Below are 57,671 nucleotides of genomic sequence, written 5' to 3'. Positions count from 1 at the left end.
TAGGCAGCTCCATTGACGAAGAAACGAATCAAACGGTCATGAATTTAAGCCGCCATTTGGAGTGGAAACCATTTGCTGGATTCATTGAATGCGTCCCATCTTTTGTCTCAGTGGCGATCCACTATGACCCGCTGCTGGTGAAGAGAAGCCGCACTGCAGCCGAGCTTCAGCATGCTACAATCTTTGAAACGGTATGCGCTAGAGTGCAGACGTATCTATCTATAGAGCAGCTGCACTCTTCCGATCAGGCGGATAGAACGATTGAAATTCCGGTTTGCTATGGCGGAGAGTACGGTCCTGACCTTAGCCTAGTTGCTGAGCTTAACGGACTTCCGGAGGAGGAAGTGATCGCTATACATGCTGGTGGCAGCTATTTGGTCCATATGCTCGGCTTTGCGCCAGGTTTTCCTTATTTGGGAGGAATGTCTGAGCGAATTGCCGCGCCAAGGCATCAGACGCCCCGGACGATCATTCCTCAGGGTAGCGTCGGCATAGCTGGCAAGCAGACGGGCATATATTCGGTTGCAACGCCGGGCGGCTGGCAGCTGATCGGCAGAACGCCGCTTGCTCTATTTCGTCCTCAGGACGAAATTCCAAGCTTGCTTAGACCGGGGGACTTGATTAGGTTTAAGCCGATAACGGAGCGGCAGTACAAGCTTTATTTAGAAGGTGAATTATGACTATAAAAGTTGTTCGTCCCGGCTTGCTCGTTACTGTACAAGATCTCGGAAGGCATGGGTATCAAAAATACGGCGTAGTCGCCGGCGGGGCTATGGATACGGGAGCTTCGCGTGCGGCTAATCTGTTAGTTGGCAACGAGGATAGTGAGGCAGTGCTGGAAATTATGCTTACCGGAACGGAGCTCTATATGGAGAAGGATACGCTGCTCGCTATTTGCGGCGCGCGTATGTCTGTTACCGCTGGAGGTGAGACGCTGCCCTTATGGAGACCAGTACTCGTTCGCGCGGGAATGAGCGTGAAATTCGGAGCTTGCCAATCGGGCTGCCGCTCCTATCTCGCAGTTGCGGGCGGATTTGATGTACCGGAGGTCATGGGAAGCAAAAGTACGTATCTGCGCGGCGCAATCGGAGGTTATTTCGGAAGGGCATTAAAGTCAGGAGATGTACTGGCTGCTAAGGCGCCGAGCCTGCTGTCAGAGCGAATGGAGCATGCTTTGCGCCGCGGATGGAATGGCAGCGTTGCGGTGCCGCTCTGGCATGCGAGTCATTTTGCGATAGCGGACAATCTAGCGGACCCGATCATTCGCGCGATGACGGGCACGCATTACGAGCTGTTTACAGAGACAAGCCGGGCGAGCTTTTTTAGCCAGAGCTTCCAGATTTCCGCACAGTCCGATCGAATGGGATACCGGCTCGAAGGAACGGAGAAGCTGACGCTCGCGAAGCCGCTTGAGCTGCTTTCGGAGGCTGTCGCAAACGGAACGGTCCAAGTGCCGGCTGGCGGAGAGCCGATCGTGCTGCTGGCGGACAGACAGACAACGGGCGGTTATCTACGTATTGCGCAAGTCGCAACGGTCGATATTCCTGTTTTTGCACAGCTAAAGCCCGGCGACCGTTTTCGGTTCGAGAGGATCACGCAGCAAGAAGCGGAACAGCTTTATTTGGACAGCGAGCGTGACATGAGAATGCTGAAAGCCGCTATTGCATTAAAATTTAATGCCGCGAATGAAAGGGATACAAGATGAACACTGCTCTTAGCAGCTGAGCCTCTTTCCTTGATTTATGGTAGACTACTAATCAAGAAGCAGGAATTACCGGAAGGCACGGCATAGAGGAGTGATAGCAATTGTTCGCACAGCAGCGGCATCAATTAATTATCCAAAAAATAAATAGCGACAAATCGATTCGAGCGTCGGAGCTTATGGAATCGTTTGGCGTTTCTTTTGAAACGATACGGCGCGATCTAGAGCATTTGGAGAACCTAGGCTTATTGCAGAGGGTTCATGGCGGTGCGATTTTAAAAGAGCCGGATTACAGCCGGGAAATCCCGCTGCCGATTCGTGAGTCGATTTACTTGACGGAGAAGACGGAATTGTCCCAGCTCGCCATTCGATATGTAACGGAAGGAATGTCCATCGCACTTGATGTGAGCACAACCAATACTCAAATTGCGAAGATGCTCAAGACAAAGTTCGAGCGATTGACGATTATTACGAATTCCTTGCCAATCGTAAATGAACTAATCGATGTCCCCGGTTTTACGCTGATCATGATCGGAGGTATTATCCGTCAAGCAGAACAGAGCATTATCGGAGACTTGGCTGAAGAATTCGCTTCCCGCTTTCATGCAGACTTGTTTTTTATGAGCATGAGCGGAGTTACATTGGACGAAGGCATTACTGACAACGCGATTGGTGAAGTACAGGTGAAGAAGATAATGCAAGCAAATGCAAAAAGCACGATCGCGCTTGCCGACAGCAGCAAATTTGATCAAGTCTCCCTGCTCAAGGTGTGCGGTTGCGCGGATGTAGAACGTTTCGTTACAGATTCGAAGATCGGCCTTGATCTAGTTGATAAATATAAACGGAGCGGCATTGAGATTGTTTATGAGTAGAGATGAATAATAAAGTGGACGTTGACTGTCCTAAAGACTCTTGGTTATATACCAAGGGTCTTTTTTGCTTTCTAATGAAAAGTATATATTAAGATATTGTAAATGTGTGTGTTTATGTGATATTGTGTTGGAATATGTGGAACTGATAGTTGAATCTAAATGTGGATCAATGGAGGTGTTTCTTAATTGATTGTTATTTCTCTTATTCTTGTCTTGTGTTCCGGTTTGGCGCATGCGGTATGGAATATGCTAGCTAAGCAAAGTACGGATAAAGCGTTGTTCTTATGGGTGATTTATATGCCTGCGACTATTGTTTTGCTGCCGACACTCATTAATGAACTTTCGAGTGCGTCACTATCGCAGACACAGTGGCTGTTAATCGGGGCATCGTTAATGATGCAAAGCGTTTATTCGCTGCTGCTCGCGTACACCTATAATGCTGGAGATTTATCGCAAGTGTATCCGATCATGCGGGGGACACCAACCTTGCTTATCCCAGCCATCGGCGTATTGCTATTAAAAGAGACATTGCCTTTGTGGGGCTGGATCGGACTCAGCTTTATGCTGATCGGGTTCATCGTCATGCTCGGAAGATCTTCGGGCAAAGGGCATCAGCAGTCTTTCTATAAGCCTGTACTGCTGGCGATGAGCGTTGGGCTATGCATTACCACTTACACGCTTATCGATAAAGTGAATTTACAGCATCTCTCTCCCCTTGCGCTGCTTGAGGTGACGAATATCGGGTTTGTACTCGGACTGACGCCTGCTGTTCTTCGCTCTAAACGGCTTAAGCATGTTATTCGCACTCATATTAATATTATTTGGATTGGCGCTCTCTTGTCTCCGGGCTCGTACTTGTTGTTTTTGTTTGCAGCCAGAAATGCCAATATTTCTACAGTTGCGCCTATGCGCGAGGTGGGAATCGTGTTTGGCACACTCCTTGGTCTATTTGTATTAAAAGAGTCGCAAGGGACTCGCAGAATTACGGCTTCGATCGCTGTAGTTATGGGCATCATTATGATTGCGTCATCAGGGCATTAAACAATAGCACCTGAATACCTAATGGAGAGGGAGTAAGGATGAAGATGGAAAACGCCAAAAAGCTTCGTTTTCGCAAAGACGGCACTTTTACAATTGTCCAGTTCACAGATATTCATTGGCAGGACGGATCGGACTTAGATTTGCGTTCCAAGGCTGCGATGGAGCTTGTACTTGAGGCTGAACAACCGGATTTTGTTATGTTTACAGGAGATGTCATTTACACGGGCAGAGGTTCAGACGGGGCAGTCTTATGCCAAGACCCGCTTCAAGCGTTTCGGGACGCGGTTGCCGCTGCGGAGCAGAGAGGCATTCCATGGGGAATTGTATTTGGCAATCATGACACGGAGAACGATATTACCCGCGATGACCTGATGGGCGAGGTGCTAAAGCACGCTCACACCTTTGCCGAGCCGGGACCGCGGGATATCCATGGCACAGGCAACTACGCGTTACCTGTACTTGGGTCTGACAACGATCAAGAGGCCGCTATGCTCTATTGCCTGGATTCTGGCGATTATTCCAAGCTGCCTGGCGTACCCGGCTACGATTGGATTCAGCATGATCAAGTGCAGTGGTACATGGAGCAATCCAAGGCGTGGAAAGCTCGTCATCAGGGCGCTGTATTGCCGGCACTCGCATTCTTTCACATCCCTCTGCCTGAATACCAAGAAGTGTGGGACCGGGAAATGTGCTATGGCCATAAACATGAGGGGGTATGCGTCGCGCAGACGCAAGCAGGTTTCTTCTCAGCGATGTTGGCACAGGGAGACGTGATTGCAACTTTTTGCGGCCATGACCACACGAACGACTATTGGGGAGAGCTTTACGGGATTCGTCTTTATTACGGACGAGCAACAGGATACAACACTTACGGCAAGGAAGGTTTCCCGCGGGGTGCCCGCGTTATCCGCTTGACCGAAAACGAACGGAAAGTGGAATCATGGCTGCGTCTTGATGACGGCACGGTCGCCCTGCATCAGCCGGAGCATCAGCCGGAAACCGGTTAATACAAGCACTTATAATTAAATAGCCCGAAGAAGCAAAGATGTCCCGAATATTCTTAGGAATCCGTGACATCTTTTTTTTGCGGAAATCATTTCTATTCATGTTCAGGTAGAGGAATTTCCGGGCCTCGGGGCGAACCCGATGAGGTTGAAATAAGGCGTCGCAACAGCATTGTTTAAAGGTTTTCTACAAAAAAGGATATCGTGTAAAGAATCGTAAATCGCTGTTTGTACAAAAATGAATACCGTTATAGCAATTGAAAATGTACGGGGCTGCTATTATCGATTAGATTGGGATTAAGGCGAGCCGGCAACCGGTAGGCGCCTCATAAATAAATTCGTAAAGGGGAGTCACGCATGAAAAAAAGTATATTTACTAGAATTGCTCTGCTGCTTGCCATCGTATTGATGTTCGGAGGAATTGCAACGGCTTGCTCCAGCGGCAAGTCAGAACAACCCGCTAACAACGCGGCAACCGGCAACGGAGCGAAAGAAAATGCGGGGAAAGGCGATAAATCGGCTGAACCTGTAAAGCTAAAGCTTTGGCATCCTTTAAACCCTAATGCGCAAGCCGTCGTTCAAAGCTTAAGCGATGTAGCGATGGTGAAGGAATGGGAGAAAAAGACGAATGTGAAATTCGACTTTGAACATCCGACGGGCACGGGCGCCGATGCTCAGCAGCAATTCGGCGTGATGGTAGCTTCCAATGTGCTTCCGGACTTGATTGTGTGGAACATGTCCAACTTCCAAGGCGGTCCAGCCAAGCTGTTTCAGGATGGAACGATCATTAAATTAAACGATCTTATCGATCAGCACGCACCGAATTTGAAAAAAATTCTCGAAGAATATCCGCTTATCGCCAAGCAAATTAAAGCGGATAACGGGGATATTTACGTATTCCCTAACTTGAAGGTTGGCGATCACGGCAAATACAAAACGTTCTCCGGCCAGATGATACGGAAGGATTGGCTCGATGAGCTGGGCTTGCAGCTGCCCGAAACGATCGACGAATGGGAGATTGTTCTAAAAACGATTAAAGAGAAAAAAGGCGTCATTCCATATACGTCCGAGAAAGACATGCTTCTAGGATCAAAAAGCTCGATGGACTTTATCGGGGCATACGGCATCGGCAAAGATTTTTATCTGAATGGCGACAAAATCCAGTATGGGCCGCTTCAGCCTGCATTTAAGGACTACTTGGCGCGTATGCAAAAATGGTATAAAGAGGGTTTGATTGATCCGGACTATGCTTCTAACGACAACAAAGCGAAGGAAGCGAAGATCACTTCAGGCAAGGCAGCCGCTACCTTCGGTTACATTGGCGGCAGCATGGGCGCATGGCTTCCTTCCTTGCAGCAGGCGGATCCGAAGGCGATGCTTTCCGCCGCTCAATATCCGGTAATGAATAAAGGAGATGAGCCTAAATTTACGGAAACCGGCTGGGATTACAGCAATACGGGAGCTGTCATCACAAGTGCAAACAAAAATCCGGAAGCTACGATTAAGGCGCTTGATTATTTGTTCAGCGAAGAAGGCGCTATGCTGAAAAACTTCGGTATTGACGGCACAACGTATACGCTGGTGGATGGCCAGCCTAAATTTACGGATTTGATCATGAAAAATCCGGACGGACTGCCGATCGGCCAAGCGATGGCGAAGAACTTCATTGCGAACTATCCGTTCCCGGGTCCGGACGATGACCGTTATAATGACCAATACTATTCGCTCGACGCCCAGAAGGAAGCAGTAAAAGCGTATGCCAAATTCGCGAAAAACTCTGCCTCCGTTCTCATTCCTCCCGTTTCTTTAACGCCGGAGGAAGCAAGCGAATTCAGCAAAATTATGACGGATGTGGATACGTATCGTTCAGAGATTGTCACGAAACTGATTATGGGCACCTCTAGTTTGGACAGCTTCGATAAAGCGATCGAGCAGTTTAAGAAAATGGGAATCGAGCGCGCGATAGAAATTCAGCAAGCCGCTTTCGACCGTTTCAACAAACGTTAAACCGATTGAAGGAAGGGGGGAACACACTCCCCTTCCTTTAAAAATCAATTTCGGTGGAAAGAGAGTGCACCTGCGATGATGAGAAAACTAGCTAACGATCTTGTGAGAAATAAAGCCATCTATTTTATGGTGCTGCCAGTTGTTTTATATTATTTTATTTTCAAATATCTTCCGATGTACGGTTCGATTATTGCCTTTAAGGATTTCAGCATTGCCAAGGGTGTATGGGGAAGCCCATGGGTTGGCCTTGACAATTTCAAGGACTTTTTTGACAGCATCTACTTTTGGCGGGTGCTGCGCAATACGCTGCTGCTAAGCTTCTATCAGCTCTTGTTTGGTTTTCCAGCGCCGATTATTCTTGCTATTTTGCTTAATGAAATTCGTTTGAAGCTGTTTAAAAACGTCGTTCAAACAGTCGTCTATTTGCCTCACTTTGTATCACTCATTGTCATTTGCGGACTCATTCTCGATTTTACGAACCGTGATGGGATTATCAGTACGATGATCGAATTTTTCGGGGGCGAACGCACTACTTTGCTTGGCGATGCCGCTAACTTTCGGTTCATTTATGTATTCTCCAGCATATGGCAGGAGCTTGGCTGGTCGTCCATCATCTTCTTAGCGGCGCTCAGCGGCATTAATCCCGAGCTCTACGAAGCGGCCAGAGTCGATGGTGCCGGGAGGTTTAGGCAAATGTGGAGCATTACGCTTCCGGGATTGATTCCAATCATTATGATTTTGCTCATTCTTAGAATCGGAGGACTTATGGATATCGGATTTGAGAAGATTATATTGCTCTACAATCCGAATACCTATGAGACTGCGGATATTATCTCCTCCTTTGTGTACAGGAAAGGGCTTGCGGAAGGTCAGGACTACAGCTTTACTTCTGCTGTCGGCTTGTTTCAAGCGGGCATCAACTTTGTTTTGCTCATTAGCGCCAACTGGTTTTCCCGCCGGGTATCCGGGAACCGATTATGGTAAGGGGGAATGGGAACTTGAAAAATAATACGATGACAGACCGCACATTTGATATATTGAACGCCATTCTCATGCTTTTGCTTATCGTCGTCACCATTTATCCTTTTTATCATGTCGTAATGGCTTCCTTAAGCGACTCTAATCGATTGATTGCACATCAAGGCATGCTCCTAGGTCCGCTTGGATTTAGCTGGGAGGCTTACTCCCGCGTGCTCGACAATCCGAATATATTCAGTGGATACCGGAATACGCTCCTGATCCTCTTCTCTGGAACGCTGTTTAACTTGTTTTTCACGGCGCTTGGCGCCTACGGCCTGTCCCGTAAGTTCATGCTGCGCAAACCGATTATGATCGCTATCATATTTACGATGTATTTTAGCGGCGGACTGATTCCCACTTATTTATTGATCAACAACTGGCTGCATATGGGCAACAGCTTGCTGGCGTTAATCGTGCCGGTTGCAATCAGTACATGGAATCTGATCATCATGCGCACCTCCTTCGAGGCGATTCCCGAGAGCTTGATCGAATCTGCCAAAATAGATGGCTCCGGGGAGTTCGGTATTTTGTTCAAAATCGTCGTCCCGCTTTCCATGCCGATTATCGCGGTTATGATCCTTTACTACGGCGTTGCCCACTGGAATTCTTGGTTCAATGCGATGTTGTTTATCCGTGACCGTGAATTATTTCCGCTGCAGATCATTTTACGAGAAATATTGGTCATTAACGATACGAGCTCCATGCAGCTGGGAGACGCAATGGCGGATCAAGAAGGAATCAGGGAAAGCATCAAATATGCCACGATTATGGTTGCGACGCTTCCGATATTGCTTGTGTATCCGTTTCTGCAAAAGTTTTTCGCGAAGGGCGTTATGATCGGTGCGGTAAAAGAGTAGTTGGTATATACTCGGAGTATAATTCTCTGGCGGTGGATGCTCATATGAAACGCAAGGTTTATAAGTTTTGGCTGTACTCGTATTTATTTGTCTTATTTATTCCAATCCTTATTACCTTGATCGTCCTGCTGCAATCACAAGAAATGCTGGTCAAGGAAGTGCGCAGAGCTAACGACACGCTCCTCGATCAGGTTCGGCAATTAGTGGACAATCAGATCACTGACATTCGCAGGTTAGGCACGCAATTATCGTTTGACCCGAAAGTCATGACGTATTTAAACCGTGAAACGTTGGATACGGCGGAAGCCAGGTTCGGCACGATGGAAATGATCTCGAGCCTTCAGTCTTATACGATTGCCAACGGCAATATAACCGATGCCTATATCTATCTCAAGAACAAAGAATATGGGATAACGACAACGACGTTTATGCCGGCAGACGATTTGTATTCCGTGCTCCATAAGGCATCGGGAAAAAGCTTTGCGGAATGGACAGAGTGGCTCCGGGCGAGCCATGCTGGTCTTTTCGTTACATTAAATGAAGGCGCCAAACAAACGGAAAACTCGCTCGTTTACGTGCAATCCTTGCCTATTCAAGAGATTAAAGCTGCCCCTGCGACTCTTGTTGTGCTGCTCAATCAGGATCGGCTCAAGCAAGCGATTTCGAAAGTTGGTCTAGCAACCGAGGGTTCGGTTTATATCCTCGATCGCGAGGGCCATCCCATCATGATTACTGGCCCTCAGACTGGACTGGCTGAGCTGCCGATACCGAAAATGAGCAATCAACGCGGTTTTCTTACGGAATTAGTGGACGGCAACGATGCGGCCATATCTTATGTGAAGTCGGATACGACGAATTGGACCTATATTTCGGTTTTGCCGGAGCAAGTGTATTCCGCTAAAGTGAAGCTGCTTAAAAATTTAATTTATATTGCGATGCTGCTTTGCATCGGACTGGGCGGACTTAGCGCCTTTTGGCTTACGCGAAGAAATTATGCCCCTATTCAAAATATGATGAATTTTGTTTCAACAAAGGTCAAAACAAACATGATGAATATGCCGAACGAATTTGCGGTTCTGCAATCGTTTATGACCGACAGCGCAGCCATCCAAGATGAAGCAAGTAGAAAGCTGCTCGAGCAGCATCAAGTGCTGCGCAATCAATTTTTGGCCCGTCTGCTGAAAGGCCGGGTGGATATGAGCTCCGCACTGCCGCAAGCCATTGAATCATTTGATTTTCGGTTCGAGACAGACCGGTTTGCCGTCTTGCTGCTGCAGATCGAAGAATATGAACGGCTGTTTCAGGCGAATCAAGAAATGGATGCGGAGAGGAAGCTTCAATTCGTTTACCTGATCGTTACGAACATTTTTGAGGAGCTGTTATCCGCAGGCCATCGCACTTATTTCACGGAAGTTGACGGCATGATTGCTTGCGTTGTAAACGTCCTAGGGAAAGAGAAGGAAGCAAAGAAAGAGCTGCTCAAAGTGGCAAATGACGCTAAACGTTTTATTCAAGATAAATTTTTCGTTCGTTTTTCCGTGGGTGTCAGTGATATCCATACGTTTTGGTCGACGCTCCCAAAATGCTACGAGGAAGCGGTCGAGTCTCTGGAATATAAGCTTGTTCTTGGCTCCAACCAAATCATTTCCTATGAATCGATTAAGCGTCCCAAAAATGATTTGTATTATCCGCTCGATACCGAACGTCAATTAATTAACTTGATGGCGGCAGGCAATTACGATGAGGCGGCAGCTGTCCTGCAGCGTATCCTCATTACGAATTTTTCCGAGGGAACGCTGTCCATTCAAATGGGAAAATTGCTGATGTTCGAACTCGTCGGCACGATGCTGAAAGCGGTAGAGCAGCTTCAACTTAGCACGAAAGAAATTATGGTGGAGAAAACGGATTTAATTAAGCAGATTACAGAGTGCGAAACCTTCGCAGAGATGGAAGAAGAAATTTTGGACTTCCTAAAGAAAGCCTGTGATTATTTGCAGCAAAAGAAGAAAAGCCATAATACCGATTTGAAGAGCCAAGTTGTCGAGCATGTCCTTCATAACTTGAATGATATGAATATTAGCCTGACGAGCATTTCGCTTGCTTTCGATATTAATCCGACTTACTTATCTCGATTTTTCAAAGAGCAAACCGGAGAGAATCTCGTTGATTTTGTTAATAAGCGGCGTGTTGACAAGGTGAAATCGCTGCTTGCTGAGACCAACCACGCCATTCAAGATATTGCCGAGCAATGCGGCTTTGCAAGCAGCCAATCTTTGCTAAGGGTGTTTAAAAAGTACGAAGGCATAACTCCGGGACAGTATAGGCAGAGTAGGGACGGAAGAGAAGCTCTAGAGCGGTGAGGCTGAGAGCCGTCTTTTATTTTTGAATGATGCCGGAATATGGGGAGGATGAATCCGATGAGCGTATGGCAAACAGCTATTGAGGACGCTTTACAGAAGACGAGGCGGAATATCGGCAAATTTGGCGATCAATTTCCACATGTCAGCACGGACGGTGGCCGCTCGTATGAGTTGAACGCCAATGATGATTGGACCGACGGCTTTTGGTCCGGCATGTTATGGCTTTGTTACGAGTACAGCGGCGATGACGCATTTCGGCAAGCGGCAGCCCGAAACGTTGAAAGCTTCCGGGAGCGCTATGAAGCGGACCGGGTGCTGGATCATCATGATATCGGATTTTTGTACTCGTTGTCGGCTAAAGCACAGTGGATGATAGAAAAGGATGAAGCTGCAAGGCAGCTTGCTTTAAGGGCCGCCGACAAACTAATGGCAAGGTGGCGCGAGCCGGGTCAATATTTTCAAGCGTGGGGACCTGCTGGCGACTCTGTAAACGGCGGCCGCATTATTATCGATTGCATGATGAATTTGCCTTTGCTTTACTGGGCATTCGAGCAGACAGGCGATGAACGGTACCGCCAGGCTGCGGTTCTCCATGCTGACAAGAGCCGACGTTATCTGGTCCGCGGGGATGACTCGTCCTATCATACCTTTCATTTTGATCAAAAAAATGGCGAACCGATCGGCGGCGATACAGCTCAAGGCTATACAAACGGGTCGACGTGGACACGGGGACAAGCATGGGGTGTATATGGATTCGCGCTGTCGTACCGGTATACGAAGGATCGGCTTTACCTAGAGACGTCAAAAAGGCTGGCGCGGTTTTTCTTGAGCCATCTGCCAGAGGATGAAGTTGCTTATTGGGACTTTAATGCGCCTATCGAGTCTGGAACGCCTCGTGACAGCTCGGCTTCTGCCATCTTTTGCGCCGGTTTGTTGGAGCTGCTCGATTTGATGGATGAGAGTGACCCGGAGCGCGCGTATTTCGAACGCAGAATACGGCTTGTGATGGAGTCGCTTGTACTCAATTATTCGACCATCAATGAGCCGAATGTGGATGGCCTGATCAAAAGAGGCTCTTACCATGTTCGAGGCGGATCGTCTCCGGACGATTTTATGATTTGGGGCGATTATTATTATTTGGAAGCTTTGCTTCGCCTAGAGAAGGGGATCAAAGGGTATTGGTACGAAGATCGATAGAAAAAAACAGTCGAGCAGGTAAAGCTATCCTGCTCGACTGTTTTTACTTAGGGGATGCCTTCTTTAGACCGGACATGTTTTTAAGAACGAGCATAAGGTTTGCAGGTTTCTCGGCAAGTCGGCGGGTGAAGTAGGGGTACCACATGGCGCCGTAAGGGACGTAACAGCGGATGCGGTAGCCTTCCTTTGCGAGCTTCGCCTGTTCATTCATGCGGAGGCCGTAGAGCATTTGGAACTCGAAGGCGCTTTTGGCAATACGGTTCGTGCGCACATAAGCTTTTACCCAGCTAATGATCGCATCATCATGTGAGGCAATGGCGGTATAGATGCCTTTGTCCAAATGAGCCTTGATCATGCTTTTGAAATTGTCGATGACCTCGTTTTTATCTTGATAGGCGACCTCACTCGATTCTTTGTAGGCGCCTTTAACGAGTCGCAAGCTTATGCGTGCTTGAAGCATATCGTTAACATCCTGCTCCGTTCGGAATAGGTAAGCCTGCAGCACGGTGCCGACATTGGTTAAGCCTTCTTTGTGGAGCCTTTTAACGATATCGATTGTAGCTTGCGTATAAGGCGTATTCTCCATGTCAATTCGAACGAAGTTTCGATGGCGCCTTGCATGCTTGACTACGTCTCGAATGTTTGCGTAACAAGCCGCTTGGTCAAGAGCGAGACCCATTTGAGTAGGCTTCAGCGATACATGAGAATTAGCTTTTCGATCAGCTATGCCTTCGATTAGCTTCAAATATTGATCTCTGTATGCTGATGCCTCGCTTAAGTCCTGTATACCTTCGCCAAGATGGTCAAGCGTTGCCATAATGCCTAGCTTGCCTAGCTTTTCGAGCTCAAGCAAAGCCTCTTCAAGCGTCTCCCCCGCAATAAATCGGCTTGCGAGTTTTTTTCCATACGTAGTTGAAAGCCTCTCTACCAGAGGAATGCCTGTAATCGTCAACAATGATTTGCGGTACCATTTCGATCCAATGCCCATTCGTGCTGCTCCTTTCCGAAGAACAGTAGTAGGGGTCAAAACTTAGGAGTTCGATAATAGTATATTCAGAAATCATCTTCATCGCGCTATGCAGGCCTAATTATTTAAATAACAAAAAGTGCGTCGGCAGCTTGCGAAGCTGTCCGTCGGAAGGCTTATTAATGACTCTTCCGTTAAAAATGAGCGAGGACGAGCCGCCGCCATCCAGGTTGTAGCCGTCAACGGCGCCATAGCGCTGCAGCAATAGCTGCATTTCACCAAGCGTAGCCCCTGAGCTGCCTGATTCGTTGTAGCCGTCAGCTACAAGAAACAGCAGTTGATCATCCTTGAAATTAGCAATGACGGTCCGTGGTGCGCGCTTTGGACTGGTCTGCCATTTGGCTGGGATCGGTTGTGGAGATCCGCCGCGCAGCAGTACAGGAACAAAGGATGCACCGAATTTTGGGTTTTTGGCATCCAGCTGTTGTTTGCTTGCGAATTTTCCTCCGATGAGCTCATTTTGCTCGTTTAAGCCTACAAAAAACAAATCCGCACGCGGCGGCTCGAAGCTTGTCACGTAATCTCCGTCCACAATGGTTGTGCTTAGCGGATATCTTTTGCCTCGTCCATCTGCAAAGCCGCCTGCATTAATGCCGGCAACAGCTCCGTGCCGGGCTACTGCGGCGAGAGTAGTCTCTGCTTGTCCAAGCTCTTCACCGCCGAGCGACATCGTCATCGCATCTTTGCTCTTAAGCTTCACCTTGAGCGCGTACGCCGAGAAGTTTTCTGCTTTTATGTAGAAAAGCTGTGCTCTTAGCTTGTCCGATTCAATCGTACCGGCGACCTTGCCAAGCTTGCTCGTAATATTGCGGTCGTAAATTTGCAAAGGTCTCATTGCCTGCGATGCAGCCATGGAAGATATCTTTGCCATATCGGCATTTGTTTCTTTGTACAGCTTCAGCTGTCTTTGAATGGACTCTCGTGTTTGTGATGCGGTCTCCTGTGCGAGGTCAAGGCCGGCAGCGGCATGCTTAATATCGGATTCGGGAAGCCTTGTTTGCTCGGTAATGGGCTTTGGAAAGGCTTCAGCAGATAATTGAATAACGATATCGGACAATAACAGCCAGATCATAATGCCTAGAAAAGGTGCACAGGCAAGCAGTGCAGTTCGATTTAACGCTTTGACGGTTATATTCATTTGAGCACGTCCAAGCTCTTCTGCAGCTCATTAAGCTGTTTTTTCACTTCATTCAACTGCGTATACAGCTTGTTGCTGTTGTCCGTTTTGGAAGCGGCGTTGTCCTTCGTGAACGTAAGCAGTTCATTTAGCGCATCGACTTTTGCCTTTAGCTCAGCAAGATCTGCGGTGTAGTCGGTTTCGAGCTTCAGCATGCGAGCCTCATAAGCTTGCTGCATAGCCGCAATTTGGCCAGCGGTTTGCTGCTCCAAGTTTGCGGATAACGTCTGCTGAATCCGTTCGGTATACCATTTGGCGCCCAATATGCCGGAGCATATAATAATGACCCATATGCAGACAAAAAGAAGGAAGGTACGGTTTCCTTTCTTTCTGCGTGTTTTCTTATCGAATTGGCTGGCAGTGCGTTGTTCCAAAATCAAATCACTCATTCTATTCATTCACCTCTCTTGATAGTCACTTGCACGAAAGATCGGATGAACGAACTGCTAGCAAGGGTACATAGATTAGACTTCAATTGCTCCTAAATAGTTGCGGATGTCATCTTATTGTAACAAAGACAAACGTAGATGTCCTTTGCGATATATGGGAATTTCCTGTAAATTTCAAATCGGACCGGAACATTCTCCCTCCTTTCGGCGTCTAACCATAAGGGATGCGGCAGCCGATGCCGCAAATTGGAAGGAGAACAAGATGAAAACACAGAATTGGTTTAAGCAAATGACTAAGCGAGTTCTCATAGCAGGCTTACTCGTTTCGCTGGCAGGTACTGGATTTGGAGTGAAGGAGGAAGCTAATGCAGCTGAGCGTCAGCCGATAAAGGTTGTGTTTGTGCATGGTTCGAAAAAAATGACTGTAAACGGCAAGGCGCAGCAAATGACGGCGCCGCTGCCGGTAGTAAAGGGAGTTACGATGATTCCTATTCGGACGATTGCTATTTCCGTTGGAGCAAGCGTTTATGCTGATAGTAAAGGCACTCATATCGATACTTATTTCAACAAAGTTACGCTGAACAATAATATGCGCGGTGCGAATCGCAACGGAAGCTACGTTGTACTGCCTAATGCAGCTACACAAATTAATGGAACGATGCATGTGCCTTTATCAGCAGTCAAGCTGCTGTGGAATGCCACTTATGTGTTTAATGCACAGCTTAAGCAAATTAGCATAACAATTCAGCCGGAGCCAAACGTGCCGCCAGTAGCCCGCTTCGAAGCTCCGTATGAGGTGAAGCTCGGGGAGCCGATCGAATTTAAGGATTTGAGTTACGACCCTGATGGCAAAATCGTGAAGACAGAGTGGACCGGTCGTAAAAGTACATATTTTGAGCCAGGTGTTTATACCGTTACTCAAAGTGTCTACGACAACGATGGCGCACGAAGTGAAGTCGTGTCTCAAGATATTCGTGTAACAGAAGAGGTTATGTATACGCCTTATGAATACTACATGCGTTATGGTAACCCGGGCGATAAATTTGAAGTTGACGGGAAACTAATGAACACCTTCAAAGAGGTGGATACGATTGAATCCAAAGGCGGCCGCACATTGTATATGTCGAATGCGCCGGAGCGTTTCTTTGGAGAAGGTTTGCTGTACGAAGATACGTTGAATGATGCAAGTCGTTTATTCCTTCATCACCGCAACGGCTCTGACGAGCGATTGAAGCTGGCGGTTGTGGTTACGAATAACGAAAGCGAAAGCGTAAAGCTGACGATTGGCAACCGCGGCCTTGCTGGACCAAGCGTCAGTGCTATGCAATTTGGATCGGCTGCAGTAGCTAGATATTTTGCAAGCTCACAGCCGCGCGAAATGATTATTGAGCCTGGTACTTCCGCTGTGCTGCTGCCGGAGCTTGAGAAAATTATTATGAATCCAGACGAAGGTTTCTCGGGCTTGCTTGATGTCGACATGGACGGTAAGCTGACATTTTCCACGATGGCGCTTAAAGTAGACACCGACCCGATTAGTGCAGTGTCTATGGTTACTGAGCTGGAGAAGGTCGGAAATCGCGGCAAGTTCTTCGATACCGATCAATATATTGAAGTGAATGAGAAGATTGGTGTTACAGAAAGCAAGCTGCGCTTAGGTCAACGTGGCCCTGCTATGGCAGGTGTAGATGCATTGACAGGCGGAATGACAATTAACGGCGGGGAATATGGTGCCGTAACGACCGTCAAGCTCAAAAATGTCGCTTGGGGAACGCGAATTATTCTAAATCCTCGAGCGGGAATTTTCCAAGGCGCAGTTAGTGTAAATGGAAAAGTGGTGTACGTCCCTTCAGGCGGTCATGTGAAGGTAGGCGAAGGAGCATTGATCTATACGCAACCGAATCAACCCGCTGGAGCAGCTGGCATGCAGCCAGCGCCAGAAGTAACGATTCAATATTCATCACCGGGCGCAAGCTCATTACCGATCTTATTCGTATTTTTTCCAGGCTCGGACTTTAAATAACTAATAGAAGGAGGAAATGTCGCTGTCAAGCGACGTTTCCTCCTTTTTTTGTTGTTAACCCACCTAGTATTGTATAATAGAGATTCATTATCATTTGAACCAACTAGGAGGATGATCAGCATGGATCAACCAATTACAAATAACGGCGCGAGCCGAAAAGAAGCAAAAGCAATGTTCGCAGGAGGCTGCTTCTGGTGCATGGTATCGCCATTTGAGGAAATGCCGGGTATTATATCGGTCGTATCCGGATACACGGGTGGACATACGGTAAACCCAACTTATCAGGAAGTATGCTCGGAGACGACAGGTCATGCGGAAGCGGTACAAATTACGTATGATCCTGCGATCTTCCCATATGAGAAGCTGCTTGATATTTTTTGGAAGCAAATCGACCCTACGGATGCAGGCGGTCAGTTCCATGATCGCGGGGAATCTTATCGGACAGGTATTTATTATTATGATGAAGAGCAGCGAGAACTGGCGGAAGCTTCTAGACAAGAGCTTGAAGCTAGCGGTCGCTTCGACCGGCCAATCGTAACGGAAATCGAACCGGCGCAAGCTTTTTATCCGGCAGAGGACTATCACCAGGGCTATCACAAATCGAATCCGTATCGTTACAAAATGTATCGTAAAGGCTCTGGCCGCGACGCTTTTATTTCACAAAACTGGGCGATTAAGAAAGACCCTGCAGAATTGAAGCAGCGTCTTACGCCGATCCAGTATGAGGTCACACAAAACAGTGGAACAGAACGTCCATTCACAGGGGAGTATTGGGATCACACCGAGGATGGCATTTATGTAGATATCGTTTCTGGAGAGCCGCTGTTCAGCTCCCGCGATAAGTACGATGCTGGCTGCGGTTGGCCGAGCTTCACGAAGCCGCTGCAAGCAGCAGCTGTTTCTGAGCATACGGACTCCTCGCATTATATGGTACGGGTCGAGGTTCGCAGCAAAGAGGGCGATTCTCATCTCGGACATGTATTTGATGATGGACCGCAGCCGACGGGGCTTCGTTATTGCATCAATTCCGCCTCACTGCGTTTTATCGGCAAGGATAAGCTGGAGGAAGAAGGATACGGCGAATATTTGCATCTGTTTGAGCAATAAGTTTTTAAGCATCTTATTATAGACATTTGGGTGGAGGAGAAGCTGAAATGAACATAGAAGAAGCGATTCGCACGAGAAGAACGATTGGAAGAGTGAAGAAGGACCCTGTTGATCGTGCACTTATTGAACGGTTGTTGGATGCAGCTGTTTGGGCGCCTAGCCATCATAATACGCAGCCTTGGTCATTTATTGTTATGACGGGTGAAGGCAGAGGGCGGCTTGCAGAAGGATATGCGCGTGTATCCGCGGCCGCTGTTCCTGATCTGAGCGGACAGCCGCTTGAGGATCGTTTGGCTAAAGAACGTACCAAAGCATTCCGTGCTCCAGTCGTTATTGCGGCAGTATGCTCACCGTCGGATGATCCGCGTGCTGTGCTGGCAGAGGAGCTTGCTGCTGCTCAAGCAGCGGTGCAAAATTTGCTGCTTTCAGCACATGCGAATGGACTTGGAGCGATATGGCGTTCGGGCGATCCAATGTACCATCCGATTATGAGAGAAACATTCGGCCTGAGTGAACAAGATCAAATCGTAGGTTTTATTTACCTAGGTTATCCAGATATGACGGCTCCAGAGCCGCAGCGTGTACCGGCCACTGCAAAAACAGTGTGGTTGGTTTAATAAATAAAAAAGAAGGCCGTACCGTTCGATTATGCCGAACGATACGGTCTTCTTTTGATCTGTATTAAATCATAAGTTATATGAGCTTTTTCACTTTAAAATTGGCTTGCAGCACATACCAGTTTTGCGGGAACGGTACGCCGAGCACCCAATAGCCGATGCCGCGAAGCTTATATATTTTGACAAGATTGAATTTGGCCTGAACGCTGCGTGCATCCTCATACCAGACCACATGCTCTCGGCCTTCCTTGTCGTAATAGTTATAGTAAGGTGATTGTCCCTCATCATCATATTGAATGGTGGCTCCGTAAGTATTCGCACGAATTACCGCTTCATGAGGACTGATCGTCGGTGCCCACTTTCCGCCTTGGACGTAGGGAAGTGTCCAATCGTAGCCATACAAAGGCATGCCCATTACGATTTTTTGGGGAGGAATAACGCTGAGGGCATATTGCAGCACCTTGTTGACCTCGTTCAGCGGAGCTACGGCTCGCGGCGGCCCGCCCGACCAGCCCCATTCATAGGTCATGAGAATAACAAAATCGGCGATGCGGCCTAGAGACTGGTAATCATGCGCTTCATATAATGTGCCTGCTTGGTCGGCATTCAGCTTGGGCGCGAGGCAAACGGATACGAGATAATTTTCCGGGTGCAGGCTGTCGACGAGATTTTGAATAAAATGTTGAAATAACTCACGATCGGCAGGCGGAACATATTCGAAATCAACATTGAGCGCTAGATAACCTTTCTGCTTCATCATAACGAGAATGCTCGATATGAGCTTTTGTTGAAGCCCGGCATCTGCGAGCACCGCATGGGCAGTATCAGGACTGAATGTGCCGTTTTCGAAATTAGTTAGAACCATCATAGGCGTTGTTTGTGTCTGGTAGGCTGCATTTATAATAGCTGAATCATCTAAAAGCGTAAAAGTACCGTCAGCCTGTACACGGTAACTGAATGGGTTTAAATAGGTTAGATGTTGGCCAATGTCCTCAATTAAACGAACACCGGCAGCGTCAAATTTCTGTGTATAGGCGTTTACTTCAATTGTTGGCCGCACGGTTTGAGGAATAACGAGTGTTTGCCCCGGGTAAATAAGGGCGGGATTAGAGATTTTGTTTATTTTCGCGAGCTCCTGCAGTGTAACGCCATATCGCTGGGCGATAAGCCAGAGCGATTCACCATAATGTACTTTATGAGTGCTTGCATCAGTTGGAATAATAAGCGCCTGACCAATAACGAGTATGTTTGGGTCGCTAAGGCCGTTTGCATCTGTGATGTCGCTTATCGACAAATCGTATATTTGAGAAAGCTTATAGATGGAATCTCCTTTTTGCACGACATGAATATGCACCCTATTCGAGCCTCCTTTTTAAAATGATTAGCTATTGCGGTCTCGGCTGCGGTGCCTGCCTGAATGCTAAGAAAAGACTCTTTTATAATGTATTCATTACATGGCTCTCGCATTCGAATGGGAAATGTCAATCCGCTCGCTTAAGGCAGACGGAGAAATGGGAATGATAAGGAAGAGGTCAAAGAAAAAGTACGACAGCCAATACGAATGGGGGTTGTACAGAATAGTAAAGAAGGTAAGTTTAGGGAATGATCAGGTGCGATACACCTAAATATGGTTATTTCATACGGGATTTCCGATTATTTTGTTCAAAAAAACGAACCTTTATAAAACATTCTCTTTTAATGTTCGTATTTCATTGACAGTGGTTTGGGGATTAGATAAACTAGAATAGGTTTGAGGCGGAATTGTCCGCTGGAACGTATTGCTGTTTGTTCTTAAGGTTAGAGTGAACAGAAATGTTTTGTGAAAAATTAGAACTGAAATTTATGGATGAATACAAATATCTTCCTACTATTTCATTTAAAGTTTACTCGTATATATTCGGGATCAGGCCTGAATGTTTCTACCCGAGAACCTTAATTTTCGGACTACGAGCAAAATGAGACGATAAGCGATATCGAATCGTAAGGTTTCGGATCGCCATAAAGCAAATGCAAGTCTGCAAAGTGCCTTGTTAGTTGGACACTGGTTGCCTCCTTTACGGGGCAGCCTTCTGTTGTCTTTTCGGCTCTGCAGCACGATTTGTCTCGTCCTCATTGAAGTGAAGCTTGATTGGCCATGGATTCGCATGAATACCGGTCTGTGCTTCCGCTCCGGTCCTGCGGCATCCCCATTCTTATGGCTGCTGAAGGGCCTTTTCTATTTTGGATGTGTTGTTTTATAGGATGCTTGATCAATAATTATCTTATAGATGAAAGTGGGTTTGAACGCATGTCTGCGAAGGTTGGCGTCATCATGGGCAGCAAATCGGATTGGGACACAATGAAATTAGCCTGCGACGTACTAGAGGAATTGCAAATTCCTTATGAGAAAAAAGTCGTTTCCGCGCATCGGACACCGGATTTAATGTTCGAGTATGCAGAAACTGCAGTAGAACGAGGGCTTAAGGTAATTATTGCCGGAGCCGGCGGAGCTGCACATTTGCCCGGCATGGTCGCTGCTAAGACGATTTTGCCGGTTATTGGCGTTCCCGTGAAGTCCTCGAATTTGAGTGGACTTGATTCCTTGCTCTCTATCGTTCAAATGCCTGGCGGCATTCCAGTAGCTACGGTAGCCATTGGCAACGCAGGCGGAACGAATGCTGGACTGCTCGCGGCACAAATGCTGGGAGCGTTTGATCCCGAGGTGCAAGCGCGTGTAATCGCACGTCGCGAGCGTGTAAAGCAGGAAGTGCTGGAAAGCAGTGAGACGTTATGAGTCAAAAAACGGACAAGCAAATGATTCAGACGCTGTTGCCGGGCAGTACGATCGGCATATTAGGCGGCGGGCAGCTTGGACGAATGATGGCGAATGCAGGCAGCGCGATGGGGTATCGCTTCATTGCTCTTGATCCAACGCCGGATGCTCCGACTGGACAAGTAGCAGAGCAAATCGTCGCAGCTTACGACAATCACGATGCAGCGAGGGAGCTTGCAAAACGATCGGACGTCATCACATACGAATTCGAGAATGTGGATGCAGATGTAGCAGCGATGCTGATGGCAGAGTCTTATGTGCCGCAGGGAAGTGAGCTGCTGTATACAACGCAGCATCGGCTTCGCGAGAAGCGGGCGATTGAAGCAGCTGGCGTACGTGTTGCCCCTTACCGCGAGATTCGCAGCGCAGACGAGCTGCGCGAGGCTGTTGCCGCCTTTGGAACTCCTTGCGTATTGAAAACAGCAATGGGCGGTTACGATGGCAAAGGCCAATGGGTCATTCGCAGTGAAAGCGAAATAGAAGAAGCGTATGAGACCTTAGCACGAGCGCGCGTCCAACTGGTGCTTGAGCAGTTCATTCGTTTTGATAAGGAAATATCAGTTATAGCGGCGAGAAGTCCGCAGGGTGAGATCAAGGTTTTCCCTGTCGCGGAAAACATACACGTCGATAATATATTGCATTTGTCTATCGTGCCAGCAAGGATTACGGAGGATTTGCAGCAGCAAGCAGAACGGCTTGCAGAGCGTATCGCTGAGGGATTAGGCGTAGTTGGTCTAATTGCAGTAGAGCTGTTCGTTACAGCGGATGGTGAGCTGTTCGTAAATGAGCTTGCACCACGCCCGCATAACAGCGGACACTACACGATGGAAGCTTGCCGGACGTCACAGTTCGAGCAGCATGTACGCGCAGTGTGCAATCTGCCGCTCGGAGATACGACGCTTATTAGTCCTGTTGTTATGGTGAACGTGCTGGGTGAGCATGTCGCACCGCTTCTAGAGCTTACAGCTCGCGCGGATGAATCGGCTAAGCGCTTGAAGGTCGCTCCGAAATTGCATTTGTACGGGAAAAAGGAAGCTGTTGTGAAGCGGAAGATGGGTCATGTCAATGTTTTGGCAGAAACGACGGATGCTGCGCTTAGCTGGATCGAAGAAACAACTATTTGGAAGGTGTGAAGCAATCATGTTAGATCGTTACAGCAGACCGGAAATGAGAGCTATTTGGACAGAGGAAAATAAATTCAGAGCATGGCTGGAGGTTGAGCTTTGCGCATGCGAGGCTTGGTCTGAGCTAGGCGTTATTCCGAAGGAAGACGTTGTCGCGCTTCGCGCATCAGCTGATTTCGATATCGATCGGATTTATGAAATTGAGCAGGACACTCGTCATGACGTTATCGCGTTTACACGCGCCGTATCTGAGAAAGCAGGCCCTGAAGGCAAATGGGTGCATTACGGCCTTACTTCTACGGACGTTGTAGATACTGCTATCGGTTATTTGCTTCTTCAAGCTAACGCGATTCTTGTTAAAGATATCGAACGTTTTATCGAAATTCTTAAGAACAAAGCATTGCAATACAAGGATACGCCGATGATGGGCCGTACGCATGGCGTACACGCGCAACCAACAACCTTTGGTCTGAAAATGGCGCTTTGGTATGAGGAAATGAAGCGTAACCTGGAGCGTTTCCACCATGCTGCGAACAACGTGCAGTTCGGTAAAATGTCCGGTGCGGTAGGTACATTCGCAGATATCGATCCGTTTGTTGAAGAATTTGTATGCAAGAAGCTTGGCATTACCGCAGCACCAATCTCAACACAAACATTGCAGCGTGACCGTCACGCTGAATATATGGCGACTCTTGCACTCGTAGCCTCTTCGCTTGATAAGTTTGCAACTGAAATTCGCGCTTTGCAGAAGAGTGAGTTCCGTGAAGTAGAAGAAGCGTTCGCAAAAGGTCAAAAAGGTTCATCCGCAATGCCGCACAAACGCAATCCAATCGGCTGCGAGAACATTTCCGGCTTGTCCCGCGTTATTCGCGGACATATGGTTACAGCTTACGAGAACATTGCCCTTTGGCATGAACGCGATATTAGCCACTCGTCTGTTGAACGTATTATTTTGCCGGATGCAACGATGCTGCTTAACTACATGCTGAACCGTTTGGGCAACATCATCAATAACCTGACCGTGTTCCCGGAAAACATGAAGCGCAACATGCAAGCGACATACGGCGTGCCATTCTCTGGCCGCGTATTGACGAAGCTGATCGACAAAGGCTTCAGCCGTGAGAAAGCTTATGACACGGTTCAACCGCGTGCAATGCAGGCATGGGAAACAAAACGTCAATTCCGCGAACTCATTGGTGAGACAGAGGAAATTACAAGCGTGCTGACGACAGAAGAAATCGATGATTGCTTCGATCCAGCTTGGCATCTAAAGCATGTTGATACGATTTTCACACGTCTTGGATTGATTTAAGGGGAGGCTGGCCTGATGACTGCACCATCGCAAGCTCTATCGACAGCTGTCGATTATATTAAAGCTCCGCTGATTTACAAAGGAAAGGTTCGTGAGCTGTACGATCTGGGCGAGCATTTCCTCATCGTCGTAACCGACCGCATTTCCGCATTCGACTACGTGCTTGACCCGGCAGTGCCGGACAAGGGCAATGTGCTGAACCGTTTGTCCGCTTACTGGTTCGAGCAAACCGCTGACATTCAAGTGAACCACGTCGTTCATACCGATGTGGAGAAGCTTGGCGGTCTCGTCACCGAGCCGGAGCTGCTTAAAAACCGGATTATGGTTACCCGCAAAGCGGAGCGCATCGATATCGAATGTGTGGTTCGCGGCTATATCACTGGCGGCGGCTGGAGACAGTATCAGCAAACGTCAGCGATTAACGGTATAGAGCTTCCAGCAGGCCTCCGCAAAAACGAACGTTTTCCTGCTCCAATCTTTACGCCGGCAGCGAAAAACGACGTTGGTCACGACGAGGACATCCCATTTGAGAAAATGGCTGAAATGGTCGGTGCTGAGCTTGCCGAGGAGCTTCGTGACCGCAGCATCAAGCTGTACGAATACGCCCATGGCTATTGCGCAGAGCATGGCATCATCCTTGCCGATTGCAAATTCGAGTTTGGACTCATCGACGGCAAAGTGATCTTGATCGACGAAATCTTCACGCCTGACTCCTCCCGCTTCTGGGCGGAAGGCAATTATGCGCTGGATATCGAGATCGACAGCATGGACAAATGGGATCGCGACAGCAAGCCAGCACCGCTGCCGGATTCCGTAGTAGCTGAAACAACGTCCCGCTACCGTGATATCTACCGCCGACTTACTGGCGTAGAGCTGTAGGAAGCTTTGTTAGCTTAGTGTAGTGAAGAACGGGAAAAACGGGCGTTAAATGCTGTGAAATCGAGCTAGGACGCCGAAATTGATGCAAATAACGCCCGAAATTCCCGCTATTCGCAGCAAAGTAGCTTTTATAATTGATATAACGGTAGGAACTCCCGTTATATGAAAATCCGGCGATGAAGGCCGGATGGAATGACTTTAACAACGTCGAGCGAGAGCGATGACGCTGACATAGGGGCGCGGAAGCGCATGCCGCTAAGGCAGGCAGTCAGCGAGAGCGCTGCTGCACCCCATAAACTTTAACCAAAGCGCGAAAGTGCAAGGTTGCAAATGTACGACTGACAGGCAGCATAGTCACAGGCCAGTCAAAAAGGAATCAAGCGGCCAGCGATAGCGCGGCCGCCAAACAAACGCTTCACCGACCACCCTCGCAAAGGTTTTATCTCGAAATGTGTGAGCTCGGAGAGCGGGAAGTTGTTGCTGGAGAGCGACAGCGATCGCTTCTTGAAGCCGGGAAATTACCGCAAAGCGTGTAATCAGAATTTCCCGGCTTCGAAAGCGGCGTAAGCAATAACTCCCGCGCCCGAGCGGCTATCACATTTTGACGAAAATCTGCTGCGAGAAAAAACCCACATTTTCAGGAGGCTATTATGAAGGCAACCGTCTACGTCACTATCAAGCAAAACGTTTTGGATCCACAAGGAACCGCTGTACAAGGAGCGCTTCACACACTTGGTTTCTCTGAAGTCGAAAAAGTACGCATCGGCAAATATTTGGAGCTTGAGCTTGATACGACTGACCGCGCAGAAGCGGAAGTACGCATTAAAGCCATGTGCGAAAAGCTGTTTGCGAACACGGTTGTAGAAGATTTCCGTTTTGAGCTGGAGGGATAGGGCGATGAAGTTTGCAGTACTTGTATTTCCAGGCTCCAACTGTGACATCGATTGCTACAAAGCAGTCGAAGACACGATCGGCCAGTCGGTTGACTACGTATGGCACACAGCTACAGACTTGTCTTCTTATGATGCGATTCTAGTACCTGGAGGCTTCTCTTACGGCGATTACCTGCGCTGCGGCGCAATTGCGCAATTCGCTGCTGTTATGGCGGAAGTTCAAAAAGCAGCCGAAGCAGGCAAATATATTCTAGGCATTTGCAATGGATTCCAAATCTTGACGGAGGCTGGCCTTCTGCCAGGCGCCTTGATTCGCAACAACGGACTGAAGTTCCGCTGCCATCAAGCGCCGCTTGAAGTGGTAAACAACAACACAGCATTTACCAACCAATATTCGCAAGGTGAAATTATAAATATTCCAATCGCACACGGCGAAGGCAACTACTATTGCGACGACGCAACGCTTGCTGAGCTTAAAGCGAACGATCAAATTATTTTCCGTTATGCGGGCGACACGAATCCGAACGGTTCTGTAGAGAACATTGCGGGCATTAGCAACAAAGCAGGTAACGTAGTAGGCATGATGCCGCATCCAGAGCGTGCAGTTGATCAATTGCTTGGCTCGGAAGACGGCAAACGGATGTTTACATCGATTTTGAATGCATGGAGGGAACAACATGGCGCAGCAGTTAACAGCTAAGGAACCGACAGCGGAGCAAATTGCCGAGCAAAAAATTTACAGCCAGTTTGGTGTATCCGATTATGAATTTGAGCTCATTTGCGGCTTTCTTGGCCGTAAGCCAAACTACACGGAGATCGGCGTATTCAGCGTTATGTGGTCAGAGCATTGCTCTTACAAAAACTCCAAGCCTATTTTGAAAAAATTCCCGATCACAGGACCTCGCGTTCTTATGGGACCGGGCGAAGGCGCGGGTATCGTCGATATCGGCGACAACCAAGCGGTTGTATTCAAAATCGAATCGCATAACCATCCATCAGCGGTTGAGCCTTACCAAGGCGCTGCAACTGGCGTAGGCGGCATTATCCGCGACATTTTCTCCATGGGCGCACGCCCAATCGCATTGCTGAACAGCTTGCGTTTTGGCCGTCTTGAAAATGAGCGCGTTAAATATTTGTTTGAGCACGTTGTTAGCGGAATTGCTGGCTACGGCAACTGTATCGGTATTCCGACAGTTGCGGGCGAGGTTATGTTCGATGAGAGCTACGAGGGCAATCCGCTCGTTAACGCTATGTGCGTTGGTCTAATCGATCATGATAAAATTCAGCGCGGTGTCGCAAAAGGAGTAGGCAACCCAGTATTCTACGTTGGTCCTGCTACTGGCCGCGACGGTATTCACGGTGCTACTTTTGCATCGGTTGAGCTTTCCGAGGAATCAGAAGAAAAGCGTACAGCTGTTCAAGTCGGCGATCCATTCATGGAGAAGCTGGTTATGGAAGCAACGCTTGAGCTGATCAACTCCGGTATCGTTCTTGGTATTCAAGACATGGGCGCAGCGGGTCTTACTTGCTCCAGTGCTGAGATGGCTTCGAAAGCTGGCAACGGCCTTGAGCTTTACCTTGATGAGGTGCCGCAGCGCGAAACAGGCATGACACCTTATGAAATGATGCTTTCCGAGTCGCAAGAGCGTATGCTCTTCGTCGTAGAGCCGCAGCATGAAGCGCAAGCGAAGGAAATTTTTGATCGTTGGGGCATTATTTGCGCCAAAGTAGGTAAAGTAACGGATGACGGTCGTCTTCGTTTGTTCCACCAAGGCCAAGAGGTTGCCGATATGCCGGTTAAAGCGCTCGTTGACGAGTGCCCTGTATACGACAAACCATCGAAAGAGCCTGCATACTACAGCGAGAATGCCGCAGTAGATACATCGGCATATGATGAAGTAACGGATTTGACTGGCGCGCTCGAGAAGGTTCTTGCTTCCCCGACAGTTGCCAGCAAAGAGTGGGTTTACAATCAATATGACTACATGGTTCGTACATCGACAGCTGTTCAACCTGGCTCCGATGCGGCAGTCGTAACGATTCGCGGCACGCGCAAAGCGCTGGCGATGACAACGGATTGCAACGGACGTTACGTATATCTAGATCCAGAAGTAGGCGGACGTATTGCGGTGGCAGAAGCTGCACGTAATATCGTGTGCTCAGGCGCTGAGCCGCTTGCTGTAACTGACAACCTTAACTTCGGTAACCCTGAGAAGCCAGAAGTATTCTGGCAACTTGAGAAATCGGCAGACGGGATGTCCGAGGCTTGCGTCGTGCTTAACACACCAGTTATCGGCGGTAACGTAAGCTTGTACAATGAGAACGCTAAGGGTGCTATTTACCCGACACCAGTAATCGGTATGGTCGGACTTGTACACGATATCGATCACATCACAACGCAAGGCTTCAAAGCTGAGGGCGATGTTATTATTCTCGTAGGCGAAACAAAAGCGGAAATGGGCGGAAGTGAATTCCAGTACGTTACGCAAGGCGCGGCTGCTGGCCGTCCTCCAGAAATCGATCTTGCTACAGAGAAGAAGGTTCTGGATGCTGTCCTTGGCGCGATTCAAAAAGGTCTCGTAGCATCGGCTCATGACTTGTCCGAAGGCGGTATTGCGGTAGCTGTTGCAGAATCATGCATTAGCGGTCGTCTAGGCGCAGAAGTGGCATTGTCATCTGATCTACGTGCTGATCACCTATTGTTCAGCGAATCGCAATCCCGTATCTTGCTGTCGGCTAAGCCGGATCAAGCAGCGGCATTGCAAGCATGGCTTACAGAGCAAGGTGTTGTTCATGCACAAGTTGGTAACGTTAAAGGCAGCAGCCTGACCATAAGCGTAAACGGAAAATCCGGCATTCAGGCGCCGGTAACACAACTGGAGAAGGTCTGGAAGGATGCGATTCCATGTCTGATGAACAAATAAGACAGGAACCTTTGTTATGGACGGGCGACCACTATAACGAAGGTATTGGCCGTGACGATATGTTTGATAAATTGCGTGAGGAATGCGGCGTTTTCGGGGTTTTTAATCTCCCCGAAGCGTCCAACCTGTCCTATTATGGTCTTCATGCGCTTCAGCATCGCGGTGAGGAAAGCGCGGGAATCTGTACGGTTGATACGAAAAATGGCAATAAGTTCGCTTATCACCGTGGTATGGGTCTCGTAAAAGAAGTATTCAACAAGGAAAATCTCGATATGCTTGCCGGGGATCGCTCTATCGGCCACGTACGTTATTCGACAGCGGGAGAAAGTAAGCTTGCGAACGCACAGCCGCTTATTTTCCGCTATCGCGACGGTGACCTTGCGGTTGCTACAAACGGCAATATCGTGAATGCGCCGGAAATTCGCCGTGAGCTTGAGATGTCCGGCTCGATCTTCCAAACGTCCAGCGACACGGAAGTTATCGCGCATCTTATTGCACGTTCATCGAAGGATTTCGAGACGGCTGCGAAGGAAGCTTTGCAGCGCATCGTTGGCGGATTTGCTTTCTTGATTATGACAAACGACAAGCTGCTTGTTGCAGCTGATCCGCATGCTCTTCGTCCGCTTGTTATGGGCCGTATTGGCGAAGGTTATGTATTCTCGTCGGAGTCTTGTGCATTCGAGACAATTGGTGCCGTGTATGAGCGTGATGTACAGCCTGGCGAATTGCTCATTCTTGATGCAGACGGCATGCGCGAGGAACGTTACGCGGAGGTTGACCGCCGCGCAACTTGTGCGATGGAGTATATTTATTTTGCCCGTCCTGATAGTGATATCAACGGCATTAATATTCATATGGCCCGCAAACGGATGGGTCGCCAGCTTGCTTCTGAATCTTTTGTTGATGCGGATATCGTAACGGGTGTGCCGGATTCGAGTATTTCAGCAGCAATTGGATATGCGGAGCAAACCGGTATTCCATACGAGCTTGGCCTTATCAAAAACAAATATACCGGCCGGACATTCATCCAGCCTTCTCAAGAGCTTCGCGAGAAAGGTGTAAAAATGAAGCTGTCTGCCGTTCGTAAAGTAGTGGAAGGCAAACGTGTCGTTATGATTGATGATTCAATCGTTCGGGGCACAACATCGCTGCGGATCGTAAACCTGCTTCGTGAAGCAGGAGCGACTGAGGTGCATGTGCGCATCACATCGCCGCCTTTCAAAAACCCATGTTACTACGGAATTGATACTCCTGACCGCAAAGAGCTCATTGCTTCTTCAAGGACAGTAGAGGAAATCCGCAAGCAAATTAATGCTGATTCATTATCTTTTATAAGCAATGAAGGTTTTGTTGAGTCTGTTGGCGGCAATGATGGGGCTTATAATCGCGGCATGTGTCTAGCTTGCTTCGATAATGACTACCCAACACCAGTTAACGAAGAATCAGACAAAAGCTGCAGCTGTTAATAACATAAATGAATAACCTCATGGAGCGATTGCTGCTCCTAAACTAGTTAAGGAGTTGACCGAGAGTGTCAGAAGCGTACAAAAAAGCCGGCGTCGATATCGCGGCAGGCAACGAAGCGGTTGAACGGATGAAGAAGCACGTAAAACGGACTTACCGTCCAGAGGTGCTGGCAGAGCTTGGCGGCTTTGGCGGTCTGTTCAGCCTTAACAAGGACAAGTACGATGAGCCTGTACTCGTGTCTGGAACAGATGGCGTCGGAACGAAGCTGAAGCTTGCTTTTGCCATGGACAAGCATGACACGATCGGCATTGATGCCGTAGCCATGTGCGTGAACGATATTATCGTACAAGGCGCGGAGCCGTTGTTCTTCCTTGATTACTTGGCATGCGACAAGGTCGTTCCTGAGAAAATCGAAGCGATCGTTAAAGGTATTGCAGAAGGCTGCGTACAAGCTGGCTGTTCACTCATCGGCGGCGAAACAGCTGAAATGCCTGGCATGTATCAAGGCGGAGAATACGATATCGCTGGTTTTACAGTAGGGATTGTGGATAAGAAAAAAATGATCGACGGATCAACTATCGCTGCTGGCGATGCGGTTATCGGTTTTGCTTCCAGCGGTATTCACAGCAACGGCTTCTCGCTCGTTCGTCGCTTGCTGCTTGAAGATGCGGGTTATTCGCTTGATCAAGAGCTTGAAGAGCTTGGCGGCGCGAAGCTAGGCGATGTGCTGATTGAGCCAACACGCATCTACGTGAAATCGGCGCTTAAGTTGGTTGAGCAAGTGGAAGTGAAGGGCATGGCGCATATTACTGGCGGCGGCTTTATCGAGAACATTCCGCGGGTACTTCCTGACGGCGTGAACGTTGATGTGGAATACGGCTCATGGCCGATTTTGCCAATCTTCGATTTGATGCAAAATAAAGGCGCGATTACGAATCGTGATATGTTCACGACTTTCAATATGGGTATTGGTCTAGTTATTGTTGTTCCAGCTGATCAAGCAAATGAAGCTCTTCGCATCGCTTCTGAGCTTGGTGAGCAGGCTTACCGTATCGGAACGGTTACGGAAGGAAGCCGCATCGTAACGTTTACGGGAGCGGAAGTATAATGGGAGCACTTCGCATCGCTGTTTTCGCTTCGGGACAAGGTACGAATTTCCAAGCGATTGTAGATGCGGTGCAGGAAGGGAAGCTCGATGTAACCATCGAGCTTCTTGTTTGTGACAAGCCTGCCGCTCCCGTTGTGGAGCGCGCAAGGAAGGCTGGTGTGGACACGTTCCTGTTCACGCCGAAGGAATACCCGTCTCGCGAAGCTTATGAGACGGAAATTATATCTGAGCTAGCGCGGCGCGGCGTTGAGCTGATCGTGCTTGCAGGCTACATGCGCATTATTACGCCTTTGCTGGTTGAGCCGTTTTATGGCCGGATGATTAATATTCATCCGGCGCTGCTGCCGGCATTTCCCGGCGTGAATGGCATAGGGCAGGCGCTTGCGTACGGCGTTAAGCTGACTGGCGTCACCGTTCACTACGTGGACGGCGGCATGGACAGCGGACCAATTATCGCGCAGCAGGCAGTCGAAGTGCTGGACGGAGATACGGAAGATTCGCTCGCGGAGCGTATTCACGCAGCCGAGCAGACGTTGCTGCCCGCAGTTATTCAGCATATCGCGAAGGGTCGCGTCACGCTGAATGGTCGTCATGTGACGGTAAACGGCTAATATGAGTTCAAAATGGTGCAATAGTGTGAAATAGGACTAGAAAGTAGATCTATTCCACAAACTTGGTCAGTTTTAAGCGAAATAGAACTAGAAACTAGATCTATTTTGTCTCGAAACGTCTGATATGGGCTCAATTTAGTGCAATAGTGTGAAATAGGACTAGAAAGTAGATCTATTCCACAAACTTGGTCGGTTTTGGGCGAAATAGAACTAGAAACTAGATCTATTTTGTCTCGAAACGTCTGATATGAGCTCAATTTAGTGCAATAGTGTGAAATAGGACTAGAAACTAGATCTATTTTGTCCCGAAACAACACCGATGATGAGATCTATCCTATCGGCAAGTGTGGATGCAGTATTTGGAGAAGAGAAATTGTTTGGTCAAATAGATGAGGAGGGATTTGCATGGCAATTCGCAGAGCGTTAATTAGTGTTTCGGATAAGTCAGGAATCGTGGAGTTTTCTAGAGAACTGGCTAGCCAAGGTGTGCAAATTATTTCGACGGGCGGTACATTCAGCATGCTGCAAAAGGAAGGCATTCCGGTTATCGGTATTTCCGATGTAACGGGCTTCCCGGAGGTTTTGGATGGTCGTGTCAAAACGCTTCACCCGGCCGTACATAGCGGCTTGCTCGCGGTGCGTGACAATGAAGAGCATCAGAACACGATGAAGGAGCTTGGCCTGGATTACATCGACCTCGTTGTCGTTAACTTGTATCCGTTCAAAGAAACGATTGCGAAACCTGATGTTTCCTATGAGGATGCAATCGAAAATATCGATATCGGCGGCCCGACGATGCTTCGTTCAGCTGCTAAGAACCACGCATTCGTAACGGTTGTAGTAGATACAGCCGACTACGGTACGGTGATTGAGGAATTGAAAGCACAAGGCGATACGACGCTTGAGACGCGCAAACGCTTGACTGCCAAAGTGTTCCGTCATACTGCGGCTTATGATTCCCTTATCTCTGATTACTTGACCAAGCAAGTAGGCGAATCATTGCCTGAAACGTATACCGTTACTTACGAGAAGGTACAGGATCTGCGTTACGGTGAGAACCCGCACCAAAAAGCTGCATTCTACAGCAAGCCGCTTGCGGCAGCAGGCAACGTAACGACTGCTGAGCAACTGCACGGCAAAGAGCTTTCCTATAACAATATTAGCGATGCCAACGCTTCACTCGCAATTCTAAAAGAATTCGATGAGCCAGCGGTCGTTGCTGTCAAACATATGAATCCTTGTGGCGTAGGAATCGGCGCTACAATCCATGAAGCTTATCAAAAAGCTTATGCAGCAGACCCAACGTCGATCTTCGGCGGTATCGTAGCTGCTAACCGTACGATCGGTGCAGACACAGCTGAGCTGCTTGGCGGTATTTTCCTCGAAATCATCATCGCGCCTGACTTCACGCCTGAAGCGCTTGAGATTTTGACGAAGAAGAAAAATATCCGTTTGATGAAGCTGGGAGAGCTTTCGGCAGCTGGTGAGCGCAAGCCGGAATGGCTTGTTACTTCAGTTGACGGCGGTATGCTCGTACAAGAGAGCGACGTTCATTCGGTTACAGAAGCAGATTTGCAGTTTGTAACAGATCGCAAACCGACTGCGGAAGAGCTGAAACAGCTGCTATTCGGCTGGAAAGTTGTTAAACATGTAAAATCTAATGCGATTTTGCTTGCGAAGGACGATATGACGATTGGCGTTGGCGCCGGTCAAATGAACCGCGTCGGCGCAGCTCGCATTGCAATTGAACAAGCTGGCGAAGCGGCAAAAGGAGCAGCACTTGCATCGGACGCATTTTTCCCAATGGGCGATACGGTAGAGCTTGCTGCCAAAGCTGGCATCACGGCGATCATTCAACCAGGCGGCTCAATCAAAGACGAAGAGTCGATTGCTGCGGCTAATGCGAACAACATCGCGATGGTGTTCACAAGCGTACGTCACTTTAAACACTAGAACCTGGCACAGCTATTCAAATAGGCAGCCGCACGTTAACGACAGAGAGCTGGCGCGGGCGGTGGCTGCATTTTTTAAAATAAGTTTCTTAGCTATAGGGCTTATTTTTATTCGTCAAAGCTGCTTCAGCGTACAAAGGTCGCCGAAGGCGTTTTTTGATTGTATTTAGTCATTTGGGAGGTTAACGGTTATGCGTATTTTGGTAGTTGGCGGCGGCGGACGAGAGCATGCAATCGTATGGGCGCTTAAGAAAAGCGAGAAGGTAAAAGAAATTTTTTGCGCACCGGGCAACGCAGGTATTGCTCAGCTAGCTGAAATTGTACCGATCGCGGTCAATCAATTTGATGAGCTTATTCAGTTTGCAAAGGATGCTGCAATTGATCTTGTTTTTGTAGGTCCAGATGATCCGCTTGCAGATGGTATCGTAGACGCATTCGAAGCAGCAGGAATCGTGGCATACGGTCCTCGCAAAAATGCGGCTGAAATCGAAGGCAGCAAAATTTTCATGAAAAATCTATTGAAAAAATACGATATTCCTACGGCGAAATATGAAACATTCACCGACTATGAATCGGCGTCCGCTTACCTTCGTGAGCAATCCGCTCCTATCGTTATTAAAGCTGACGGGCTCGCAGCTGGTAAAGGCGTTACGGTTGCAGCTACGCTAGAGGAAGCGGAGCAAGCGCTGCGCGACATGATGGTTGATAAAGTATTCGGCCAAGCAGGAAGCCAAATCGTTATCGAGGAATGCTTAGTCGGGCAAGAGATGTCCATTCTCGCTTTCGTTGACGGTGAGACTGTGCGCGCTATGGTTCCAGCACAGGATCATAAGCCCATCTTTGATGGAGACAAAGGTCCAAATACAGGCGGCATGGGAACCTATACACCGCTGCCTCATATCGATCAAGCCATCATTGACGAATCGATTCAGAACATCATCATTCCAACAGCAAAAGCGATGGTCAGCGAAGGCCGTCCATTCCGCGGCGTTTTGTTCGCTGGTCTTATGATTACGAAGGACGGTCCAAAAACGATCGAATTTAATGCTCGCATGGGTGATCCGGAAACGCAGGTTGTACTGCCTCGTTTGCAAACGGATCTTATTGACATCGTGTTAGCATCGCTGAATGGCAATTTGGATCAACTTGATATTCAGTGGAGCGAGGAAGCAGCCGTTTGTGTTGTTGTCGCATCGGAAGGTTATCCAGCTTCTTATCCAAAAGGTCGCGTAATTACCGGTCTTGCAGAAGCAGAAGCGCAGGGAGCTCTCGTGTTCCATGCTGGGACAGCTGAGAAGGATGGGCAATTCGTTACAAACGGCGGACGCGTTCTAGGTATCGTTGGCCGCGGCCGCGACATTGCAGAGGCTCGTGCACGCGCGTATGAAGCGGTTAGCGTGATCGATTTTGAAGGCAAGCAAAACCGTACGGACATCGCAGCTAAAGCACTAATCTAAGATGCTTAGTACGAAATAAAAATATGGTCTTTCCTTTATTTTGGTCAACCAGAAATCTCTGGTTGGCTTTTTTTTATTTCCGCCTATTTTTATGCCAAGTGTGTCAAAATCACTCGAAAGGTGTTACTAATTTGTAACTCTATCAATATGCCGCAGCGTTACAATGAAACTATCAGCGAGGAATAGAAGGTGAGTGTAATGAAAAAAGTAAGAAAGCGTCGTTTTTTGTTTTTAGGAGTTCTATTGATTGTAGTAATCATGAGCCTCAGTGCTTGTGGGGCAAAAGGCGGATTAAGCTTATCAACGCTTTTGACAGGCGAGAAAAATCCCATTGTAGATAATGGGAACAACGAGAAAGGACCAGAAACGGGAAGCGGAACTACAGGTGACGGAGATGTCGTCATTATCGGCAACAACGGAGGCAAAGACGGTGATATCATTCATGGCGATGTGGATAATAAGCCAGTCGAACCAGACAAGGGAAAACCTGAAGTTCCTGTAACGGAAAAGCTGGACAAGCCGGATCAAGTCATAGCAGCATCAAAGCCAGACAAAGGTAAAAAACTTATCGCGCTCACGTTCGACGATGGTCCAGACAAGCGTTATACAACCGATATTTTGGATATCCTGAAGGAAAAAGGAGTTAAGGCCACTTTCTTTGTAGTCGGGCAACAAGTTACGAAAAATCCAGAAGTGCTGCAGCGTATTGTAGACGAAGGGCATGCAATTGGCAATCATACAAACAATCATAAGGATTTGTCTAAGCTAGACGAGCAGGGAATTATTGAACAATTTAAAGAAGCAGACAACGCAATTAAAGAAGCGATCGGCATAACACCAGCAATGGTCCGCGCACCTTATGGGGCGGTATCGGATACAGTTAAAGCATTAGTGAAAGAAAATCATCGTGAACTAATTGGCTGGAATATCGACACGCGCGACTGGGCGGGAACCTCGTCTTCCGATATGATTAAAATGATTAAGAAAGAAGCCAAACCAAATGGTATGATATTAATGCATTCTTTTGGAAGCAAACATGTTAAAAATACGGTACACGCTTTGCCTGCTATCATTGATCTTTTGGAAAATATGGGTTATACGTTAGTGACTGCCGATCAATTGGCTTAACTGGGAACATGCACGAGGAGGCTGCAACGTTGGATAACGCAAGTGATAGTAATGTGAGAAATAGGCGTGGACCAATCATGAGATGGAGCTTAATGCTCGGCGGCTTGATTCCACTCCTATTGCTCGCAGCTGGCTGTCGTTATACAGCCGCGCCTGCAGATCTTCTGCAGAAGCCTGCTATTTCACCCGAGAAACAGGCTATCGTGCAGGCAATTGAAAAAAATTTACCGGATTACAGCAAGCTGACGCTTCCTCTTAGAGAGGATCATATGGAAGCCATACGCCTCATTGATGTGGACGGAGACGGAACGGAAGAGGCTATCGTTTCTTATTACAATGAATACAGTTCACCTGAGTTAATGGTGTTCAAATATACGAATTCAGTATGGAAGCCATGGGTGCTCATTCAGCAGCCGCTGGCCAGATTAATCGATTGGCTGAAAATAGAGGATCTCGATAATGATGGTCAAATGGAAATCATGATCGGGTGGATCGGAGCTTTTGACAGTCCGAATGTGCTCGAGATTTATTCGTTTAAATCAAAGCCAGTTCGCAACGACGTCGGCAAATTGACATTGAAGCCTATGGAGACCTTGCCTTATTCTTATGGAGATACGGGCGACATTAATGAGGATGGACGAATGGAGCTTGCGATTATATCGGAGATCGGTACGAATCAAGAAATGGCGCTGCCTGAATTCCATTTAACCATTTACAATTGGATCAACGGGAGCATGCGGGAAATACATACAGAGAACCTGTATAAAGAAGTGAATAGTTATGATCGTTTGCTCATTGGACGGATTTCACCTACTCGTAGAGGTATTATTTTGGAAGCGTCGACCGGCGCGCACAGCACTTATACCACCATGTACGTGTGGGAGCGAAACAAGCTCAGGCTCGTTTATCCGAATCGTTCTATAGGGCAGGAAGGAATTAGCGGAACGCCAACGATGAGCAAAGATATAAATGGCGATGGTATTTTTGAACTGTCATGGACGAAAGAGGCTCCGGGTTATTCAGAGGTCCCTTATTCCGATTCCAAATGGTTGGATGAATGGATGCAATGGGACGGTAAATCTGATTTTGTGAAAATAACAGAGGAGTTTTCTGATTATAGTTATGGTATACAGCTTCGTATACCAGAACAATGGTTAGGCCGTTATACGATGCACAGCTTGAACGAGCCGCATGCCCTTGTATCCATCGATTACTGGAATGAAAAATTGAATAAGACAGCCAAACTGGCGACCTTATATGCAGTACCGCAGAAGCAGTGGGATAGCGTTGAATCAACTTGGAAGCAGCAATCTAAACGATATCGGCAGTTAATGACGGACAGCGGCAATGTTTTTGCGGTTTCATTCGTAGTGGAAGCTCCAGCCGAGTGGCCTGAAGCAGACCGGCAAGCTTTTAGCGAGATGGCAGGGGTAGAAGCAGAGTTTGCATCTTCGCTTACTATCCGTAACGATTAAGAGAGAAAAGCGGGTGCTTTAAGTTATGCGTATATTATTGTTGGAGGACGAGGAGTCCATCCGCGGCTTTGTCCGCATTAATCTAAAGCGCAACGATATGGAAGTGATAGAGGCGGAAACTGGCGAATCAGCGTTAGCGCTTGCAGATACAGAAGGGCCTATCGATATTGCGCTGCTTGACGTTATGCTGCCGACGATCAGCGGATTTGAAGTGTGCGAGCAGCTGCGTGCCCGTTATCCGCGCATGGGTATTATTATGCTGACGGCGAAGTCGCAGGAAGAGGATAAAATTCATGGGCTGGAGCTAGGTGCAGATGATTATGTGCAGAAGCCGTTCAGTCCAGGCGAGCTTATTGCGCGGATTAAGTCGCTCTATCGGAGAATGAAGCCTCAGCTGGATGATCAGGAGCAAGTGGTTGGTGCTGCATTTGAATCGATTGCGGCAAGTGAGGAAGTGTCCCGCGGCGAAGCAGCGCCTATAGCGGCACCGACATCTGCATTTAATGTTCAGCGTCCGATAGAAGAACAGCAGCCTACGATGATTTATGGAAGCGGCAGCTTTCATCAGGAGCTGCACGTACAGCCGTTCCGGCTCTCTGTAGCAGAGCGGAAGCTGTGGAAGCAGGGTAAGGAAATTATTTTGACGCCTACGGAATGGACGCTTGTACGACTATTGATGGAACGAGTCGGCGAGAGCGTCAGCCGTGATCATATTTTGACAGAGGTATGGGGCAGATATTATGTTGGAGATCTTAAGGTAGTGGACGTGAATATTCGAAGAATTCGCCAGAAAATCGAGAAAAACCCATCCGATCCAGCCTTTATTGAGACGGTTTGGGGTTATGGTTATCGGTGGAAGCGGGGCGGCGACGAATGAAAAGCGTACAAACGAGAATGGTGTGGAGCTATTTGCTGCTCATCGTGCTTGTCGTCAGCGTACTTGGTGGCGTGTTCGCAGCATTAATGTGGAACTACTATTACGGAAGCGCGCAGAGCTCCGTTAAACAACGTGCGGAGTCGGCGTTAACACTGCACAGCCGTTCACTTTCCTCGCTTACAGTGAAGGATCAGGGCGATTATATTTTGCAATACATGGTTGAAAGCGGCACTAGGCTGCAGCTTCTTGATAGCACGGGTCAGATTCGGATCGATTCCGACGGTTTTGCACCAGATATTCGTTATACGACTGCTGATGTAAAGTCCGCGATTGCAGGGACAACGGGAAGCTGGCGGGGAGTTGATCCTTATTATGGAGAGCGGGTCATGTCGGTCACGATACCGCTTTGGAATGAAACACGGGTCGTATCCATGCTTCGTTATTCAGCTTCCTTAAATCAAGTAGATGCGATGGTGAGCTTGCTTATCCGGATGGCAACAGCGGTTGGTATCGGAGTTGTCCTTTTGTTTCTTGGCTTAAGCTTGTTTCTCGCCCAGCGAATCGTCAAGCCGATTCGAGAGCTTACACGAGCGGCGCGCTATATGGCCGAGGGAGATTGGACGCATCGGGCTATTCAGCGGAATGATGATGAAATTGGTCAGCTAGCGGAAACGTTTAATGCCATGGTATTAGAGCTTAGCAAACGTGAGAAGCTGAAGGATGACTTTATTTCTTCGATATCCCATGAGCTTCGCACCCCGCTTACATCGATTAAGGGCTGGAGTGAAACCTTAAAGGAAAGCGAGCCTACCGAGGATGATGAAGAGGTAAAGCTGGGCTTATCCATTATTAGCAAGGAAACGGAGCGTTTATCGGGGCTGGTCGAAGATTTGCTCGATTTCTCGAAGCTGTCGGCTAGGACGATGGAGCTGCATAGCGAAGTGCTTGATTTCAATGGTCCGGTTAAAGAAACGGTTAATCAGCTAGGGGTTCGTGAAGAGCATACACGGGTACGGATTTTGGCTAACTATGGCAAAAGCCCCATCGTTGTTCGAGGGGATGCGAATCGACTCAAGCAGGTGATCATTAATCTAATTGACAATGCGCTCAAGTTTACACCTGCTGGCGGCACCATTCGTGTAGCGACGACCATCGAACAAGATAGCGCGATGCTCACGATAGCGGATACAGGCTGTGGGATTGAAGCAGAGGACTTGCCGCATGTCACTGAAAAGTTTTATAAAGCGAGTACCGGCCATGGCGGATCTGGACTCGGACTAGCTATTTGCAAGGAGATCATTGAGCTCCACGGCGGTCAGTTAACCATTGACAGCGAACGTGGAGCCGGAACAATTGTGACGATTCGAGTGCCGATCATGCATGAGGAATAATCCATTCCCTCAGCTTCTCGCGGTGCTCTTATCGTCATTCATTATAGAACAGCAGCTTGCGGTTCGCATATACAAACGATATCGCAACTGCGATTCCTATAATAAGCAGCAAGGACAGCCAGTGATCCTTTATAAAGGCAATCCATAAAGGCATAGCTTTGCACCTCCTAAAATGTGAATCTGCTAAACATATGGGTAGTATGTCCCGATTAGGAGCAGTATAAAGTTTGCTGGTTTTATTTTCTTTGTGAGATTGACAGGTACAGAGCAGTGATGATATTATGGTTTTAATATTAATTCATAGTATACGGGTAGGAATTATTATATATAGGCTTTCAGGAGGTTATCGGATGGAAAAGCACTTGACGCTGCGACATAACGAGCTTGAGCTTGCGGCAACGCTGCATTACCCTACGGATGGAAATAAAAACGATTCAGAAAAAAAACAAGCTATCATTATATGCCATGGATTTATAGGCTCTCGCATAGGCGTTGACCGTTTGTTTGTAAAAACGGCTAGAGCGCTTGCGGCGCAAGGCTCTTATGTCCTTCGTTTCGATTATGGCGGCTGCGGCGAGAGCAGCGGTGACTACGGAGCTCTTGGCTTTGATTCAATGGTTGATCAGACTAGAAGCGCGATTAATTATTTATCAAGCATGGAATGTGTTGATCCGCTCAGAATCGTATTGCTTGGCCACAGTCTAGGCGGAGCGGTAGCGATTATGACAGCAGTTAAAGATAAGCGCGCTAAACGTCTTGTGCTTTGGTCGCCTGTTGCTTATCCCTTCAATGACATTGTACGGATCGTAGGACGCAGCAGCTATGACGATGCTGTAACTGGAGGAAGTTCCGATTATCAAGGGTATACGCTGCAGCCTGTATTTTTTGATTCGCTGCTTCAACATCAGCCTTTCCAAGCGGCTACTAAATTTGGCGGCGAGGTGCTGCTGGTTCACGGTACTAGCGATGAGCTTATACCTGTCGATTACAGCTTCTTATACCAGAAGGTGTTCTGGACCCGCAATGAGGGCCTTTGCGATAAGGAAATTATTTTTCAAGCGAATCACACCTACTCCACTCGCAATCATCAGGAGGAAGCGATACGCGTAACCTCAGATTGGCTAAACGGACTTGATAAACAGCAAGAAGAATGGCATCACTGGAGTATTTAAAGCGATATGAACAAATAGAAGGGGCAAGTTCTTGTTAGCCAAGAGCTTGTCCCTTCTATTTTTTTGTCGCACGTCCATGCGGTGCTAAGAACAAGCTTTCTGTCAGGAAATTGGGATATGATATGAAAAATTTGGATTTTTTAACCTGGAAAGCAACTTATTTGTCGAGACATACGCCCTCAATTGTGTTTAAATGGAAGTAATATGAAAACGAATACAAGCTATGTTTTAGCGGGAAAAGGCAGGTTAACGCATGAATAAAAGAATTCGAAAATCGGCAGTTTTGCTATTATTATCGCTTATACTCCTTATTACAGCTTGCAGTGGAGGGAAAGGCAGCAACGATACACCGACAGAGACAAATGATATTATGGATCCTAATAGTACGGATGAGCCTGTAACAGCACCGACGCCGCTCCCTTATGATGCTCCGCTAAGCGGACTTAAATTGGAAAATGCGGCAACCTCAAGACCGATTGTCGTTATGATTAATAATTTCGCAGCAGCTCGTCCACAGTCTGGTTTAACAAACGCTGACGTAATCTGGGAAGTGCTTGCGGAAGGCGGCATTACTCGTTTAATTGCCGTATTTCAGAGTACGAGCGCAATAACCGATACGATTGGACCTATACGCAGCATTAGACCTTATCTTATTGATATTGGAGACAGTTATGGCGCTGTGCTTGCCCATGCAGGGGCGAGCAATGATGGTTATGCAGTGCTGCAGAGGCAGGGCAAACCTTATTTGGATGAAATCTCGAATGCAGGCAGCTACTTCTGGAGAAGCAAGGAACGCAAGGCGCCGCATAATTTGTATTCAAATCTAGAGAAGCTGCGTACAGGCGCAGAGAAGAAGAAATACAGCATGGACAAGCAGGTTCCGCCTTATACGTTCGCGGAAGCGGGTTCCACAGAGGTTGGTGTCCCAGCAGCCGACATTACGATAAATTTTATGCTCAAAAATTATAACGTTGGATACAAGTACGATTCTGTATCAGGCTTATACAAACGGTCGATAGGCGACAAACCGCATATCGATATGAACAATAATGAACAGCTTTCCGGTACAAATCTGGTTGTTCTTGGAGCGGATCACAAGACGCTTGATAAAGAGGGACGATTGGCCGTCGATCTGACAAAAGGTGGCTCGGCTATTCTGTTCCAGAAAGGCAAAGCGATCGAAGCAGAATGGGTAAGAGCTCCAGATGGAATGATTCGAATTGTAAAGAATGGAGCAGAGCTGCCGTTTGTCCCTGGAAAAACTTTCTTTCATATCGTGCCAAACAAACCGACATTTGAAGGGCATGTAACATGGGTACAAACGTAGCAAGTTGGAGACACTGTTAACAGACGTTGACGGATGAGCTTCCAAGGATCAAAAGGACGCAATCTTGTTACAGGATTGCGTCTTTTTTATATTTTTTATGAAAATCTAAAATTTTTCATAAAACCTTTACATTCTCTTAACAATTCACATGTAAACTATGTTAAGATATTGTGGGCTCATAGCAGTGCGCCTAAACATCAAGTCGTGTAAAGGGGATTACGATGTTCAAGAAAAAGGATATTTTCTTTAAGACGTTCGAAGAAATGGCTGACGCAATTGTCGAGGCTGTGGAGTACTTTGCCAAAGGATTGTCAGACCTATCGGATGTATCAGCTTTCGCCAAGACCATGAAGGAATACGAAAGTAGATGCGACAAGCATGTACACACGATTTTGAAGGAGCTGAACAAAACGTTCATCACTCCGATTGAACGTGAAGATATTATGGCCCTGACGACTTCACTTGATGATGTGCTCGATGGCATCGAAGCTTGCGCATCTCGTTTTGAAATGTACAACATTCTTGAGAAGGACGAGTACATAACGTTGTTTGGCGATATTCTCGTTCGTTCGTCGCATCAAATTAAGAAAGCAATTTATTTGCTTACAGAACGGAAGCTGCTTGCTATACGCGAGCCAAATATTGCACTTAACGAGCTGGAGAACCAAGCTGACGACCTGCTTCGGGTTTGCATCAAGAGCTTGTTCGCAAATGTCACAGATCCAATTGAGCTGATGAAGCGCAAAGAGATTTATGAGATGCTAGAGCAAACGACCGACTACTGCGAGGACGTTGCCAATACGCTGGAATCGATCATTATGCGTAATAGCTAATCTAGAGAGTGGGAGTCTTTTACAATGGATTTAATGGTTCTATGGATTGTCGTATTTCTAGCGCTTTCGTTTGATTTTATAAATGGATTTCATGATACGGCAAATGCGATTGCAACTGCCGTGTCGACTCGGGCGTTAAAACCTAGAGTTGCAATCGTAATGGCCGCCGTAATGAACTTTGTCGGTGCAATTACGTTTACAGGCGTTGCGGCCACAATTGGTAAAGGTGTAGCCAATCCAGCAGAGCTGGAGCACGGCGTTCCCATAGTTATTGCGGCTCTATTGTCAGCAATTGCATGGAACCTGATTACTTGGTGGTTCGGTATTCCTTCCTCATCCTCACACGCTTTGATTGGCTCCCTCGCAGGCGCAGTAATCGGCGGAGCAGGCATGAGCGCAATTAACAGCGGCGGATTGATCAAGATTGTACAAGCGTTGATTTTTTCACCGCTCATTGCTTTCTCCGCAGGTTTTATCATTATGTGGATTCTCAAGAAAATCTTTGCCAAATCAAGCCCGCATCAGGTGAATAAAGGATTTCGCTTCGGTCAAATTCTGACAGCTGCTTTCCAATCGTTCTCTCATGGTACGAATGACGCTCAAAAAGCAATGGGTATTATCGTATTTGCTCTAGTTGCTTCCGGTATTCAAACCACGATGGACGTTCCACTATGGGTTAAAATTTCCGCGGCGACAGCAATGGCGCTCGGTACCTCAGTCGGCGGCTGGAAAATCATCAAAACGATGGGGACAAAAATTTTCAAAATCGAGCCAATCAACGGTTTTGCAGCTGATATTGGTTCAGCAGCCGTTATTTTGACGGCTACGATGCTTCATCTTCCAGTAAGTACTACACATGTTATTACGTCTTCAATCCTTGGTGTCGGCAGCGCGAAACGTTTTTCCGCTGTTAAATGGGGAGTTGCAGGTCGTATCATCGTTGCGTGGGTTATTACAATTCCCATTACAATCATCATGGCGATGTTTTTCTACTGGATCATTCATTTCTTCTTCCTATAAGAAAAGCTTGAAAAAACGATTACTCTTCGGTAATATAGTGATCTGACTCTTTAAATGAGATAGTGAGGAAAACCTCACTCGCCATGAGCCTAGGCTCATGGGGAATGAGATGTTCCTCACTATTTTTTGTGTTCTCTTCTAACGTTTATCCTCTGTGGACAACGTTTATCGAAAATTCGCGAAAATTGCATCTATGCACATAATTAATAACAGCTGTGTATGAGTTCCACTTTTGATGATTGTACAGCCGCTGGAGCTTCGTTGCTACCATAATATGCGGCAGAATTGATTCATTTTTCTTTTGAATATTTATATATTTTCAGCATAAACAGAAAACATATGCACATTGTACGAACAGCTGTGTATGGATTGCAAGATGGAAGCTGACGAAAACTGTCGAAGGTTGTACTTGTACACAGTTCACAACAATGATGTACGAATTCAAACTGTTTTTATGTGGACAGACAAGGGAAATGGGTTATCCACAGCTGGATAACTATTTTATTTTCAGTGTGATCATGTGCATAAATGGATGAAATAAAATACACCCCGATCGCTGCGCTATTCGCGGCAATCAGGGTGCTTCACTTTAATAGATGTAGGTTAAATATGTTTAGAATAAACCTTCGAATCCGTGTTTAACGTTTCTTAGGCGTAGTACGGCGACGACGAACTGTTTTTTTGCCTGAGCCGGAACCAGCTCTTGGCTTGCGGCGTTTGCGGCGCTTAGGTTTCCATTCGTCAGAATCATCGTCATCAGATTCTTTTGATTTTTTGCCAAAGGAGCCCATAAGCACTTTGACAAGCGGAGCCATTTGAGAAACGCTCGACATGACCTTCTGGACCTTTGTCACGGTCGTTAAGATACCGTCGATGCCGCCCAAACGATCGATATAACCTTTAATTTCGCCTAGATTGGCAAGTGAGAAGCCGCTTGCTTTGGTGCTAGTGGTCGATTCTATAAGCTCAGCTGCTGTATCCGGTACAACGACGGGCAGGATATCCTGCGCCTGCTGCGAAGCCGGCGGCATTGTTGGCAGGTTTCCGCCAAAGCTGAAACCGCTCGACTTTGCGCCAGACGATTTGCTGAACGGCTCTTGTGCCAGACGCTGGCCGCCGTGCCAATCGTTTTGCTGGTTGCCGGTACCGGGGTTATTGCGATAGTTCACACGGATCACAACCCTTCTTTTATAACAGTTTATGGAGTAGGCGAACATAAGGATTGGACGAATGTCTCGGGGTGCAGATTTTTTTCTAGATAAATGCCTGCTGCTTGTATGTGAGTTCGCGTCAAATAAGTGAGCATTTCCTTGCGTTAATTCGGTAATGTTTGAAAAAAACGGGTAAAAAAGTTACAATAGTAGCATTAGTTTTAATAGGAGTGAATTCGCATGCAGCTTAAAAAGCTGAACGATAAAGCAATAGATCAATTATTCGAAGCGGTGCTTACATTGAAGTCAGTTGAGGAATGTTATGTTTTCTTCGATGATCTGTGTACGGTGAATGAGATCCAATCGTTATCGCAAAGACTTGAAGTAGCACGGATGCTCGGAAAAGGCAGCACTTATAACGCGATTGAAGCCGAGACAGGCGCGAGTACAGCAACAATATCGAGAGTGAAGCGTTGTTTGAACTATGGCAATGACGGTTATAAAATGGCTTTAGAACGGCTTGGAAGGTAGGAATCATTCGATGAAGCCAGGCATTCTTGTCATTAGCCACGGCTCCAGAGAAGCTGCATGGGTACAGTTAGTCGATGAGGCGATTGCAGCAGCAGCGGCTTCGCCCGGTTTATCAGGTGTTCCAATTATGTCGTCCTTTCTCGAGATCGTGGAGGGACGGCTTATTCAGGATGGCATTGATGAATTAGAGCGGCAAGGTGTTACGGATATGTTCGTAGTGCCCTTGTTCGTATCTTCGGGCAGTACACATGTGGATGAAATTGGGCAAGCATTTGGTTTTCCATGGGTTTCCGATTTGGAGGGTGACTTAGGTACATTTCGAGTCACAGCCACAATTCATTATGGTCTCCCAATTGACGATGATCCACAAATTGCAGAGCTGCTCGCTTCAAACATTGCACCCTTATCCACAAGACCAGACTCAGAAGCGTTATTGCTTATTGGCCACGGAAGCAAAGAAAAGGTATTCCATGAGCGCTGGCAGGAAGGGCTGAAGAAGCTTGGCGAGCGGGTTAGAGCACTAGGCGGATATAAGCGCGCAGAGTATGCCATGCTATTGCCAGATCAAGCGGCAGGAAAGCTGGCAGCGATGCAGGCAGCGAATCCACAGGAAGCGGTCATTGTTGTTCCATTATTTCTGAGCCAAGGCTATTTTACCAATCATGTCATTCCAAATCGGCTTAATGGTTTTGTATATCGCTATAACGGCAAGGCGATGCTTCCTAATACAGCGATTGAGCAGTGGCTGGAGCATCAGATGATCGACGGTGTACAACAGTTGCGCGAAGAGAAGCATGTCACGTTTACAGAATAAATGATAGGTTGAATGATTGTTAGGGGTGAACCGAGATGGCAATCAAACGAGCAAGACTTATATATAACCCGACATCGGGAAGAGAAGAAATGAAAAAAAGATTGCCAGATATTCTTCAGCGTCTTGAACAGGGCGGTATTGAGACGAGCTGCCACGCCACGATAGGCGAGGGAGATGCGACACTTGCAGCGGCTGAAGCCGCGGACCGCGGCTATGATATGATCATTGCAGCAGGCGGTGACGGTACGCTTTATGAGGTTATCAACGGCTTGACGAACAAGGCGAATCGACCTCCGCTTGGCATATTGCCAGTAGGCACAACGAATGATTTCGCACGGGCAATGGGTATTCCGAAGCATTGGGAGTACGCAGTCGACCTTATTATTCAGCAATATAGCCGGCCAATTGATGTCGGTAAGGCGAATGATCGCTATTTTATCAATATTGCTGGGGGCGGCTCCTTAACGGAACTGACCTATGATGTGCCGAGCAAGCTTAAGACGATGATTGGGCAGCTGGCATATTATATGAAGGGCATGGAGAAAATGACCCGACTTCGGCCAACGGAGCTTACTTTTCATGCAGCTGGTGTAGGGGAATTCCATGACGAGTTCATGATGTTCCTCATATGCAACAGCAATTCGGTTGGCGGTTTCGAGCGATTGGCACCGGACTCCAAGCTTGATGACGGGCTTCTGGACGTCCTGCTTATCCGCAAATGCAATTTGCCGGAATTTATTAAGCTTGTGACGCTTGCGCTGCGCGGTGAGCATTTGAACGATCCACATGTGATTCATTTCCGGACGGATGAACTAAAGGTGACTACACCGGATTATGTGCAAATTAACCTCGATGGCGAATATGGCGGCGTGCTGCCGTGTACTTTTTCGGTGCTGCCGTCGCATTTGCGTATTTTTGCTGATGAGACTGGGGAATCGACTTACCGTTAAGCCCTTATGTATTCGGAAATCTGGGAATGATAAATAGGAACTAGCATGCAACAGCATTGAAGATAGAGCGGAGAGAGTTTATGAACAAAGGTAGAAGCAGAGGCGGCAAAGGCAGATCGCGCAGTGCTGCGGGTACGGGTACTCGTGCAGCGGCGATTCCAGCAGATGCGCCTTTTCAGAAAAATGAAGAAGTCACCGTCGATATTATCGGCCTGACACATGATGGAGAAGGGGTAGGCCGCGCTGACGGCTTTACCCTTTTTATACAGGGAGCACTTCCTGGTGAGCGTGTGCGCGCGAAGGTGATGAAGGTAAAGAAGCAGTATGGTTATGCGAAGCTTGAAGAGCTGATGCTTAAGAGCCCATCGCGTATAGAGCCGCCTTGTGATATTTATAAGGAATGCGGCGGCTGCCAGTTGCAGCATTTCGATTATCCGGCGCAGCTGGAGTGGAAACGCCAGCATGTTGTGGATAACTTGATGCGAATCGGCAAACTGAATGTGGTTGGTGAAGGCAATCCGTCGGAGGGAGAGAATGCGTCTACTGGGATTGTTGTTCACCCTACTGTTGGAATGGACGAGCCTTGGCGTTATCGCAATAAAGCATCGGTACCAATCGGCACCAGTTCTAAAGATGGTCAATTAATTGCAGGCTTCTACGCCCGCGGCAGCCATCGGATTATCGATATGGACGATTGTCTGATTGAGCATGAGCATAATGATGAGGTTATTCGTGTCGTAAAACGAATTGGACGTGAGCTTGGCGCCACACCTTATGATGAGGAAACTGGCCGCGGCGTACTGCGCCATGTGATGGCACGGACAGGCGTTGTCACCGGCGAGATCATGGTCGTGTTGGTCACGAATAGCAGGAAGCTGCCTTCGTCGGATGAATGGGTTAGGCGCATCCGCGAGGAGCTCCCGGGCGTGAAGAGCATCGTTCAAAATGTGAACGAGCGGAATACGAACGTTATATTCGGTGATGAGACTCGTGTCCTCTGGGGCAGCGAGGTTATCTATGATGAGCTCGACGGCATTCGCTTCGCAATATCGGCGAGATCGTTCTATCAAGTGAACCCGATGCAAACGGTGGAGCTTTATCGCAAAGCGGTCGAGTATGCAGGCTTAACAGGCTCGGAAACGGTCATCGACGCTTACTGCGGCATCGGTACGATATCGCTGTTCCTTGCACGGCAGGCTGGACGCGTTTATGGCGTTGAAATCGTACCCGAGGCAATCGAGGATGCGGCGCGGAACGCGGCGCTCAACGGCATTACGAATGCCTCGTTCGAGGCGGGCCCTGCGGAGGTTGTTATTCCTCGCTGGCGCAAAGAAGGCATAACGGCCGATGTTATTGTCGTTGATCCACCGCGCAAAGGCTGCGATCCTGCACTGCTTGAGACGATTCTGGCGATGAAGCCGGAGCGAGTGGTATATGTGAGCTGTAACCCTTCTACGCTCGCAAGGGACTTGTACGTGCTGGAGGACGGCGGGTATAGGACGGCTGAGGTTGTGCCGGTGGATATGTTCCCTTGGACGGTTCATGTGGAAGCAGTAGTTTTACTACATCGTATAAACAATTGATCGGAAAAGTCTGATTCATATTTACTAAACAATAGACATTGAACAAGCTCATGCGAAATTTGCATGAGCTGGTTTTGTGTTTAGAGGAACGGCAGACAATATAAGAACTAAACCATTCATTTTCTGGAATAGTTGCTTCTTACTGCTCTTATTAATGCAATGGGAAGTAATGTAATAGAAAAGATGGCTGTGAATATGTTGAATTGTGTGTTTTTATAAGGGACGAACCATTCCATAAACAGCTTCGAATGAGATATGGAGTTATAGATCCGGTTAAATAATGCCCCTTCTTGCAAGTTTGGCGCCCATGAAAAACGATCACATATGATAAAGAATAATTGTAAAAAAAGAAATAGTCCCAAAGGAAACATCCAACTTCTTTTTAGATTAGATGGACCTTTGTTTGGTGTAACTTTCATTTGACCAGTTCTCCTTATTATTTCATTACTTGTTATATACTTGTGCGGCCTCCTATAAGTCCTTTCTAGTAAACAGATGTACAGTTAAGTAATAGGAAGCAATGAATAACAGTAAGACAGCAATTGGGATAAAAAATAGCGTTTGGCCATTGCTAAAGCCTTGGTTGTTTATCATATTCATAAACATAGCTGTAGGCTGCGCCAGAGCAATTAGGATAATCATAAATACGAAATTTATAATACCGGTTCCTTTTTTACTAAGTGTGTAAAAGAGCGGCATATAGATGGAAGTTAGAACAAGCACTATTCCTAATGGAACTAGCATGTCTATGACCGAATAATCCGGCTTGTTTAGCTGAGGGAATGCTATTTTAACGAGAGAGTGAATCCCATAAGAAGCAAGGACTCCAAAAAGTGTGTAAATGATGGCTGTTATGTATTTCGCTTTTACAATATGTTTACGGCTAATCGGCAGCGTGACCAGGAAATTATGGTGATTTTTTTTGATATCGATCATCATACCTAGACTAAGTGAAGCACAAGCTGTATAGATAGCCACAAGGTGAATTGATGATTCATGTTTTGGTATAAATGCAATACTGTATACAGCGAGAAAAAGTATAATAAGCCCTAGTGAGCTTTTTAAAGCGATGAAGTCTTTACGAAGCAAGTTAAGCATGAATGCGTCCTCCCTTAGCGGTGTAATAGATGATGTCTTCTAAGGATGGTTTATCGAAAACAACATAATTGCCAAACAACTGTAAGGCATCTTGCCTATTGTTTACTAAGCCCTCAAACCCAACATCAGTCTCACGAATCCCGATAAAATTGCTTCGTATATCCGAATCAAGCAGTTGCAAGTCACCTTTGACGATTGCATACCTCTCGAATACTTCATCTTTTGATTCATTAAATACGAGCTTTCCACGATTGATGAAAGTAATGTAGTCAGCAATGCGATCTAAATCTGTTGTAATATGGGTCGAAAATATAATGGTATTTCTCTCGTCCTGCATCATATCCCCAAGTAGATCAAGCAATTCTCTTCTAAACACAGGATCAAGTCCAGAGGTTGGCTCATCCATTATTAAGAGCTCAGCTTCATGCGATAAGGCAACTGCAAGGGAAAACTTGATTTTCATCCCCTTTGATAACTCATCAATTTTCTTCTTAGGAGACAACTCAAATTGTTCAAGTAAGCCGTTAAACTTAGTATTGCTCCACTTTTTGTAGAAAGGTGCGATCATCTCCTTCATATCACGAATCGTAAGATGTTCATAATAGAAGCAGTCATCCGACACGATGCCGATGCGCTGCTTAATATCAACTTCGTGTTCAGGCATAGAGCAGCCTAATATTTTTACACTACCGGAGTCTGGACGGATCATGCCGAGCATCATTTTAATCAAAGTGCTTTTACCGACACCATTCGGACCAATCAGTCCGGTTATGTAGCCCTTTTTTACATCTAAAGATACATTATCAACTGTAAATTGATTGTATGTTTTCGTAAGATTACGTAATTCTATTGCATTCATGGGGTCTGTTCCTCCTCGAAAAAGAGAGTGAAATGATTGATTAGATCTTGTTGACTCATGTTTAGTTCCTTGCTTTCTCGAATGATTTCTATCATTTTCTCTTCTAATAGTTTCATACGCTGCTCCCGAATAAAGTCTTTATTTGCTCCCGATACGAAACAGCCCTTACCTACAACTGAGTCGATTAACTTCTCTTTCTCTAACTCTTCATAAACACGCTTAGTTGTAATTACACTAACTTGCAAATCCTTGGCAAGCTGCCTAATGGAGGGTAGGAGTTCACCTGCAAGTATTTCATTGCTCAAGATGCTCTGCCTAATCTGGTTCATTATTTGGATGTAAATCGGATCGTTTGATGCGTTGGATATAATAATTTTCATGTTTCATTACCTCGTTCTCGCTGATAGAGTATCTACCGTATATATATAATATATACACTATTATCTTTTGCGTCAATATTTTAATTTATTGTGATTATTGGGTAGTGGAACAAGAGTTCATGCAGGAGATGATTCCACGCTTATATTAGCTTTTTTCTGTGGCTTCAAAGTGAAATGCATGTGTTGGATGCAGAGGAATATAGCTAAGGGAAACATGAAAGTACCTATTGAATCGATATCATTTCATTGTAAAAAATGCTTTTAATCAAATATTCCCTACCCTCCATTGATTTGAAATGCTTATAATGCAATTAGAAGATTTTGGACGTAAAGAGTATGTGTGTACATTAGAAGCAACAAGAAATGAAATCGAACGGAGCAAATAAACGATGGAGCATAAAATTATAGATATTGGCGTCAACTTGATGCATCGATCGTATAATCAAGATCGTGAGCAGGTGGTTGAAAGGGCGGCAGCGAATGGGGTTTCTCCACTTGTTATCACGGGAACAAGCTTGAGAAACAGCATGGAAGCTGCCCGCTACGCAGGTCGTTTACCCGGAAAGCTGTACTCAACTGCGGGTGTTCATCCTCACGATGCAAAGAGTTGTACAGATGAGACGATGAAGAAGCTCAAACAACTGGCGGTACAGCCGCAGGTGGTGGCCATCGGAGAATGCGGACTAGACTATAACCGGGATTTCTCTCCGCGGGATGTGCAACGCAAATGGTTTGCCGAGCAAATTGATTTAGCGATTGAGCAGGATATGCCGCTGTTTCTGCATGAGCGGGAAGCTTTTTCGGATTTTATAGCCATCCTTAAGGAACAATCGGTTCAGAAAGCAGTCGTCCATTGCTTTACGGGGACTTTGCCAGAACTTAAGGCTTATCTTGAAATGGGATTCCATATTGGGATCACAGGCTGGATTTGTGATGAGCGAAGAGGCAAACATCTGAAAGAGCTTGTAAGGATGATTCCGCTAGACCGGCTTATGATTGAGACGGATGGGCCATTTTTAACGCCACGGGATTTGAAAGGGAAGCCGCAGGATGGACGGAATGAGCCGGCTTTCTTACCACACATTTTGCAAACTGTATCACGGTGTATAGGAAAACCAGTAGAAGAGGTAGCTGAGGCTACGAGAAAAACGTCTGAGGAATTTTTTGGTTTATAAGAGTTAAGAGATAAGAGGCGCCAGACCAACTTTGATATAGAACTTTTTTTCACTGTCTGTCATAAAAGAAAATCAACGGCCTGGTATATGGATAAGGACAATATGATTTATTTTGATATGATGGTTAGTGGAGATGAATTAAGAGAACAACAAAACATGAACAGTGACATAAATTGAGTTATTCTATTTCATATACAAATCTTAAAATAAAATTGAATCTCTAAATACAGATGATAAAGTATATAAGGATCCAAATAAGCTTTGCTAATAGAAATGACATATAAAACATAGTTTTATCCCAACCGCGATTAACGCGGTTTTTTTTATTTTCAGAACACTACTCAATTATGGAGCAAGCCTTAACAGAAACTTAATTGTTTTCTGAATATCGTAGATGGAATTAAGGTTAAGTTTAATAGCATGTAAGACTGGAATGCTAGAATGACGGTAAGAAAGGAGACTCAGTACAAGCTAGAATTGAATCATAAAAATTCGTAATCGTACAAAATGAGAGAAAAAGGGATGTGGATGATATGAAAAAGAGAGTTATATGGACGCTTGCAACGGCCTTAGTTCTGACCCCGCTTATTCCTACAAACGCAATGGCTTCCAGCGCCGTAGCTTCGGTTTCTTCTAAGACGCTAGAGAAGATTGCTTCTGAGAAAGCGGCACTTTTAACTGAACAATATGGAATACCTAGCGTGCAGTATGCCTTGATCGATAATGGAGTGATCAAAGTATCGGGACAATCAGGAGTTAACGACATAGAAGGAAAAATCCCTTTAACGAAGGAAACCATCTATGGTATTGGCTCTACGAGCAAAATGTTTACCGCGTCAGCAGTCATGAAATTAGTGGATGAAGGTAAGATCAATCTCGATACCCCCGTCGTACAATATATTACGGATTTTAAGATGGAAGATGAACGCTATAAAAAGATTACTCCACGCATGTTGTTGAATCACTCATCTGGTTTGCAGGGTTCGAGTTTAAACAGTGCATTTTTATTTAATGATCCAGATACATACGTACACGATTCGCTGCTAAAGAACTTGTCTACACAGAAATTAAAGGCAGAACCGGGAGCTTTTTCAGTGTATTGTAATGATGGATTCACGCTCGCAGAAATTCTTGTAGAAAGAGTTAGTAAAAAGACATTTACTGCATTCATTCATGAAAATTTTGCTGTACCTTTGGGTATGAACCATACCATGACGCCACAAGACATGGTAGAGACGAGCAAATTCGCCGGCCTTTACTCTCCTGCCTATGAGGGCCAGCTTCCAACGGAGACGACCAATGCGATTGGTACAGGCGGAGTCTACTCTACTGCGGAGGATTTGGTTCGATTCTCGCAAATCTTTACTGGGAAGAGAGCGGACGTACTCTCCATCAATTCAGCACAGGCCATGGAGCAAGAAGAGTATAGGAAGGGATTATGGCCCAAAGAAGCGGATAACTCGATGGACTACGGACTTGGTTGGGATAGCGTACGCTTATTCCCTTTCAATGATTATGGTATAAAAGCCCTCGTCAAAGGAGGAGACACACAGATGTATCATTCCTCCTTCATCGTACTTCCCGAGCAGAACATGGCTGCAGCAGTCATTACCTCAGGCGGTAGCTCCTCAATAAATCAGCTGCTAGCGAGTGAATTGCTCCTTCGGGCGATGAAAGAGAAGGGCGCAATTAAAGAGATCAAGCCAGATAAATCATTTGGCAAGCCGGTTAAGACTGACATGCCAAAAGATCTTGTGAAGTACGCAGGTTATTACAGTACTCAAGGCGATCAGTGGAATGTAGCTATAAAAGACGGGGAACTGGCATTGTCAGGATTGGCCGCTCCAGATCAGAAATTTATATACACCAAGGATGGAGCTTTTGTCGACGAAGATGGAAGCACAAAGGTTAGTTTTGTAAAAGAAAGCAACGGACGGACTTATTTGTGGATGAGCCAGTATGTTTCAGTACCTGAATTAGGCCAGCTTGCATTTTCTGAATACAAAGCGGAGAAATTGGAAGGTGCAGTGCTGGATAAAGAAACGGCAGATGCGTGGGCAAAAAGAGAAGGCAAATCCTACTATCCAGTCAACGAGAAATTCAGTTCCATCGCCAATATGAACATGATTAGGCCAACAATAAAGACAAGCCAAGGCTATTTCAATGATATAAAAATAACAGGTGCCAATACGGCTGAGAGCCAGCATCAGATTCCTGGAACGGCTGGCCGAGATACACTGAATATTCTTTTTTATGCTAAAGAGGGCGTAGAGTACCTTAATGCGGCTGCAACCGTGTATATGAGCGATGATGGAGTGAAGCCGCTGTATAAAGGCAAATCGTCGATAACTACAATTCAAGCTGACGGTTATGCTAGATGGTTCAGCGTTCCTGAAACAGCTGCTGGCAAGAAAATGGTAGTCGGGATGCCAGCTAAAGGTGGTTTTATGGTATACGATGAAGCGGGTGCACTGGTGAATAATACGGTCATTAGCGGTAAAAATGAAGTCGTATTGCCTGCGAAAGGATATATCGTATTTGCTGGAAATGCGGGATCTGCTTTCGGTATTACGCTAGTGAAATAGCGAGTGGAAAAAACGATATAAATTGAATTAAATTTTTTCGTTTTGGTTGCTATGCGAGTAGATCATTCTTACGATCGCGGTTGTAACCAGTTTCTTTGATTGACTAATACATGTAAAGGTAAGAAACCGGCTACAAAGGCGAACACTTCGTTTCTCCAGAACGATCTCCTCGCTTCGCTTAAACTTCATTTCTTTAGTTCAACTTATATAGATTCATATGTAGATTTGGCCGGCTTTTATAGCTGGCCTTTTTTATTATAATCTTGGTCTCATTCAATAGAGTTGAGAGACTCTATAGCCAAACAATTCTCAAACTAGCGAGCAAGCAGCAGCTTCATTTGCACGCCCATTTGACTGTGCATGGAGATGGGATCGATGAATACTAAATGCTCCGAGTGTTAAGTTCCATTATTTCATAAAATTGGGAAGGTGGATGTCTCTTAATGTCGAATGGTAAGTAGAATCCTTTATGCTAAAACAACCATTCGAAGGGAAGAGCGAGCATAGGAACCCTTATAACTACGGTAGACTGGCTTGAAAAAAATGAAAAGCTGGATGAATTATTAAATCATGCGGCTGCCTTAACCACACATGCAATGAATCATGGTTTTGAGGCTGAAGTGATAAAGATTAGCTCCGACAAAGAGAGCTTTGTGTTGAAAACGTGGAGCAAAAGCTCGAAGCCGGATATCCAGTTTCAATATCATTTATTGAATGCTTTATTTGAAAGAGGATTGTCCGTCTCTAGGCCAGTGGCCTGGGGGATCGATCCAAACGGAGACAAGGTGCTGTTAACCACCTTTGACGGTGGCCCCGTTCTTAAATTGAATGGTAAGAAAATGGCTGATATTGCAAAAATATTATCAAGCATACATCGAATCCATATGGAAGAAATTGAGCAAATACAACTTCCCAAATATGATTTTATCGGTTATTTTTTCTCTGGGGTAAGAGAGCATCCGGATCTAGCTCAAGCGCTAGATGCACTTGTTCAAAAGACACCTATAACCCAAGGACACATTATTCATGGTGATTTTCACATGGCTAATTTCTTGGAGGACAATGGGCGATACACAGTCATCGATTGGACAAATGGGCAATTAGGCGATCCTAGGTATGATTTTGCATGGTCGCTTGCTCTTATCAGAATATATGTGTCAGATCGGAATGCCGATGCTTTCCGCAATGCATATTTGCTGGAGGATGAAATAGACCTGGAGGAGTTGGAGGCGTTCGAAGCGTTGGCATGTCTCCGATGGTTATTGCTAAATAGAAGCGGAGGCACTCCTAAAGGGCCAAGCACCATGGGGAAGGTAAAGAGCTTGGTCATGAACAACCGATATTTAAACGAGCTGGGGTTAAAAGATTTTTCAGCAAAAAGGTAGTATCGGAGTGGCTAACGATCTCTCGAAAGATCGATATTAATGGTACATATAGACGGTGAAATTGTAAGCAACTGCTGCATTCGTTTTCACCGTCTACTGCATTTTTCTAAGCATCTCCTTCGTCGAGCCTCGTGTCGTAATATCGCCATACGCATGACCCAAACAGAGGATGACCTATTTCTTTCTATCGCCGATTCGGGCATTGGCATAGCACCGGAGCAGCTGGAATATGTGTTTGAACGGTTCTATAAAACCGATTCATCGCGAAACCGCAATATAAGCGGGAATGGTCTAGGGCTTGCAATTGCCAAAAAAATCGTAACCCTCCATCAAGGGAGCATTGCGATGGATAGCCAGTTGGGCCAAGGAACCACAGTGATTGTTCAATTGCATAATCAGGTGAAAAAGCAGCTATTCGAAAGCTGCCCTCTGTGATACCATATAGAAATTAATGGTAAGAGAGACAAGAGAATCGTAGAGGGTGTGTCTTCGTGAAAACATGCAAGAAATGTAGCGGTACGGGTAAAGTCAGCGGTTTCTTCAGAAGCAAAACTTGCAGCAAATGTAATGGCAGAGGACATGTTATTCCAGGGCGATTCGCGGCAAATCCAGATAGCGGCTCTACTTCAATTATTAACGATGATCAAGACTACCAAGAAGAAGTGGATCAAATCAGCTACAATGAAAATTCCTGGCGGCAAAATACTAGGGATTCCTCTTCGGATGATGATCGTTCATCCTCTAGCAACGACAGCAGATCTTATGATTCACCCAGCTCAGATGATGGTTCATCCTCATCTTCAAGTGATTAGTTTATAACCATTTCTATGTAGTGGAAATCGGATTTAAGGCGCAGGGAGCAGAGCTCTTTGCGTCTTTTTTTTTGAGAAACTAATAAATATTGCTCGTTTGCGTAGAGTTTCATCTCTAATGCCTTGGTAGATTTCCTCTTTTCTTAATAATGATTTTTCTTCAATGGTCACGGAAAAGGTACCTTCCTA

Annotated in this window: 52 protein-coding genes and 1 riboswitch (1 of these 53 only partly in view); of the genes, 42 read left to right on the top strand and 10 right to left on the bottom strand. The window is 46.7% G+C overall.

Annotated features, from left to right (window positions below):
• From pxpB to ACIFSR_RS26015, 10 genes are all read left to right on the top strand, one after another.
• Window positions 1-680: the 3' portion of a 5-oxoprolinase subunit PxpB gene (gene pxpB / locus ACIFSR_RS26060; RefSeq protein WP_430061069.1), read on the top strand. Its footprint begins 82 nt before the window's first position; only the last 680 of its 762 coding nucleotides appear in the window; the start codon falls outside the window, past its left edge; the stop codon is at window positions 678-680.
• Complete coding sequence (locus tag ACIFSR_RS26055; RefSeq protein ID WP_430061067.1) at window positions 677-1,705, top strand: biotin-dependent carboxyltransferase family protein; 1,029 nt, start codon at window positions 677-679, stop codon at window positions 1,703-1,705. The genes pxpB and ACIFSR_RS26055 overlap by 4 nt, the downstream gene beginning before the upstream one ends.
• Window positions 1,706-1,806: 101 nt before the next feature.
• Window positions 1,807-2,574 (top strand): DeoR/GlpR family DNA-binding transcription regulator, encoded by a 768-nt coding sequence (locus tag ACIFSR_RS26050; RefSeq protein ID WP_430061065.1) that lies wholly within the window; start codon window positions 1,807-1,809, stop codon window positions 2,572-2,574.
• A gap of 186 nt (window positions 2,575-2,760) precedes the next feature.
• Complete coding sequence (locus ACIFSR_RS26045; RefSeq protein WP_430061063.1) at window positions 2,761-3,615, top strand: DMT family transporter; 855 nt, start codon at window positions 2,761-2,763, stop codon at window positions 3,613-3,615.
• Window positions 3,616-3,653: 38 nt separating this feature from the next.
• Window positions 3,654-4,622, top strand: coding sequence for a metallophosphoesterase family protein (locus ACIFSR_RS26040; RefSeq protein WP_430061061.1), 969 nt, complete (start codon window positions 3,654-3,656; stop codon window positions 4,620-4,622).
• A 354-nt stretch (window positions 4,623-4,976) separates the two neighbouring features.
• The gene (locus ACIFSR_RS26035) at window positions 4,977-6,626 is read left to right on the top strand and encodes an ABC transporter substrate-binding protein (protein WP_339206934.1); all 1,650 of its coding nucleotides are present in this window, start codon (window positions 4,977-4,979) and stop codon (window positions 6,624-6,626) included.
• A gap of 78 nt (window positions 6,627-6,704) precedes the next feature.
• Window positions 6,705-7,610: an ABC transporter permease gene (locus ACIFSR_RS26030; RefSeq protein ID WP_054027178.1), complete on the top strand. Its 906-nt coding sequence runs from the start codon at window positions 6,705-6,707 to the stop codon at window positions 7,608-7,610.
• A 29-nt stretch (window positions 7,611-7,639) separates the two neighbouring features.
• Window positions 7,640-8,503, top strand: coding sequence for a carbohydrate ABC transporter permease (locus ACIFSR_RS26025; RefSeq protein ID WP_256711070.1), 864 nt, complete (start codon window positions 7,640-7,642; stop codon window positions 8,501-8,503).
• 44 nt (window positions 8,504-8,547) lie between these two features.
• Window positions 8,548-10,863, top strand: a complete 2,316-nt coding sequence (locus ACIFSR_RS26020) for a helix-turn-helix domain-containing protein (RefSeq protein WP_430061059.1) — start codon at window positions 8,548-8,550, stop codon at window positions 10,861-10,863.
• A gap of 57 nt (window positions 10,864-10,920) precedes the next feature.
• On the top strand, window positions 10,921-12,060 hold the full coding sequence (locus ACIFSR_RS26015; RefSeq protein WP_430061057.1) for a glycoside hydrolase family 88 protein: 1,140 nt from the start codon (window positions 10,921-10,923) through the stop codon (window positions 12,058-12,060).
• Window positions 12,061-12,103: 43 nt separating this feature from the next.
• Here the strand turns inward: ACIFSR_RS26015 and ACIFSR_RS26010 are convergent, their stop codons facing one another.
• The 3 genes from ACIFSR_RS26010 to ACIFSR_RS26000 form a co-directional block, all read right to left on the bottom strand.
• Window positions 12,104-13,048 carry a proline dehydrogenase family protein gene (locus ACIFSR_RS26010; RefSeq protein WP_430061055.1) on the bottom strand — a complete coding sequence of 315 codons (945 nt, stop codon included), beginning with the start codon at window positions 13,046-13,048 and terminating at the stop codon, window positions 12,104-12,106.
• Window positions 13,049-13,148: 100 nt separating this feature from the next.
• Window positions 13,149-14,225, bottom strand: a complete 1,077-nt coding sequence (locus ACIFSR_RS26005) for a phosphodiester glycosidase family protein (protein WP_339206941.1) — start codon at window positions 14,223-14,225, stop codon at window positions 13,149-13,151.
• A complete protein-coding gene (locus tag ACIFSR_RS26000; RefSeq protein ID WP_339206942.1) occupies window positions 14,222-14,653 on the bottom strand; it encodes a hypothetical protein in 432 nt (143 codons plus the stop codon). The genes ACIFSR_RS26005 and ACIFSR_RS26000 overlap by 4 nt, the downstream gene beginning before the upstream one ends.
• Before the next feature lie 262 nt (window positions 14,654-14,915).
• Between ACIFSR_RS26000 and ACIFSR_RS25995 the strand changes: the two genes are divergently transcribed.
• The 3 genes from ACIFSR_RS25995 (at window position 14,916) to ACIFSR_RS25985 (ending at window position 18,397) form a co-directional block, all read left to right on the top strand.
• Window positions 14,916-16,673 carry a stalk domain-containing protein gene (locus ACIFSR_RS25995; protein ID WP_430061053.1) on the top strand — a complete coding sequence of 586 codons (1,758 nt, stop codon included), beginning with the start codon at window positions 14,916-14,918 and terminating at the stop codon, window positions 16,671-16,673.
• A gap of 120 nt (window positions 16,674-16,793) precedes the next feature.
• Entirely contained in the window at window positions 16,794-17,780 is a 987-nt protein-coding gene (gene msrA / locus ACIFSR_RS25990; protein ID WP_083682630.1) for a peptide-methionine (S)-S-oxide reductase MsrA, read from the top strand.
• Window positions 17,781-17,827: 47 nt separating this feature from the next.
• The gene (locus tag ACIFSR_RS25985; RefSeq protein ID WP_430061050.1) at window positions 17,828-18,397 is read left to right on the top strand and encodes a nitroreductase family protein; all 570 of its coding nucleotides are present in this window, start codon (window positions 17,828-17,830) and stop codon (window positions 18,395-18,397) included.
• A gap of 76 nt (window positions 18,398-18,473) precedes the next feature.
• On the opposite strand, the gene ACIFSR_RS25980 is transcribed toward ACIFSR_RS25985, so the two are convergent.
• Complete coding sequence (locus ACIFSR_RS25980; RefSeq protein WP_430061048.1) at window positions 18,474-19,751, bottom strand: LysM peptidoglycan-binding domain-containing protein; 1,278 nt, start codon at window positions 19,749-19,751, stop codon at window positions 18,474-18,476.
• Between the two features lie 513 nt (window positions 19,752-20,264).
• A riboswitch (purine riboswitch) is annotated at window positions 20,265-20,364 on the top strand.
• Window positions 20,365-20,684: 320 nt separating this feature from the next.
• Here ACIFSR_RS25980 and purE point away from each other — a divergent pair.
• The 20 genes from purE to ACIFSR_RS25880 all read left to right on the top strand — a co-directional run bounded on the left by purE (window position 20,685) and on the right by ACIFSR_RS25880 (window position 44,159).
• Entirely contained in the window at window positions 20,685-21,170 is a 486-nt protein-coding gene (gene purE, locus ACIFSR_RS25975) for a 5-(carboxyamino)imidazole ribonucleotide mutase (protein WP_339206946.1), read from the top strand.
• Window positions 21,167-22,342, top strand: a complete 1,176-nt coding sequence (purK, locus tag ACIFSR_RS25970) for a 5-(carboxyamino)imidazole ribonucleotide synthase (protein ID WP_430061046.1) — start codon at window positions 21,167-21,169, stop codon at window positions 22,340-22,342. The genes purE and purK overlap by 4 nt, the downstream gene beginning before the upstream one ends.
• Window positions 22,343-22,349: 7 nt before the next feature.
• Window positions 22,350-23,645 (top strand): adenylosuccinate lyase, encoded by a 1,296-nt coding sequence (gene purB / locus ACIFSR_RS25965; protein ID WP_076271100.1) that lies wholly within the window; start codon window positions 22,350-22,352, stop codon window positions 23,643-23,645.
• Window positions 23,646-23,660: 15 nt separating this feature from the next.
• Window positions 23,661-24,524 carry a phosphoribosylaminoimidazolesuccinocarboxamide synthase gene (locus ACIFSR_RS25960; protein WP_430061044.1) on the top strand — a complete coding sequence of 288 codons (864 nt, stop codon included), beginning with the start codon at window positions 23,661-23,663 and terminating at the stop codon, window positions 24,522-24,524.
• A gap of 647 nt (window positions 24,525-25,171) precedes the next feature.
• Window positions 25,172-25,417 (top strand): phosphoribosylformylglycinamidine synthase subunit PurS, encoded by a 246-nt coding sequence (purS, locus tag ACIFSR_RS25955; RefSeq protein ID WP_175598164.1) that lies wholly within the window; start codon window positions 25,172-25,174, stop codon window positions 25,415-25,417.
• Between the two features lie 4 nt (window positions 25,418-25,421).
• Window positions 25,422-26,117 carry a phosphoribosylformylglycinamidine synthase subunit PurQ gene (gene purQ / locus ACIFSR_RS25950; RefSeq protein ID WP_076271098.1) on the top strand — a complete coding sequence of 232 codons (696 nt, stop codon included), beginning with the start codon at window positions 25,422-25,424 and terminating at the stop codon, window positions 26,115-26,117.
• Window positions 26,095-28,341: a phosphoribosylformylglycinamidine synthase subunit PurL gene (purL, locus tag ACIFSR_RS25945; RefSeq protein WP_339206949.1), complete on the top strand. Its 2,247-nt coding sequence runs from the start codon at window positions 26,095-26,097 to the stop codon at window positions 28,339-28,341. The genes purQ and purL overlap by 23 nt, the downstream gene beginning before the upstream one ends.
• Complete coding sequence (gene purF, locus ACIFSR_RS25940) at window positions 28,323-29,807, top strand: amidophosphoribosyltransferase (protein WP_076271096.1); 1,485 nt, start codon at window positions 28,323-28,325, stop codon at window positions 29,805-29,807. Before purL ends, purF begins: the two co-directional genes overlap by 19 nt.
• Before the next feature lie 65 nt (window positions 29,808-29,872).
• A complete protein-coding gene (gene purM, locus ACIFSR_RS25935) occupies window positions 29,873-30,916 on the top strand; it encodes a phosphoribosylformylglycinamidine cyclo-ligase (protein WP_076271095.1) in 1,044 nt (347 codons plus the stop codon).
• Window positions 30,916-31,527, top strand: a complete 612-nt coding sequence (purN, locus tag ACIFSR_RS25930) for a phosphoribosylglycinamide formyltransferase (protein WP_430061041.1) — start codon at window positions 30,916-30,918, stop codon at window positions 31,525-31,527. Before purM ends, purN begins: the two co-directional genes overlap by 1 nt.
• A gap of 405 nt (window positions 31,528-31,932) precedes the next feature.
• The gene (gene purH, locus ACIFSR_RS25925; RefSeq protein ID WP_339206953.1) at window positions 31,933-33,480 is read left to right on the top strand and encodes a bifunctional phosphoribosylaminoimidazolecarboxamide formyltransferase/IMP cyclohydrolase; all 1,548 of its coding nucleotides are present in this window, start codon (window positions 31,933-31,935) and stop codon (window positions 33,478-33,480) included.
• A 190-nt stretch (window positions 33,481-33,670) separates the two neighbouring features.
• Window positions 33,671-34,936 (top strand): phosphoribosylamine--glycine ligase, encoded by a 1,266-nt coding sequence (gene purD, locus ACIFSR_RS25920; RefSeq protein WP_430061039.1) that lies wholly within the window; start codon window positions 33,671-33,673, stop codon window positions 34,934-34,936.
• A gap of 198 nt (window positions 34,937-35,134) precedes the next feature.
• Complete coding sequence (locus ACIFSR_RS25915; RefSeq protein WP_430061037.1) at window positions 35,135-36,064, top strand: polysaccharide deacetylase family protein; 930 nt, start codon at window positions 35,135-35,137, stop codon at window positions 36,062-36,064.
• 29 nt (window positions 36,065-36,093) lie between these two features.
• Window positions 36,094-37,539, top strand: a complete 1,446-nt coding sequence (locus tag ACIFSR_RS25910; protein ID WP_430061035.1) for an FG-GAP repeat domain-containing protein — start codon at window positions 36,094-36,096, stop codon at window positions 37,537-37,539.
• Window positions 37,540-37,564: 25 nt separating this feature from the next.
• Window positions 37,565-38,416, top strand: a complete 852-nt coding sequence (locus ACIFSR_RS25905; RefSeq protein ID WP_430061033.1) for a response regulator transcription factor — start codon at window positions 37,565-37,567, stop codon at window positions 38,414-38,416.
• Entirely contained in the window at window positions 38,413-39,807 is a 1,395-nt protein-coding gene (locus ACIFSR_RS25900; RefSeq protein WP_076271089.1) for a sensor histidine kinase, read from the top strand. The genes ACIFSR_RS25905 and ACIFSR_RS25900 overlap by 4 nt, the downstream gene beginning before the upstream one ends.
• Before the next feature lie 350 nt (window positions 39,808-40,157).
• Window positions 40,158-40,979 (top strand): alpha/beta hydrolase, encoded by an 822-nt coding sequence (locus ACIFSR_RS25895; protein ID WP_430061031.1) that lies wholly within the window; start codon window positions 40,158-40,160, stop codon window positions 40,977-40,979.
• 253 nt (window positions 40,980-41,232) lie between these two features.
• On the top strand, window positions 41,233-42,306 hold the full coding sequence (locus ACIFSR_RS25890; protein ID WP_430061029.1) for a DUF3048 domain-containing protein: 1,074 nt from the start codon (window positions 41,233-41,235) through the stop codon (window positions 42,304-42,306).
• A 221-nt stretch (window positions 42,307-42,527) separates the two neighbouring features.
• Window positions 42,528-43,139: a DUF47 domain-containing protein gene (locus ACIFSR_RS25885; protein WP_076271086.1), complete on the top strand. Its 612-nt coding sequence runs from the start codon at window positions 42,528-42,530 to the stop codon at window positions 43,137-43,139.
• 24 nt (window positions 43,140-43,163) lie between these two features.
• Window positions 43,164-44,159: an inorganic phosphate transporter gene (locus ACIFSR_RS25880; RefSeq protein WP_076271085.1), complete on the top strand. Its 996-nt coding sequence runs from the start codon at window positions 43,164-43,166 to the stop codon at window positions 44,157-44,159.
• 638 nt (window positions 44,160-44,797) lie between these two features.
• On the opposite strand, the gene ACIFSR_RS25875 is transcribed toward ACIFSR_RS25880, so the two are convergent.
• On the bottom strand, window positions 44,798-45,328 hold the full coding sequence (locus ACIFSR_RS25875; RefSeq protein WP_339206962.1) for a tyrosine protein kinase: 531 nt from the start codon (window positions 45,326-45,328) through the stop codon (window positions 44,798-44,800).
• 222 nt (window positions 45,329-45,550) lie between these two features.
• Between ACIFSR_RS25875 and ACIFSR_RS25870 the strand changes: the two genes are divergently transcribed.
• The 4 genes from ACIFSR_RS25870 (at window position 45,551) to rlmD (ending at window position 49,188) form a co-directional block, all read left to right on the top strand.
• Window positions 45,551-45,841, top strand: a complete 291-nt coding sequence (locus ACIFSR_RS25870; RefSeq protein ID WP_054026535.1) for a YerC/YecD family TrpR-related protein — start codon at window positions 45,551-45,553, stop codon at window positions 45,839-45,841.
• A gap of 10 nt (window positions 45,842-45,851) precedes the next feature.
• Window positions 45,852-46,655: a sirohydrochlorin chelatase gene (locus ACIFSR_RS25865; protein ID WP_430061026.1), complete on the top strand. Its 804-nt coding sequence runs from the start codon at window positions 45,852-45,854 to the stop codon at window positions 46,653-46,655.
• Between the two features lie 41 nt (window positions 46,656-46,696).
• Window positions 46,697-47,605 (top strand): diacylglycerol kinase, encoded by a 909-nt coding sequence (locus ACIFSR_RS25860; RefSeq protein ID WP_179089927.1) that lies wholly within the window; start codon window positions 46,697-46,699, stop codon window positions 47,603-47,605.
• Between the two features lie 80 nt (window positions 47,606-47,685).
• A complete protein-coding gene (gene rlmD / locus ACIFSR_RS25855; protein ID WP_430061024.1) occupies window positions 47,686-49,188 on the top strand; it encodes a 23S rRNA (uracil(1939)-C(5))-methyltransferase RlmD in 1,503 nt (500 codons plus the stop codon).
• Between the two features lie 116 nt (window positions 49,189-49,304).
• Here the strand turns inward: rlmD and ACIFSR_RS25850 are convergent, their stop codons facing one another.
• The 4 genes from ACIFSR_RS25850 to ACIFSR_RS25835 are packed head-to-tail and all read right to left on the bottom strand — an operon-like array spanning window position 49,305 to window position 51,525.
• Entirely contained in the window at window positions 49,305-49,607 is a 303-nt protein-coding gene (locus tag ACIFSR_RS25850; RefSeq protein ID WP_339207004.1) for a YfzA family protein, read from the bottom strand.
• A gap of 52 nt (window positions 49,608-49,659) precedes the next feature.
• On the bottom strand, window positions 49,660-50,286 hold the full coding sequence (locus tag ACIFSR_RS25845) for an ABC-2 transporter permease (protein ID WP_339207005.1): 627 nt from the start codon (window positions 50,284-50,286) through the stop codon (window positions 49,660-49,662).
• The gene (locus ACIFSR_RS25840) at window positions 50,279-51,145 is read right to left on the bottom strand and encodes an ABC transporter ATP-binding protein (RefSeq protein ID WP_339207006.1); all 867 of its coding nucleotides are present in this window, start codon (window positions 51,143-51,145) and stop codon (window positions 50,279-50,281) included. Before ACIFSR_RS25840 ends, ACIFSR_RS25845 begins: the two co-directional genes overlap by 8 nt.
• The gene (locus ACIFSR_RS25835) at window positions 51,142-51,525 is read right to left on the bottom strand and encodes a GntR family transcriptional regulator (RefSeq protein WP_430061021.1); all 384 of its coding nucleotides are present in this window, start codon (window positions 51,523-51,525) and stop codon (window positions 51,142-51,144) included. The genes ACIFSR_RS25840 and ACIFSR_RS25835 overlap by 4 nt, the downstream gene beginning before the upstream one ends.
• A 389-nt stretch (window positions 51,526-51,914) precedes the next feature.
• Here ACIFSR_RS25835 and ACIFSR_RS25830 point away from each other — a divergent pair, with 389 nt between their 5' ends.
• The 5 genes from ACIFSR_RS25830 to ACIFSR_RS25810 all read left to right on the top strand — a co-directional run bounded on the left by ACIFSR_RS25830 (window position 51,915) and on the right by ACIFSR_RS25810 (window position 57,489).
• On the top strand, window positions 51,915-52,700 hold the full coding sequence (locus ACIFSR_RS25830) for a TatD family hydrolase (RefSeq protein WP_430061019.1): 786 nt from the start codon (window positions 51,915-51,917) through the stop codon (window positions 52,698-52,700).
• Window positions 52,701-53,233: 533 nt separating this feature from the next.
• Window positions 53,234-55,285 carry a serine hydrolase domain-containing protein gene (locus ACIFSR_RS25825; RefSeq protein WP_430061017.1) on the top strand — a complete coding sequence of 684 codons (2,052 nt, stop codon included), beginning with the start codon at window positions 53,234-53,236 and terminating at the stop codon, window positions 55,283-55,285.
• A 503-nt stretch (window positions 55,286-55,788) separates the two neighbouring features.
• The gene (locus ACIFSR_RS25820) at window positions 55,789-56,670 is read left to right on the top strand and encodes an aminoglycoside phosphotransferase family protein (RefSeq protein ID WP_430061136.1); all 882 of its coding nucleotides are present in this window, start codon (window positions 55,789-55,791) and stop codon (window positions 56,668-56,670) included.
• Between the two features lie 39 nt (window positions 56,671-56,709).
• Entirely contained in the window at window positions 56,710-57,105 is a 396-nt protein-coding gene (locus ACIFSR_RS25815) for a sensor histidine kinase (RefSeq protein WP_430061015.1), read from the top strand.
• 132 nt (window positions 57,106-57,237) lie between these two features.
• Complete coding sequence (locus ACIFSR_RS25810) at window positions 57,238-57,489, top strand: hypothetical protein (protein WP_430061013.1); 252 nt, start codon at window positions 57,238-57,240, stop codon at window positions 57,487-57,489.
• Window positions 57,490-57,515: 26 nt separating this feature from the next.
• Here ACIFSR_RS25810 and ACIFSR_RS25805 read toward each other — a convergent pair whose 3' ends face one another.
• Window positions 57,516-57,653: a hypothetical protein gene (locus ACIFSR_RS25805; RefSeq protein ID WP_430061011.1), complete on the bottom strand. Its 138-nt coding sequence runs from the start codon at window positions 57,651-57,653 to the stop codon at window positions 57,516-57,518.
• Window positions 57,654-57,671 lie beyond the last annotated feature (18 nt).

The sequence above is a fragment of the Paenibacillus sp. NRS-1760 genome, assembly GCF_050467785.1.
Classification (GTDB): Bacteria; Bacillota; Bacilli; order Paenibacillales; family Paenibacillaceae; genus Pristimantibacillus.
The sequence above is the reverse complement of the archived record's forward strand: the minus strand, read 5'-3'. Positions and strand labels throughout refer to the sequence as shown.

What these genes read in the sequence shown, in the direction of transcription:
- ACIFSR_RS25840 (WP_339207006.1), bottom strand. Translation starts at nt 51,145, where the DNA reads ATGAATGCAATAGAATTACGTAATCTTACGAAAACATACAATCAATTT.
- ACIFSR_RS26020 (WP_430061059.1), top strand. Translation starts at nt 8,548, where the DNA reads ATGAAACGCAAGGTTTATAAGTTTTGGCTGTACTCGTATTTATTTGTC.
- purF (WP_076271096.1), top strand. Translation starts at nt 28,323, where the DNA reads ATGTCTGATGAACAAATAAGACAGGAACCTTTGTTATGGACGGGCGAC.
- ACIFSR_RS25850 (WP_339207004.1), bottom strand. Translation starts at nt 49,607, where the DNA reads ATGAAAGTTACACCAAACAAAGGTCCATCTAATCTAAAAAGAAGTTGG.
- purB (WP_076271100.1), top strand. Translation starts at nt 22,350, where the DNA reads ATGTTAGATCGTTACAGCAGACCGGAAATGAGAGCTATTTGGACAGAG.
- ACIFSR_RS26035 (WP_339206934.1), top strand. Translation starts at nt 4,977, where the DNA reads ATGAAAAAAAGTATATTTACTAGAATTGCTCTGCTGCTTGCCATCGTA.
- ACIFSR_RS25835 (WP_430061021.1), bottom strand. Translation starts at nt 51,525, where the DNA reads ATGAAAATTATTATATCCAACGCATCAAACGATCCGATTTACATCCAA.
- ACIFSR_RS25900 (WP_076271089.1), top strand. Translation starts at nt 38,413, where the DNA reads ATGAAAAGCGTACAAACGAGAATGGTGTGGAGCTATTTGCTGCTCATC.
- ACIFSR_RS26030 (WP_054027178.1), top strand. Translation starts at nt 6,705, where the DNA reads ATGAGAAAACTAGCTAACGATCTTGTGAGAAATAAAGCCATCTATTTT.
- ACIFSR_RS26040 (WP_430061061.1), top strand. Translation starts at nt 3,654, where the DNA reads ATGAAGATGGAAAACGCCAAAAAGCTTCGTTTTCGCAAAGACGGCACT.
- ACIFSR_RS25960 (WP_430061044.1), top strand. Translation starts at nt 23,661, where the DNA reads ATGACTGCACCATCGCAAGCTCTATCGACAGCTGTCGATTATATTAAA.
- ACIFSR_RS25995 (WP_430061053.1), top strand. Translation starts at nt 14,916, where the DNA reads ATGAAAACACAGAATTGGTTTAAGCAAATGACTAAGCGAGTTCTCATA.
- purD (WP_430061039.1), top strand. Translation starts at nt 33,671, where the DNA reads ATGCGTATTTTGGTAGTTGGCGGCGGCGGACGAGAGCATGCAATCGTA.
- ACIFSR_RS25985 (WP_430061050.1), top strand. Translation starts at nt 17,828, where the DNA reads ATGAACATAGAAGAAGCGATTCGCACGAGAAGAACGATTGGAAGAGTG.
- msrA (WP_083682630.1), top strand. Translation starts at nt 16,794, where the DNA reads ATGGATCAACCAATTACAAATAACGGCGCGAGCCGAAAAGAAGCAAAA.
- ACIFSR_RS25810 (WP_430061013.1), top strand. Translation starts at nt 57,238, where the DNA reads ATGGCAGAGGACATGTTATTCCAGGGCGATTCGCGGCAAATCCAGATA.
- ACIFSR_RS26010 (WP_430061055.1), bottom strand. Translation starts at nt 13,048, where the DNA reads ATGGGCATTGGATCGAAATGGTACCGCAAATCATTGTTGACGATTACA.
- ACIFSR_RS25895 (WP_430061031.1), top strand. Translation starts at nt 40,158, where the DNA reads ATGGAAAAGCACTTGACGCTGCGACATAACGAGCTTGAGCTTGCGGCA.
- purE (WP_339206946.1), top strand. Translation starts at nt 20,685, where the DNA reads ATGTCTGCGAAGGTTGGCGTCATCATGGGCAGCAAATCGGATTGGGAC.
- purK (WP_430061046.1), top strand. Translation starts at nt 21,167, where the DNA reads ATGAGTCAAAAAACGGACAAGCAAATGATTCAGACGCTGTTGCCGGGC.
- ACIFSR_RS26025 (WP_256711070.1), top strand. Translation starts at nt 7,640, where the DNA reads ATGACAGACCGCACATTTGATATATTGAACGCCATTCTCATGCTTTTG.
- ACIFSR_RS25845 (WP_339207005.1), bottom strand. Translation starts at nt 50,286, where the DNA reads ATGCTTAACTTGCTTCGTAAAGACTTCATCGCTTTAAAAAGCTCACTA.
- rlmD (WP_430061024.1), top strand. Translation starts at nt 47,686, where the DNA reads ATGAACAAAGGTAGAAGCAGAGGCGGCAAAGGCAGATCGCGCAGTGCT.
- ACIFSR_RS25890 (WP_430061029.1), top strand. Translation starts at nt 41,233, where the DNA reads ATGAATAAAAGAATTCGAAAATCGGCAGTTTTGCTATTATTATCGCTT.
- ACIFSR_RS26015 (WP_430061057.1), top strand. Translation starts at nt 10,921, where the DNA reads ATGAGCGTATGGCAAACAGCTATTGAGGACGCTTTACAGAAGACGAGG.
- ACIFSR_RS25870 (WP_054026535.1), top strand. Translation starts at nt 45,551, where the DNA reads ATGCAGCTTAAAAAGCTGAACGATAAAGCAATAGATCAATTATTCGAA.
- ACIFSR_RS25865 (WP_430061026.1), top strand. Translation starts at nt 45,852, where the DNA reads ATGAAGCCAGGCATTCTTGTCATTAGCCACGGCTCCAGAGAAGCTGCA.
- ACIFSR_RS25880 (WP_076271085.1), top strand. Translation starts at nt 43,164, where the DNA reads ATGGATTTAATGGTTCTATGGATTGTCGTATTTCTAGCGCTTTCGTTT.
- ACIFSR_RS25830 (WP_430061019.1), top strand. Translation starts at nt 51,915, where the DNA reads ATGGAGCATAAAATTATAGATATTGGCGTCAACTTGATGCATCGATCG.
- purH (WP_339206953.1), top strand. Translation starts at nt 31,933, where the DNA reads ATGGCAATTCGCAGAGCGTTAATTAGTGTTTCGGATAAGTCAGGAATC.
- purN (WP_430061041.1), top strand. Translation starts at nt 30,916, where the DNA reads ATGGGAGCACTTCGCATCGCTGTTTTCGCTTCGGGACAAGGTACGAAT.
- ACIFSR_RS26000 (WP_339206942.1), bottom strand. Translation starts at nt 14,653, where the DNA reads ATGAGTGATTTGATTTTGGAACAACGCACTGCCAGCCAATTCGATAAG.
- ACIFSR_RS26055 (WP_430061067.1), top strand. Translation starts at nt 677, where the DNA reads ATGACTATAAAAGTTGTTCGTCCCGGCTTGCTCGTTACTGTACAAGAT.
- ACIFSR_RS25885 (WP_076271086.1), top strand. Translation starts at nt 42,528, where the DNA reads ATGTTCAAGAAAAAGGATATTTTCTTTAAGACGTTCGAAGAAATGGCT.
- ACIFSR_RS25825 (WP_430061017.1), top strand. Translation starts at nt 53,234, where the DNA reads ATGAAAAAGAGAGTTATATGGACGCTTGCAACGGCCTTAGTTCTGACC.
- purQ (WP_076271098.1), top strand. Translation starts at nt 25,422, where the DNA reads ATGAAGTTTGCAGTACTTGTATTTCCAGGCTCCAACTGTGACATCGAT.
- purL (WP_339206949.1), top strand. Translation starts at nt 26,095, where the DNA reads ATGGCGCAGCAGTTAACAGCTAAGGAACCGACAGCGGAGCAAATTGCC.
- ACIFSR_RS25815 (WP_430061015.1), top strand. Translation starts at nt 56,710, where the DNA reads ATGGTACATATAGACGGTGAAATTGTAAGCAACTGCTGCATTCGTTTT.
- ACIFSR_RS25905 (WP_430061033.1), top strand. Translation starts at nt 37,565, where the DNA reads ATGCGTATATTATTGTTGGAGGACGAGGAGTCCATCCGCGGCTTTGTC.
- ACIFSR_RS26005 (WP_339206941.1), bottom strand. Translation starts at nt 14,225, where the DNA reads ATGAATATAACCGTCAAAGCGTTAAATCGAACTGCACTGCTTGCCTGT.
- ACIFSR_RS25915 (WP_430061037.1), top strand. Translation starts at nt 35,135, where the DNA reads ATGAAAAAAGTAAGAAAGCGTCGTTTTTTGTTTTTAGGAGTTCTATTG.